Origin of the sequence: Streptomyces sp. MB09-02B (genome assembly GCF_033794485.1) — a bacterium.
Lineage (GTDB): Bacteria > Actinomycetota > Actinomycetes > Streptomycetales > Streptomycetaceae > Streptomyces.
In genome coordinates this window covers 1-56,428 of sequence record NZ_JARGEE010000005.1, presented here as the reverse complement: position 1 = coordinate 56,428, position 56,428 = coordinate 1, and the positions used below count along the sequence as shown (strand labels likewise).

53 protein-coding genes and 3 pseudogenes (1 of these 56 cut by a window edge) are annotated in these 56,428 nt (G+C 69.3%); 31 read left to right on the top strand and 25 right to left on the bottom strand.

The features are described 5' to 3' along the window. The 9 genes and pseudogenes from P1P70_RS01910 to P1P70_RS01870 all read left to right on the top strand — a co-directional run. A protein-coding gene (locus tag P1P70_RS01910; protein ID WP_319234006.1) for a carbohydrate ABC transporter permease crosses the window boundary here: on the top strand, positions 1–762 show its 3' portion. Its footprint begins 123 nt before the window's first position; only the last 762 of its 885 coding nucleotides appear in the window; its start codon lies beyond the left edge, outside the window; it ends in the stop codon at positions 760–762. 200 nt (positions 763–962) lie between these two features. After that, positions 963–1,334 (top strand): L-rhamnose mutarotase, encoded by a 372-nt coding sequence (locus tag P1P70_RS01905; protein ID WP_319233984.1) that lies wholly within the window; start codon positions 963–965, stop codon positions 1,332–1,334. Further along, on the top strand, positions 1,331–2,182 hold the full coding sequence (locus P1P70_RS01900; protein ID WP_319233983.1) for a fumarylacetoacetate hydrolase family protein: 852 nt from the start codon (positions 1,331–1,333) through the stop codon (positions 2,180–2,182). The genes P1P70_RS01905 and P1P70_RS01900 overlap by 4 nt, the downstream gene beginning before the upstream one ends. 20 nt (positions 2,183–2,202) lie before the next feature. Further along, positions 2,203–2,961 (top strand): SDR family NAD(P)-dependent oxidoreductase, encoded by a 759-nt coding sequence (locus tag P1P70_RS01895; RefSeq protein WP_319234005.1) that lies wholly within the window; start codon positions 2,203–2,205, stop codon positions 2,959–2,961. Then, positions 2,958–4,025, top strand: coding sequence for an aldo/keto reductase (locus tag P1P70_RS01890; RefSeq protein ID WP_319233981.1), 1,068 nt, complete (start codon positions 2,958–2,960; stop codon positions 4,023–4,025). Before P1P70_RS01895 ends, P1P70_RS01890 begins: the two co-directional genes overlap by 4 nt. Next, positions 4,006–4,938 (top strand): amidohydrolase family protein, encoded by a 933-nt coding sequence (locus P1P70_RS01885; protein ID WP_319233979.1) that lies wholly within the window; start codon positions 4,006–4,008, stop codon positions 4,936–4,938. Before P1P70_RS01890 ends, P1P70_RS01885 begins: the two co-directional genes overlap by 20 nt. Beyond that, a complete protein-coding gene (locus P1P70_RS45640) occupies positions 4,899–5,225 on the top strand; it encodes a heterodisulfide reductase-related iron-sulfur binding cluster (protein ID WP_413471404.1) in 327 nt (108 codons plus the stop codon). The genes P1P70_RS01885 and P1P70_RS45640 overlap by 40 nt, the downstream gene beginning before the upstream one ends. Next, a pseudogene (locus P1P70_RS01875) lies at positions 5,114–5,901 on the top strand (LUD domain-containing protein); the annotation flags it as partial. The gene P1P70_RS45640 and the pseudogene P1P70_RS01875, both read left to right, overlap by 112 nt. 58 nt (positions 5,902–5,959) lie before the next feature. Further along, entirely contained in the window at positions 5,960–6,829 is an 870-nt protein-coding gene (locus P1P70_RS01870; RefSeq protein ID WP_319233978.1) for a TerC/Alx family metal homeostasis membrane protein, read from the top strand. 359 nt (positions 6,830–7,188) lie between these two features. On the opposite strand, the gene P1P70_RS01865 is transcribed toward P1P70_RS01870, so the two are convergent. The 9 genes from P1P70_RS01865 to P1P70_RS01825 all read right to left on the bottom strand — a co-directional run bounded on the left by P1P70_RS01865 (position 7,189) and on the right by P1P70_RS01825 (position 15,977). Next, positions 7,189–7,908 carry a carbonic anhydrase gene (locus P1P70_RS01865; protein WP_225617483.1) on the bottom strand — a complete coding sequence of 240 codons (720 nt, stop codon included), beginning with the start codon at positions 7,906–7,908 and terminating at the stop codon, positions 7,189–7,191. Between the two features lie 964 nt (positions 7,909–8,872). Continuing rightward, a complete protein-coding gene (locus P1P70_RS01860; protein WP_192359662.1) occupies positions 8,873–9,253 on the bottom strand; it encodes a winged helix-turn-helix transcriptional regulator in 381 nt (126 codons plus the stop codon). 348 nt (positions 9,254–9,601) lie between these two features. After that, positions 9,602–10,534 carry a GlxA family transcriptional regulator gene (locus tag P1P70_RS01855; RefSeq protein ID WP_319234003.1) on the bottom strand — a complete coding sequence of 311 codons (933 nt, stop codon included), beginning with the start codon at positions 10,532–10,534 and terminating at the stop codon, positions 9,602–9,604. Between the two features lie 169 nt (positions 10,535–10,703). Next, positions 10,704–11,345, bottom strand: a complete 642-nt coding sequence (locus P1P70_RS01850; RefSeq protein ID WP_408995407.1) for a sigma-70 family RNA polymerase sigma factor — start codon at positions 11,343–11,345, stop codon at positions 10,704–10,706. A gap of 195 nt (positions 11,346–11,540) precedes the next feature. Next, positions 11,541–12,248 (bottom strand): hypothetical protein, encoded by a 708-nt coding sequence (locus P1P70_RS01845; RefSeq protein WP_086798948.1) that lies wholly within the window; start codon positions 12,246–12,248, stop codon positions 11,541–11,543. 346 nt (positions 12,249–12,594) lie between these two features. Beyond that, on the bottom strand, positions 12,595–13,116 hold the full coding sequence (locus P1P70_RS01840; protein ID WP_086798949.1) for a copper chaperone PCu(A)C: 522 nt from the start codon (positions 13,114–13,116) through the stop codon (positions 12,595–12,597). Then, positions 13,113–15,407: a heavy metal translocating P-type ATPase gene (locus tag P1P70_RS01835; protein ID WP_319233976.1), complete on the bottom strand. Its 2,295-nt coding sequence runs from the start codon at positions 15,405–15,407 to the stop codon at positions 13,113–13,115. The genes P1P70_RS01840 and P1P70_RS01835 overlap by 4 nt, the downstream gene beginning before the upstream one ends. Further along, entirely contained in the window at positions 15,407–15,646 is a 240-nt protein-coding gene (locus P1P70_RS01830) for a hypothetical protein (protein ID WP_408995408.1), read from the bottom strand. Before P1P70_RS01830 ends, P1P70_RS01835 begins: the two co-directional genes overlap by 1 nt. Before the next feature lie 205 nt (positions 15,647–15,851). Then, positions 15,852–15,977, bottom strand: coding sequence for a hypothetical protein (locus P1P70_RS01825; protein ID WP_263868108.1), 126 nt, complete (start codon positions 15,975–15,977; stop codon positions 15,852–15,854). A 5-nt stretch (positions 15,978–15,982) separates the two neighbouring features. Here P1P70_RS01825 and P1P70_RS01820 point away from each other — a divergent pair, with 5 nt between their 5' ends. The 3 genes from P1P70_RS01820 to P1P70_RS01810 all read left to right on the top strand — a co-directional run bounded on the left by P1P70_RS01820 (position 15,983) and on the right by P1P70_RS01810 (position 19,036). Further along, on the top strand, positions 15,983–16,987 hold the full coding sequence (locus P1P70_RS01820) for a GlxA family transcriptional regulator (protein WP_319233975.1): 1,005 nt from the start codon (positions 15,983–15,985) through the stop codon (positions 16,985–16,987). Further along, complete coding sequence (locus P1P70_RS01815; RefSeq protein WP_319233974.1) at positions 16,984–17,772, top strand: DJ-1/PfpI family protein; 789 nt, start codon at positions 16,984–16,986, stop codon at positions 17,770–17,772. The genes P1P70_RS01820 and P1P70_RS01815 overlap by 4 nt, the downstream gene beginning before the upstream one ends. Before the next feature lie 487 nt (positions 17,773–18,259). Next, the gene (locus tag P1P70_RS01810; protein ID WP_319233972.1) at positions 18,260–19,036 is read left to right on the top strand and encodes an MBL fold metallo-hydrolase; all 777 of its coding nucleotides are present in this window, start codon (positions 18,260–18,262) and stop codon (positions 19,034–19,036) included. Between the two features lie 132 nt (positions 19,037–19,168). Here the strand turns inward: P1P70_RS01810 and P1P70_RS01805 are convergent, their stop codons facing one another. Next, positions 19,169–20,632, bottom strand: a complete 1,464-nt coding sequence (locus P1P70_RS01805; protein ID WP_319233970.1) for a DUF1996 domain-containing protein — start codon at positions 20,630–20,632, stop codon at positions 19,169–19,171. Positions 20,633–21,483: 851 nt separating this feature from the next. Further along, the gene (locus P1P70_RS01800; protein ID WP_319233968.1) at positions 21,484–21,606 is read right to left on the bottom strand and encodes a hypothetical protein; all 123 of its coding nucleotides are present in this window, start codon (positions 21,604–21,606) and stop codon (positions 21,484–21,486) included. A gap of 1,111 nt (positions 21,607–22,717) precedes the next feature. On the opposite strand from P1P70_RS01800, the gene P1P70_RS01795 reads away from it, so the two are divergent. From P1P70_RS01795 to P1P70_RS01785, 3 genes are all read left to right on the top strand, one after another. Next, positions 22,718–23,113, top strand: a complete 396-nt coding sequence (locus tag P1P70_RS01795; RefSeq protein ID WP_086798976.1) for a nuclear transport factor 2 family protein — start codon at positions 22,718–22,720, stop codon at positions 23,111–23,113. Between the two features lie 372 nt (positions 23,114–23,485). Next, on the top strand, positions 23,486–23,854 hold the full coding sequence (locus P1P70_RS01790) for a winged helix-turn-helix transcriptional regulator (RefSeq protein ID WP_086798978.1): 369 nt from the start codon (positions 23,486–23,488) through the stop codon (positions 23,852–23,854). Between the two features lie 439 nt (positions 23,855–24,293). Then, positions 24,294–24,812: a MarR family winged helix-turn-helix transcriptional regulator gene (locus P1P70_RS01785; RefSeq protein WP_086798980.1), complete on the top strand. Its 519-nt coding sequence runs from the start codon at positions 24,294–24,296 to the stop codon at positions 24,810–24,812. A 72-nt stretch (positions 24,813–24,884) separates the two neighbouring features. Here the strand turns inward: P1P70_RS01785 and P1P70_RS01780 are convergent, their stop codons facing one another. From P1P70_RS01780 to P1P70_RS01765, 4 genes are all read right to left on the bottom strand, one after another. Next, positions 24,885–25,127: a hypothetical protein gene (locus P1P70_RS01780; protein WP_319233965.1), complete on the bottom strand. Its 243-nt coding sequence runs from the start codon at positions 25,125–25,127 to the stop codon at positions 24,885–24,887. 429 nt (positions 25,128–25,556) lie between these two features. Beyond that, positions 25,557–26,027 carry a copper chaperone PCu(A)C gene (locus tag P1P70_RS01775; protein WP_319233963.1) on the bottom strand — a complete coding sequence of 157 codons (471 nt, stop codon included), beginning with the start codon at positions 26,025–26,027 and terminating at the stop codon, positions 25,557–25,559. A gap of 664 nt (positions 26,028–26,691) precedes the next feature. Then, entirely contained in the window at positions 26,692–27,117 is a 426-nt protein-coding gene (locus P1P70_RS01770; protein ID WP_319233961.1) for a PPOX class F420-dependent oxidoreductase, read from the bottom strand. 187 nt (positions 27,118–27,304) lie between these two features. Next, positions 27,305–27,685, bottom strand: coding sequence for a VOC family protein (locus tag P1P70_RS01765; protein ID WP_319233960.1), 381 nt, complete (start codon positions 27,683–27,685; stop codon positions 27,305–27,307). A 307-nt stretch (positions 27,686–27,992) separates the two neighbouring features. Here P1P70_RS01765 and P1P70_RS01760 point away from each other — a divergent pair, with 307 nt between their 5' ends. Then, complete coding sequence (locus P1P70_RS01760) at positions 27,993–28,481, top strand: MarR family winged helix-turn-helix transcriptional regulator (RefSeq protein ID WP_319233959.1); 489 nt, start codon at positions 27,993–27,995, stop codon at positions 28,479–28,481. An 885-nt stretch (positions 28,482–29,366) separates the two neighbouring features. Further along, positions 29,367–30,266, top strand: a complete 900-nt coding sequence (locus P1P70_RS01755) for an SPL family radical SAM protein (protein WP_319233958.1) — start codon at positions 29,367–29,369, stop codon at positions 30,264–30,266. 127 nt (positions 30,267–30,393) lie between these two features. Here the strand turns inward: P1P70_RS01755 and P1P70_RS01750 are convergent, their stop codons facing one another. The 3 genes and pseudogenes from P1P70_RS01750 to P1P70_RS01740 all read right to left on the bottom strand — a co-directional run bounded on the left by P1P70_RS01750 (position 30,394) and on the right by P1P70_RS01740 (position 32,019). Continuing rightward, the gene (locus P1P70_RS01750) at positions 30,394–30,564 is read right to left on the bottom strand and encodes a hypothetical protein (protein WP_319234007.1); all 171 of its coding nucleotides are present in this window, start codon (positions 30,562–30,564) and stop codon (positions 30,394–30,396) included. 34 nt (positions 30,565–30,598) lie between these two features. Then, positions 30,599–30,868 (bottom strand): annotated as a pseudogene (locus P1P70_RS01745) (LLM class flavin-dependent oxidoreductase); the annotation flags it as partial. A 356-nt stretch (positions 30,869–31,224) separates the two neighbouring features. Beyond that, complete coding sequence (locus P1P70_RS01740) at positions 31,225–32,019, bottom strand: MBL fold metallo-hydrolase (protein WP_319233957.1); 795 nt, start codon at positions 32,017–32,019, stop codon at positions 31,225–31,227. A 92-nt stretch (positions 32,020–32,111) separates the two neighbouring features. On the opposite strand from P1P70_RS01740, the gene P1P70_RS01735 reads away from it, so the two are divergent. Further along, positions 32,112–32,705: a CGNR zinc finger domain-containing protein gene (locus tag P1P70_RS01735; protein ID WP_319233955.1), complete on the top strand. Its 594-nt coding sequence runs from the start codon at positions 32,112–32,114 to the stop codon at positions 32,703–32,705. A gap of 299 nt (positions 32,706–33,004) precedes the next feature. Next, positions 33,005–35,521, top strand: a complete 2,517-nt coding sequence (locus tag P1P70_RS01730) for an excinuclease ABC subunit UvrA (protein WP_319233952.1) — start codon at positions 33,005–33,007, stop codon at positions 35,519–35,521. A 233-nt stretch (positions 35,522–35,754) separates the two neighbouring features. Here P1P70_RS01730 and P1P70_RS01725 read toward each other — a convergent pair whose 3' ends face one another. The 4 genes from P1P70_RS01725 to P1P70_RS01710 form a co-directional block, all read right to left on the bottom strand. Then, complete coding sequence (locus P1P70_RS01725; RefSeq protein WP_319233951.1) at positions 35,755–35,919, bottom strand: hypothetical protein; 165 nt, start codon at positions 35,917–35,919, stop codon at positions 35,755–35,757. Between the two features lie 474 nt (positions 35,920–36,393). Then, the gene (locus P1P70_RS01720; RefSeq protein ID WP_319233950.1) at positions 36,394–36,618 is read right to left on the bottom strand and encodes a heavy-metal-associated domain-containing protein; all 225 of its coding nucleotides are present in this window, start codon (positions 36,616–36,618) and stop codon (positions 36,394–36,396) included. 102 nt (positions 36,619–36,720) lie between these two features. Then, positions 36,721–37,335 (bottom strand): sigma-70 family RNA polymerase sigma factor, encoded by a 615-nt coding sequence (locus P1P70_RS01715; RefSeq protein WP_237276858.1) that lies wholly within the window; start codon positions 37,333–37,335, stop codon positions 36,721–36,723. Between the two features lie 166 nt (positions 37,336–37,501). Further along, a complete protein-coding gene (locus tag P1P70_RS01710; RefSeq protein WP_319233949.1) occupies positions 37,502–38,296 on the bottom strand; it encodes a hypothetical protein in 795 nt (264 codons plus the stop codon). Between the two features lie 582 nt (positions 38,297–38,878). Between P1P70_RS01710 and P1P70_RS01705 the strand changes: the two genes are divergently transcribed. The 12 genes from P1P70_RS01705 to P1P70_RS01650 all read left to right on the top strand — a co-directional run bounded on the left by P1P70_RS01705 (position 38,879) and on the right by P1P70_RS01650 (position 53,379). Further along, positions 38,879–39,631 carry an aspartyl/asparaginyl beta-hydroxylase domain-containing protein gene (locus P1P70_RS01705; RefSeq protein WP_319234001.1) on the top strand — a complete coding sequence of 251 codons (753 nt, stop codon included), beginning with the start codon at positions 38,879–38,881 and terminating at the stop codon, positions 39,629–39,631. Between the two features lie 224 nt (positions 39,632–39,855). Further along, the gene (locus P1P70_RS01700) at positions 39,856–41,283 is read left to right on the top strand and encodes an MFS transporter (RefSeq protein ID WP_413471403.1); all 1,428 of its coding nucleotides are present in this window, start codon (positions 39,856–39,858) and stop codon (positions 41,281–41,283) included. Between the two features lie 93 nt (positions 41,284–41,376). Next, a complete protein-coding gene (locus P1P70_RS01695) occupies positions 41,377–42,426 on the top strand; it encodes a beta-ketoacyl-ACP synthase III (RefSeq protein WP_319233946.1) in 1,050 nt (349 codons plus the stop codon). Further along, positions 42,423–42,662: an acyl carrier protein gene (locus P1P70_RS01690; RefSeq protein WP_319233945.1), complete on the top strand. Its 240-nt coding sequence runs from the start codon at positions 42,423–42,425 to the stop codon at positions 42,660–42,662. The genes P1P70_RS01695 and P1P70_RS01690 overlap by 4 nt, the downstream gene beginning before the upstream one ends. Positions 42,663–42,708: 46 nt before the next feature. Continuing rightward, the gene (locus tag P1P70_RS01685; RefSeq protein ID WP_319234000.1) at positions 42,709–43,599 is read left to right on the top strand and encodes a TauD/TfdA dioxygenase family protein; all 891 of its coding nucleotides are present in this window, start codon (positions 42,709–42,711) and stop codon (positions 43,597–43,599) included. Further along, on the top strand, positions 43,596–44,093 hold the full coding sequence (locus P1P70_RS01680; protein WP_319233943.1) for an FcoT family thioesterase: 498 nt from the start codon (positions 43,596–43,598) through the stop codon (positions 44,091–44,093). The genes P1P70_RS01685 and P1P70_RS01680 overlap by 4 nt, the downstream gene beginning before the upstream one ends. Before the next feature lie 27 nt (positions 44,094–44,120). Continuing rightward, complete coding sequence (locus tag P1P70_RS01675; protein ID WP_319233942.1) at positions 44,121–45,677, top strand: fatty acid--CoA ligase; 1,557 nt, start codon at positions 44,121–44,123, stop codon at positions 45,675–45,677. Between the two features lie 31 nt (positions 45,678–45,708). Beyond that, positions 45,709–45,966 (top strand): phosphopantetheine-binding protein, encoded by a 258-nt coding sequence (locus tag P1P70_RS01670; RefSeq protein ID WP_319233941.1) that lies wholly within the window; start codon positions 45,709–45,711, stop codon positions 45,964–45,966. Continuing rightward, positions 45,953–50,326, top strand: a complete 4,374-nt coding sequence (locus P1P70_RS01665; protein ID WP_319233940.1) for an amino acid adenylation domain-containing protein — start codon at positions 45,953–45,955, stop codon at positions 50,324–50,326. The genes P1P70_RS01670 and P1P70_RS01665 overlap by 14 nt, the downstream gene beginning before the upstream one ends. 91 nt (positions 50,327–50,417) lie before the next feature. After that, positions 50,418–51,458: an ABC transporter substrate-binding protein gene (locus tag P1P70_RS01660; RefSeq protein WP_319233939.1), complete on the top strand. Its 1,041-nt coding sequence runs from the start codon at positions 50,418–50,420 to the stop codon at positions 51,456–51,458. Between the two features lie 68 nt (positions 51,459–51,526). Next, a complete protein-coding gene (locus P1P70_RS01655) occupies positions 51,527–52,501 on the top strand; it encodes a FecCD family ABC transporter permease (RefSeq protein ID WP_086799036.1) in 975 nt (324 codons plus the stop codon). Positions 52,502–52,536: 35 nt separating this feature from the next. After that, positions 52,537–53,379, top strand: a complete 843-nt coding sequence (locus P1P70_RS01650) for an ABC transporter ATP-binding protein (RefSeq protein WP_319233936.1) — start codon at positions 52,537–52,539, stop codon at positions 53,377–53,379. A 183-nt stretch (positions 53,380–53,562) separates the two neighbouring features. Here P1P70_RS01650 and P1P70_RS01645 read toward each other — a convergent pair whose 3' ends face one another. The 3 genes and pseudogenes from P1P70_RS01645 to P1P70_RS01635 form a co-directional block, all read right to left on the bottom strand. Next, on the bottom strand, positions 53,563–53,979 hold the full coding sequence (locus P1P70_RS01645; RefSeq protein ID WP_319233934.1) for a hypothetical protein: 417 nt from the start codon (positions 53,977–53,979) through the stop codon (positions 53,563–53,565). 168 nt (positions 53,980–54,147) lie between these two features. Continuing rightward, positions 54,148–54,414: pseudogene (locus P1P70_RS01640) on the bottom strand (FAD-dependent monooxygenase); the annotation flags it as partial. A 703-nt stretch (positions 54,415–55,117) separates the two neighbouring features. Further along, complete coding sequence (locus tag P1P70_RS01635; RefSeq protein ID WP_319233932.1) at positions 55,118–56,176, bottom strand: TerC family protein; 1,059 nt, start codon at positions 56,174–56,176, stop codon at positions 55,118–55,120. Positions 56,177–56,428: the final 252 nt, after the last annotated feature.

Below are 56,428 nucleotides of genomic sequence, written 5' to 3'. Positions count from 1 at the left end.
GACAGCCAGATCGTGCGGGACAGCCCGTTCTCCTTCGGCTCTCTCGGCTCGATCGCCGACGCCTGGAATCACCTCTACGCCTTCCAGGACGGCGCCATCCTCACCTGGCTGCTCAACTCGGCGCTCTACACGTTCGGCGCGCTGGCCGTGACCCTGGTGACGTCGATCCCCGCCGGGTACGCGCTGGCTCTCACCCAGTTCATCGGGCGACGGATGCTGTTGACCATCACCATGCTCGTGATGCTCATGCCGACGGCCGCGATGGTGCTGCCCCTGTACCTGGGCATGAACGCCGTGCACCTGGACGGCACGATCTGGTCGGTCATCCTGCCCTTCTCCTTCTTCCCGTTCGGGGTCTACCTCACCTACATCTACTTCTCCTCCAACGTCCCCTCCGACCTGCTGGCCGCAGCGCGCATCGACGGCTGCTCCGAGTGGCAGGTGTTCCGTCTCGTCGCGATGCCGCTGGCCAAGCCCGTGATCGCCCTGGTCGGCTTCTTCAACTTCGTCGGCAACTGGAACAACTTCTTCCTGCCGTTCGTGATGCTGCCCGACAGCTCCCAATACCCGGCCCAGGTCGGGCTGAACAACCTGCTCGCCGCCTCGCCACTGTTCAACACCTCCGGCGGCGCGGGAAACCAGATCATGCGGCCCGAACTGGCCCTGGCCACCCTGGTGACCATCGTCCCCGTTCTGATCGTGTTCCTCTTCTCCCAACGCGCTCTCGTGTCCGGCATGCTCGCCGGCGCGACAAAGGAGTGAGGCGGCAACCACCCCCGGTGACTCCTCCGTCCACCCATGGCCCGCCGAGACGGACGGGAGTCGTCGAACGTGCTCGGCGCCCTGTCGGTACCACGTACTGACAGGGCGCCGGAACCGCCTTCCCCTTTCGCCGATGCGTCGCAAGGCACGCCCTGTCCGGGCTGTCCGGCAACACGGCCCACATTCACCGGAAGGACCCGATGAAACGCGTTGCCCAGACGATCCGCCTGCGGCCGGAACACCGTGACCTGTATCTGCGCCTGCACTCCGCGGTATGGCCGGGTGTCGAGGCCGCGCTGAGAGCCGCGAACATCCGCAACTACAGCATCTTTCTGCGCGACAACACGCTGTTCGGCTACTTCGAGTACCACGGCGACGACTTCGAGTCCGACATGGCCGCGATCGGCGCCGACCCGGCCACCCAAGCCTGGTGGAAGCTCACCGGCCCCTGTCAGGAGCCCTGGGCCGATAGCGGCACCGGGGGCACCTGGTCGGACCTGACCGAGATCTGGCATCTGACCCCTCGGCGACAGCCGTCTGACAACCACCCACGGCAAGGAGACGCCCAGTGAAACTGCTACGAGTCGACGCCCCCGGACAGGAACGTCCCGCTGTCCGCACCGGCGACGGCCGGCTGCTGGACCTGTCGTCCGTGACGCCGGACATCGACGGCGTCTTCCTGGCCTCGGGCGGAGTCGACCGGGCGCGCGTCGCCGTCATGGCGGGGGAGCTGCCCGAACTGGACCCCGCCGGCCTGCGCGTCGGTGCCCCCGTCGCCCGACCCGGCAAGATCGTCTGCGTCGGTCTGAACTACCGCGATCACGCCGCCGAGACCGGTGCGGCGCTGCCCACGCGTCCGGTGGTCTTCATGAAGGACTCGGGCACGGTCGTCGGCCCGTACGACGAGGTGCTGATCCCCCGCGGCTCCGTGAAGACCGACTGGGAGGTCGAACTCGCGGTCGTCATCGGACGACGGGCCCGCTATCTCGAGGGTCCGGAAGCGGCGCGGGCCGTGATCGCGGGGTACACGGTCAGCCACGACGTCTCCGAGCGCGAGTTCCAGCTGGAGTACTCGTCGCAGTGGGACCTCGGCAAGTCCTGCGAGACGTTCAACCCCCTCGGTCCGTGGCTGGTCACCGCCGACGAGGTCGGCGATCCGCAGGACCTCGGGCTGCATTTGAGCGTCAACGGGGTGAAGCGGCAACATGGCCGCACCGGCGACATGATCTTCCCGGTCGACCACCTCGTGTCGTACCTGAGCCAGTACATGGTCCTGGAGCCGGGCGACGTGATCAACACCGGGACGCCCGCGGGCGTGGCCCTCGGCCTCCCCGGCACCCCCTACCTCCGCCCCGGCGACACCGTCGAGCTCTCCGTCGACGGCCTCGGCGCCCAGCGCCAGACCTTCGGCCAAGCGTGAAAGAGGCCCCTGTGAGCAACTTGAGCGGCTTGTCAGGGCTCAAGGCCGCCGTCACCGGCGGCGCGTCCGGCATCGGGCTGGCCACATCCCGGATGCTGGCCGAGCACGGCGCCACCGTGGCCGTCATGGACCTCGACCCCTCCGGCGCCCCCGAGCCGCTGATCGCCATCCAGACCGACCTCGGCGACGACGCATCGGTACGTGTCGCCGTGGAGGTGACTGCCGGGCAGCTCGGCGGCCTGGACATCCTGGTGAACAACGCGGGCATCGGCGCCATGGGTACCGTCGAGGACAACCCCGACGAGGAGTGGCACCGCGTCCTCGACGTCAACGTCCTGGGAACGGTGCGCACCACGCGCGCCGCCCTGCCGTATCTACGGCGCTCGTCGCACGCGGCAGTCGTCAACACATGCTCCATCGCGGCCACCGCGGGCCTTCCCCAGCGCGCCCTGTACTCCGCCAGCAAGGGCGCCGTGCTGTCGCTGACCCTGGCGATGGCCGCAGACCACGTCCGTGAGGGCATCCGCGTCAACTGCGTCAACCCCGGCACCGTCGACACGCCCTGGGTAGCCCGGCTCCTGCACGCCGCAGACGACCCGGAGGCGGAACGCGCCGCCCTCGACGCACGCCAGCCCCAGGGCCGCCTGGTCACCGCGGACGAGGTGGCGGCGGCCGTGGTCTACCTGGCGAGCCCAGCCGCAGGGTCCGTCACCGGCATGGCCCTGGCCGTCGACGGTGGCATGCAGGGGCTGCGGCTCCGCCCGGCGGGCGGCTCATGAGAGAGACGACGCTGGGCGGCACCGGTGTCAAGGTCACCGAGCTGTCGTTCGGGGCCGCCGGCATCGGCAACCTCCTCCACCCGGTCACCGACGAGGCCGCCTTCGCCACGGTGGAGACGGCCTGGAACGCGGGTGTACGCACCTTCGACACCGCCCCGCACTACGGACTCGGGCTGTCCGAGCGACGCCTGGGCGCCGCGCTGCGCGGACGCGACCGCGACACGTACACCGTCTCCACCAAGGTCGGACGACTGCTCGAACCCAACCCTGAAGGCGGCCGGGGCGACGATCTCGCCCACGGCTTCGCCGTGCCCGACACCCACCGGCGGGTCTGGGACTTCAGCCGCGACGGAGTCCTGCGCTCCCTGGAAGCGAGCCTGGACCGTCTCTGCCTGGACCGGGTGGACATCGCCCTGCTGCACGACCCGGACAACCACGCCGAGCAGGCTCTCACCGAGGCATATCCAGTGCTGGAACGGTTGCGCGGTGAAGGCGTCGTCAAGGCGATCGGCATCGGAGTGAACCAGTGCGCACTCCCCGCCCGCTTCCTGCGCGAGACCGACATCGACGTGGTCCTGCTCGCCGGCCGCTACACCCTGCTGGAGCAGGAGGGGCTTGCGGAGGTGCTGCCGGAGGCCGCCGCCCGAGGCAGAAGTGTCATCGTCGGCGGGGTGTTCAACTCGGGCCTGCTCACCGACCCGCAACCCGGGGCCACGTACGACTACGCGCCCGCTCCGCAGCATGTACGGGACCGGGCCCTGCGCTTGAAGGCGGTCACCGAACGCCACGGCGTACCGCTGCGCGCAGCCGCGCTGCGCTTCCCGCTCGGCCATCCGGCGGTCGCGAGCGTGCTGTCGGGCGCGCGTTCCGCCGAGGAGGTCCGCGACACGGTGGTCCAGATGCGTCGAACGGTACCGGCCGCGCTCTGGGAGGGACTGAGCGCCGAGACACTGCTGCCGCCGCACGTCCCCGTCCCCGCCGCCACACCGGTCGACGAAGCCGATCGACCGAGGGAGGAGTCGAAGAGTCGTGGAGGTGACCGCCATGGAGGGGAACACCGCTGAGGGACTCATAGACGCACACCACCACGTGTGGGACCTCTCCGTCCGCGACCAGGACTGGATCACCGGACCGGAACTCGTCCCGCTGCACCGCGACTTCCTCCTCGCCGACCTGGAGCCCGAGGCCCGGACAGCCGGTGTCACCGCGACGGTTCTGGTCCAGACGATCGACGTGCCGGAGGAAACGCCCGAGTTCCTGGCATTGGCACAGGACAGCGACCTGGTGTCCGGCGTCGTGGGCTGGACCGACCTGACCTCCCCGGACGTCTCCAGCGCGCTCGCGGCGCTGCGGGAGGGGCCGGGTGGTGAGCACCTGGTGGGCATCCGCCACCAGGTGCAGGGCGAATCCGATCCGCGCTGGCTGGTGCGGCCGGACGTGCTGCGTGGGCTCGCCGCGGTAGCCGAAGCGGGGCTCGTGTACGAGCTGGTCGTCCGGCCCCACCAGCTCGCGGCCGCGCATGAGGCCGCCCTACGGCTTCCCGGCCTCACCTTCGTACTCGATCACGCGGGCAAGCCCCCCATCGCCTCGGGCGAGCTGCGGCCATGGGCGGACGCGGTGTGCCTGCTGGCCTCGCTGCCCACCACCGTCTGCAAGCTCTCCGGCATGGTGACAGAGGCCGATTGGGACCAGTGGAGCGTCGAGGACCTCCGGCCCTACGCCAACACGGTGCTGGAAGCCTTCGGACCGCGGCGGCTGATGTTCGGCTCCGACTGGCCCGTCTGCCGACTGGCCGCCACCTACACCGAAGTCATCTCCACCGCACGGGAGTTGACGGCCGCACTCCAACCCGCCGAACGCCACGAAGTCTTCGCTGGAACCGCTCTGCGGACCTACGGCCTGACCTCCACCAGCTCCCCGGCCGCTCAGGAAGCACCATGCGCAAAGCCCTCTTCATCACCTGTTTCAACGACATGATGTTCCCCCGCACCGGTCAGGCGGTGACCGAGGTGCTGGAAAGGCTCGGCCACACCGTGGAGTTCCCGCGGGGCCAGACCTGCTGCGGCCAGATGCACTTCAACACCGGATACCGCCCCGAGACCCTGCCCATGGTCCGTCGCTTCGCCGAGGTCTTCGCGGACTACGGCTGGCGGTCACCGCCGAACTCGACGACTGGGAGGACCTGCGGGAGACGGCGGCAGCCGTCAAGCGCCGCACCCTGCGTCACCTCGACCGCCATCTCCTGCGGCTGGAGGAGACGGTGACCGCCGCCGGTGGCACGGTCCACTGGGCGGCGGACGCGGCCGAGGCGAACGCGGTCGTGACGCGGCTGGTGCAGGCGACCGGAGAGACCGAGATCATCAAGGTCAAGTCGATGGCGACTCAGGAGATCGGACTGAACGAGGCACGAGCCGAAGCGGGCATCCGCGCCTACGAGACCGATCTCGCCGAACTGATCGTGCAGTTGAGCGGTGACCGCCCTCGCACATCCTCGTACCGGCCATCCACCGGGGCCGCTCCGAGATCCGTGAGATCTTCCGGCGGCAGATGGGGAAGTGGGGCCGACCGGCCCCCGAGGGACTCACCGACGACCCGCGTGACCTGGCCGAAGCGGCCCGGCTCCATCTGCGGGAGAAGTTCCTGCGGGCCAAGGTGGCCGTCTCCGGGGCCAACTTCGCTGTCGCCGACACCGGAACGGTTGTGGTCGTGGAGTCGGAGGGCAACGGGCGGATGTGCCTGACCCTGCCGGAGTCCCTGATCACCGTCATGGGCATCGAGAAAGTCCTGCCCTCCTTCGCCGACCTGAACGTCTTCCTCCGGCTGTTGCCCCGCTCGTCCACGGGGGAGCGGTTGAATCCGTACACCTCGCTGTGGACCGGCGTCACCGAGGGGGACGGGCCGCAGGGTCTTCATCTGGTGCTCCTCGACAACGGCCGCTCGTCAGCCGGGCGCCGAAGGCGGCGAGCCGCTGGACCGCCGCCAGCCGCCCCGGAGACCGTTGTCGTCCCTCAAGGAAGCCGGCACCTGGACGGTGGTGTGGATCGTTCTGGCCGTCGTCTTCGGGGTCGGGATGTGGAACTTCGCTGGGGGCGGGCCCATGGGGGAGTTCTTCGCCGGGTACATCACAGAGAAGTCGCTCAGCGTCGACAACCTCTTTGTCTTCGTGCTGATCATGGCCAAGTTCGCGGTGCCCTCGCAGTACCAGCAACGGGTGCTGATGGTCGGCGTGTTGGTGGCGCTGGTGCTGCGGGCAGGCTTCATCGCGGCAGACGCGGCGATCATCTCCGCCTTCTCCTGGGTGTTCTACATCTTCGGTGCCTTCCTGATCTGGACCGCGTGGAAGCTCGTCCAGGACGCACGCAAGCACGACCACGAGGAGGAGTACCAGGAGAACGAACTGCTGAAGTTGGCGGAGCAGCGCTTCGGGGTGGCCGACCGTTACCACGGCACCAAGCTGTTCGTCACCGAGAACGGCAGACGGGTGATGACCCCGATGCTGGTCGTGATGCTCGCGATCGGCTCCACGGACGTCCTGTTCGCCCTCGCCTCCATCCCCGCCATCTACGGCCTGACACAGGACCCGTACATCGTGTTCACCGCGAACGCGTTCGCGCTGATGGGTCTCGGGCAGCTGTACTTCCTCATCGGCGGCCTGCTGAAGAAGTTGGTCCACCTCTCCTACGGCCTGTCGATCATTCTGGGGTTCATCGGCGTCAAACTGCTGCTGCACGCGCTGCACGAGTCCGGCGTCCACGTCCCCGAAATCAGCTTCCCCTTCTCGCTCGGCTTCATCGTGCTCGTCCTGACGGTCACGACCCTCACCAGCCTGCGCGCCTCGAAGAAGCAGGCGGTGGCTGAGGCCGGGTAGTGGACTGACGCCAGGAACTGTCGCGCCGCCTCGGGACTGCGTCGGCGGTCGGCCTGCGAGTACGAGCACCGTCCCGGCAACGCCGCCTCTCTCGCGTCCCCCGGGCCCACACGGGTCATCGGGTCTCCGCGCCGGGGGTCGGTGCGGAGGTCGCGTAGCGCTCGACGGTTGCTCTGCGTGAGCGTGATCTCTGACCGGACAGGGAAAACACGCGTGACTGTGATCCGTGAGCTCGACGTCTCACTGGTGGACGTATCGCATGTCCGGAAGTGTGGTGGTGAGGAAAACGAATCGACCGACTCCGCCGAAAATTCGGCTGGTGAGATTGTTTCGGCGGAGTCGGTCGAACGAACATCAGGTCACGCGGAGGGCGCTCCGGTGAGCACTTCCACCCGGCCGGAGTCGAGCGAGTAATAGGCGCTGACCACGGCCAGGGAACCCTTCTTCACCAACGGGGCGAGATCCCTGTTGGACCGCAGAGCGGCAGAGGTCTGCTTGACGTGGATGCGGGTCATGGCATCCACCGGGTCGTCATGCTTTTCCTTGACGGTCTCCTTGTACGCCGGGCGCAGCGCGTCGGCGATCGACTGGAGGTTTCCGGGGAGCTTCTTGCCGTCGCGCATGGCCTCGTACGACGCCTTGACGGCACCACAGCGCTGGTGGCCGAGGACGACGATCAGGGGGGTGCCGGAGGTCATGGGCCCGTACTCGACGGAACCGGTGACCACCGAGTCGACGACCTGGCCGCCGGTGCGCATGACGAACAGATCGCCGAGCCCGGTGTCGAAGAGCAGCTCCGGCGGCACCCGGGAGTCGATGCACGAGAGGATCACTCCGAAGGGATCCTGCTCCGCGGCCACGAATTCCCGCCGCTCGGGGTCTCGGTCGGGATGCCTGAGGTCACCCTCCTGCCAGCGCTTGTTGCCGTCCATCAGCCGTGAGAACGCACTCCACGGCGAGGAGGGGCGGGCGCCCGCGGCCGGCGGGGCGGACGTGGCCGCTGCGTTTGCCGCCTTGCTTGCTTCCTTTTCGTCCGTCTTCGAGGAACAGCCGGAGAGGACGGCGGCGGTGGCTGCCAACCCCCCGGTGAGAATGGTTCTGCGGAGTGGGTGTCCAGCTATAGACATTGGTCGTTCTTTCATTCGTTCTCACGCCGGATTCCCCCCGAGCGCTTTGAGACACGTAGTTATATCAGGAGATAGGTAACGCGATGTAAAAGGCCGACAGGCGGCTGTGCGCTGAAGCGAGGGAAGGCGTGTGGAAAATGTGCATGCCGTGTGGGAATTGCTGCGGGCGGGGGATCTGCCCCGATCGCGGGACGAAAACCCTGTGAATCCGTCCTCGGCGGGCCAGGTGGATGTGGCGTGCGTCACGCTGGCCCATTGGTTACCTTGATGTAACTGGTTACGGATCGTGAGTATGGGGGGCGCCCCCTGAACTGTCGCCCGGAGTCCGATTCCCCCCGAGTGCCCGGGCGGCAGCAGGCCCCGGCGGTCCTTGACACCGGCCGTCGGGGCCGCTTTCCCCGCCGGAATCGGGGAGGGCCCGCCCGCCGCAGGCGCCGCGGAGAGCTACGAGGCCGTGGGGTGCTGGCGGATCGCTCGATCGCGCCCCTGTCCGCGTGGGCGTACTGCTCCTTGCTGTCTTGAACGGCGCGCCGCGACCCGGCGTCGGCCGCGCAAGCCGCGCCCCCCGTACGCCGCCGACGGCTCGTCGGCCGGCCTCACGAGCATGGACGGCGTGGACGTCCTGCGCCTCAGGGAGGGCGGATCGTCGGGATGTGACTGTTTCTCAGGCGGCTGACGACAGGCGGCCGAGGGCGCGCCTCCGGGGGCGGTGAGCCGCCCGCACCCTCTCCGACACAAACCGTCCGACCTTCGTGCAGTCGGCGATGGCGGACGCCATGACGGCGCGCATGCTGACCGTCCCCGTGCTGACCGACTCGGTGCCGAACGTCTCCGTGCCGACCGCCGCGCTGCCGCTGTCCGCACGAGGCCGCAGCGACTTCAGGACGCCGCCCGCACCGTTGGGTTCGCCAACCAGTCACGGTCCCTGGCGGGTGTCGAAGCGCTCGCGTGCCGCGAGTACTTCGGCCATGTGCTCCTCGGCCCAGAGGCCCAGTGCGTGAATCGGGGCGTGCAGGGTGCGCCCCAGTGGGGTCAGTTCGTATTCGACCCTCGGGGGCACCTCGGCATACATGTGGCGGGTGACGAGTCCGTCCCGTTCCAGGTCTCGAAGGGTCTCGGTGAGGACCTTGGAGCTGATGCCGTCGACGGTGGCGCGCAGGTCGCGGAACCGCATGCGCGTGCGGTCGGCACTGAGGGCGATGACCACCATGGCCGTCCACTTGTTGGCGATGCGAGCGAGCGAGGTACGGGACGGGCAGGTCGCCGTCATGACATCGAAGGCCGGAAGCTGTGGCATGCGCCACATCCCCTCATTGGTTCACGTTGGACTGGCTGATTATCGGTGGTGAGTGTAAAGCCTCAGCAGGCAGCTCGGTTGAGGAGAAACCGATCATGGAGCCCGCCACCACACTCGACGTCGCCAACCGCTACCACGTCGTCCGCTGGAGTCGCTCGGTGCCCTGAGGAGCCCTTGTATCCCGAGACGGGGTCCGGTCCAACGCTTCGCGTACGGACGATCACGGTCGGCGGGGCGATCTGTGGTCCCGGTACACCGAAAGGCTGGTGTCCGGGTACCCGCGGCCTCCGGCGCGCGAGGCCCCGGTTGTGCCGGCGCCAACTGGCCGGGATCGGCTGGACGTCCGGGTCACGAGAAGCGTTCCCGGTAGTCGAGGGGTGAGATCCGCAGGATCTGGTGGAACGACCGCAGCATCGTGGCCTGTGTCCCGAACCCCGTCTCGCGAGCGATGGATTCGGGGCTGCGGGGCGTCTCAGTGAGGAGGCGGGAGGCGGCTGCCACGCGGGCCCGCTCGACGTATTCGCGCGCCGACATGCCGACCTGGGCGCGGAACAGGCGGGTGAAGTGGCGCTCGGAGACGCCTGCCCGGTGGGACAGGGAACGGATCGACAGGTCACCGCCCGGGTCGTCGAGGATCAGCCGCTGCACCTCGCGCAGTGCCGGGCTGTGTGCGTCGGGGCCGAGCGGGTCGACGAACTGGAGCTGACCTCCTGGCCCGTGTCGGTATGTGACGAGGAACCGGGCGACCTGCTGGGCGATGTCGCGGCCCAGGTCGTCCTCCACGAGGGCGAGGGCCAGCTCAAGGCCGGAGGCTGCGCCCCCGGAGGTCGTGATACGACCGTCTCGTACCACAGTGTTCCGTGCGTCGGCCTCGACTGCCGGGTGACGACGGGCGAGTTCGTCGGCGAACTCCCAGTGCGTGGCCGCCCTGCGGCCGTCGAGAAGCCCGGCGTCGGCCAGGAGGAAGGCGCCGGTAGACACCGAAGCCACGCGCTGGGCCCGCCGGGCCAAGGAACCCACCGCGTCGACGGTCGCCCGATCGACGGCAGGGATGCCATCCGTCCCCGCCACGATCAGCGTGTCGACTCTGTCCACGTCCACCGTGCCGTGGTCCGGTTGGACCGTGAGTCCGCCGGAGGCGTGGACAGGGCCGCCGTCCGAGGAAGCTGTCCTGACCTCGTATCGGCAGGTTCCCCGACTCATGCCGCCGACTGTGGCGAAGACATCGGCTGGCCCTGAGAAGCCGAGGCTCTGGACCCCGTCGAAGAGCAGGATGAGCACCAGGTGGGGCTGCTGATGCCCGATCGTATGGTCTGGACTGTTCACTGCGACCTCGCTCGTACGCGCATGATCATGTGCACGACTGTCATCCATGGGGGTGCTCGGAACTGTTCGGTGAGGGGAAGGGCACCGACCCGCGCTGCGGAAGGACGGTGCCGGCGCCCTTCGATCACACGGCCGACGGGGTCGCCTCGGCCGTCGCCTCGGCCTCGGCCAGCAATTCGATGAGCGTCGCCCGACCACGGGCCACGCGCGAGCGGACCGTTCCGACGGGGCAGCCGCTGGCCTCGGCCGCCTCCGCGTAGGGCAACCCCAGCAACTGGGTGAGTACGAACGCCTCACGGCGCTCGTCGGGCAGCGCGTCCAGCAGGTCGAGCAGCGCGACGCCGTCTTCGAAGCCGGGCAGACCGCTCGGCTGCGCGCGTTCGACCATGGTTCTCCAGTCGCCCGTGACGCACAGGCGTGGCCGGGCGGCGGCGTACCGGTAGCTGTCGATCACCGCGCGGCGTGCGATGGACAGCAGCCACACCCGCGCTGAGGAACGCCCCTCGAACCGGTGGAGGCTGCCGAGCGCCCGCAGGAACGTGTCCTGGGCAAGGTCGTCTGCGGCCTGCGGGTCGGAGGACAGACGCGCAACATAGCGGACGACGTCGGGGTGCAGGGCCCGTACGAAACGGTCGATGGCGGCCGGGTCGCCGGCGCGGGCGGCGAGCGCCCAAGCGGTCGTCGACTTGTCGAACGACACCACCGCACCGTCGTTGTCCATCCCTCTGCGTCTGTCGCGGGAGGCAGGCAGAACAGGAGTGATCACCTGATGTCCTTCTCGGGTTGTCCGGCATCCGGCACGGCGGCACGCGGGACCGCGCGAGGGCACGACAGCGGTGTGACCGCCTGCGGATGGGTCCGGGAATGAAGGGGAGACGGCCGCACGATGTGTACGGCCGATGCCCGAGGCGCGGGTGTCGACGACACGACACCCGTCTACTGCCCCGAGGAGCCGGCTGTCTCAGACGACAGCGGTCCCGGCCGGAGGCCCCCGAGGAGTGATCGAGTGAACGAGAAGAAGGCGCGGTGGCACCCGCTCCGAGCGGGCGCGGTGGCGACGGACGCCCAGTCGGCGCGGCGGCATGACGACAGCGAAAAGCAGCCGCAGGGGTGCGGCCAGCCAGCCGGCGGCGGCCCGCAGGACACGGAACGCGGCACGCTCCCCATGGGCCAGCCACAGGCCGCACAGCAGCGCGGCGAGTGTGTGGGCGGCCAGCATGCCGAACGACGACATGCTGCCCATGTCGTGCCCCGAGGAGCCCATATGCCCCATGTACACCGCGTGGACCGTGGACATGTGACCCATGTCCATGGAGTGCGTGGACATGGCGCTCATGTCGTGGCCCATGGACTCCATGACGTGGCCCGGGCCCTTCGAGCCGGGCGACATGTCCGGTCCGGCCGCGCTCGTGGCGGTCGCCTGCGCGAGTTCGAAGACCGAGTGGAGCACACCCTGGGTGATCATGACCAGACACACCACCAGCGAAAGTCCGCGCTCACGATCCGCGAGGCTCCAGCCCGCACCGCCTATGACGGCGAGCCCGGCCGCCAGCGCCCACCACGGGACGGTGGCGCCGGACATCAGGACGTGGCCGAGTGCGGCGAGCAGCACGCAGACGGCCGCGAAGACCACGGCCCGTATCGCGCGCGTACACCACCCAGCAGTCATGACAGCTCTCATCCTCGCATCCAGGGCCTCGGCAGAACACGCCGATGGGCCCGAACTCGGTGCACGCTTCGCCGACATGTGAGGATGCTGGATCTGTTCCGAGACCGGCTGTCCACCCAGTCGCGCGGCTTCCCACCGGACCCACCGCATCGGGAGGGCACCGCCCTGTCCTTCTCCCTGCGAGGTAACCGTCACCGTCACCGCGTGCGCGGCCTGCATGCTCGCCGAGAGGGTCACCGACGGGTTGCCCGCCCGGATCAGCCAGGACCTGGACTGCGCCGAGATCACCACCACGCCCGCACCCCGAACACGCCCTCCCGCGGCGAGCCAATGGGCGGGTCGCCGGTCACGCCCCGCCCATGCCTGGGCGGACCACAACCGCTATGGCCTTCATCCGACCGCTTCGTGCGAAGTGCAGTGTGAACGGCACGAGGTCGCCCTCGCGCCACGTCTCCTTCGCCCTCACCGTCACATCGGTGCCGAACGGAGACATGGCGAGGCTTCCGCCGGCCGGGACGGCGGCGGAGTCCACCGTCTGCCCGTACGCCGCCCGTGCGCCGGCCATGCGGTGACGGCTGAGCGTGGCGTCACCGGCGTCGGAGGCGGACGTGACCCTCAGCAGCCGGTCGTCCGCGCCGCCGGAGTTGGTGATGCGGAAGAACGCCGAGGTCTCTCGGGTACTGCTGAACGGGAGGAAGACGCGTCCGCCGGTGACCGTGATCCGTGCGGGGCTGCCCGCGTTGCCCTGCGCGACCCAGGTCGTGAGGCCCCCGAGAGCGACGCCGCACGCGGCGACGGGCGCGAGCGCGGTGATCAGGCTGTCGGTGACTCGGCGGCGGGTCGGACGCCACCGGCGCTGTCCGGTCATCGGGCACCGCCCCGGGTCCGCGACGGCTGCCAGGCCCGCAGACGCAGACTGTTGCCGACCACCAGCAGGGAGCTCACCGACATCGCCGCCGCGGCGAGCATCGGGTTGAGCAGTCCGACCATGGCGAGCGGCACGGTCACCACGTTGTAGCCGAACGCCCACAGGAGGTTGACGCGGATCGTGCGGAGGGTGCGCCGGGCGAGCCGGACCGCGTCGCCCAGGGCCTCGATGTCACCGCGTACGAGTGTCACGTCGGCGGCCCCGATCGCCACGTCCGTGCCACCTCCCATGGCGATGCCGAGGTCGGCTCCGGCCAGCGCGGCGGCGTCGTTGACCCCGTCGCCGACAACCGCGACCCGGTAGCCTCGCTCCCTCAACTCCCGTACGAGGTCGGCCTTGTCCTCGGGCGTGCAGCGGGAGTGCACCTCCTCGATACCGAGCACGCCGGCGACCGCCTGCGCCGGCGCCTCCCGGTCGCCGGTGGCGAGGACCGGGCGCACACCGAGGCGCCGCAGCCGGTCGACGGCCTGGTAACTGCCGGGGCGCACGACGTCTCCGACCTCGATCAACGCCTCGGGGACCCCGTTGACACGGACCAGGACCGAAGTGTTGACGCCGGCCTCTGCCGTCCGTAGCGCTTCGGTGAGAGGCTTGGGCAACTCCTCGTCCGGCGCGAGAACTTCGACCAGCCGCCCCTCGACCAGGCCGCGCACGCCGCGCCCCGCCGTCGCGGCGAACCCGCTGACCGCAGGCAGCGAGCCCTGCCCGGTCGGGGCTTCACCTGACGCTTGAACACGGTCGCGCGTCGGCGCCTCCATGGCGTACGCGACGATCGCCCGCCCCAGTGGGTGTTCCGAGCCCTGCTCCACCGCGCCGGCCAGCCGAAGCACCGCCTCGCGCCCGAGTCCGTCCGGTACGGCCGTGACCCGGACGACGCTCATGTGGCCGGATGTGAGGGTGCCGGTCTTGTCGAGCACGACCGTGTCGATGTGCTGGAGCCCCTCCAGGGCCTGTGGGCCCCGCACCAGGACACCGAGTTGCGCGCCGCGCCCGGTGGCGGCCATCAGCGCGGTCGGTGTGGCCAACCCCAGCGCACACGGACACGCCACGACCAGGACGGCCACGCACACGGTGATGGCGGCCTGCGGGTCGGCCCCGGCGCCCAGCCAGAATCCGAGCACGGTCACAGCGAGCGCCAGCACCACCGGCACGAACACCCCGGCCACCGCGTCCGCCAGGCGCTGCGCCCGCGCCTTGCCCGCCTGAGCCTCGGTCACCAACAGCGTGATGCGGGCAAGCTGTGTGTCCGCACCGATCGCGGTAGCCCGCACGAGCAGCAGTCCACCGGCGTTGACCGCTCCGCCGACCACGGTCGAACCCGGTCCGACCTCGACCGGCCGGCTCTCCCCGGTGACCAGGGACAAGTTCAGGGCGGAGTTGCCCTCCGTCACCACACCATCGGTGGCGACGCGCTCACCGGGACGTACGACGAAGACCTGCGCGACCTTCAACTCCTCGACAGGGATCAGCCGCTCGGCCCCGTCCTCGCGTACCGATACTTCCTTCGCTGCGAGTTGAGCCAGCGACCGCAGGGCCGCCCCGGTCCCGTTCCGGGCCCGAGCTTCAAGGAACCGCCCGGTGAGAACGAACAGCGGTACGACGACGGCCACTTCGAGGTAGACGTGTGCTGTGCCGTCCGAGGCTTCGGGCACCAGGCTGAACGGCATCGTCATGCCCAACTCGCCCGCACCGCCGAAGAGCAGCGCGTACACCGACCAGGCGAAGGACGCTGCCACGCCCAACGAGACCAGCGTGTCCATGGTCGCCGCCGCATGCCGCAGCCCGCGCAGCGCCCGCACGTGAAACGGCCACGCGCTCCACACCGCGACCGGCGTGGCCAGTACGAAACACAGCCATTGCCAGGCGCGGAACTGCAGGTCGGGCACCATGGACAACACGACCACCGGCACCGCGAGCAGCGCTGTGATCACCAGTTGTTCGAGTTCCTGCCGGGTGTCATCGGACTCCCCGCCCTGGCCCTCCTCGCGCCGCTGCTCAGGCTCGGGCAGGGCGGCCGTGTACCCGGCCTGCTCGACCGTCGCCATGAGTTCGTCGGGGCTGACGTGCGGCGGATGGCTCACCCTGGCGCCCCCGGTGGCCAGATTGACCGTAGCGGTCACGCCCTCCAGTTTCGCGAGCTTCTTCTCCACACGCCGCACGCAGGCCGCACAGGTCATCCCGCCGACGGTGAGGTCGGTGGTCACCACAGAGGTGGCTGCTTCCGTGGTCATCAGCCGCCACTCCCGTCCTGGCCCATGTCGCCCATGTCCATGTCCATACCGCCGTCGTCGCCGCTCGTTCCGGAGCGCTGCATATCGGGCGCAACGGGGTCGACGGCTGCTCCGACGGCGTACGACCCTGTGAAGAGCAAGGCGAGCAGGAGAAGGAACCCGCAGAGGGCGGGCTGCGGCACCCGTCTCCGCAGCGCGGAGACCTTTTCGGGGGAGGATTGCTGGGGCTCTTCCATCATCAGGGCTCCTTACATCTTGCGGACGGCCCTGGCACGGGATCACGTGGGTTCCCCGTGGCCGTACCGCTTACAGAAGTCGGGCCCGGGTGACGTGGAGTTCCGCGCGCGTCTATGGCGTGCGTCACGCTTCCCCTGGGGCCTTGGTGCGAGGTCGTGCGGTCGTCCGTGTCGGACCGCCTCGTGGGCGCGACCCTCGTGCAAGACGTCACGGCCCACGACGCGACGGGACCACCCGGTGGAAGATCGTGCCGTCGAAGTGCTTGTAGCGGACGTACGTCAGGCAGTACCGGTGTACCCCGGTGGGACACCACGCCTCTACGTGTGCTGCCATCAGGCATGGACACCAGTCGACGCGTACTCATCGTCGCCTATGACAACGCCCAGATTCTCGACATCGCCGCGCCCAGCAGTGCGTTGGACATCGCCAACTGGTTCGGAGCGAGCCCGCCTTACTCCATCGAGCTGGGCACCCTCGGCGGGCGGGCCGCCCGGAGCTCGGCCGGGATACGAGTGGGTGGGGCACAGGACTTGGAGGCGGTCGGGGGACGCCTGGACACGCTGCTGGTCGTGGGTGGCCTCGGCTGCGAGGGTGCGGCGGCGGACGAGAAACTGCTGGCCCAGGTGCGGAGGCTGGCCGGACACAGCAGGCGCGTGGCCTCGGTCTGCACCGGCGCCTATGTACTGGCCGCCGCCGGGCTGTTGGACAACCGTAGAGCCACGACGCACTGGCGGTGGGGGCAACGGCTGGCCGAGCGGCATCCCTCGGTGGCAGTCGACGTGGACCCGATCCGCATACGCGACGGCAACGTCTACACCTCCGCCGGCCTCACCAGCGCGCTCGACCTGATGCTGGAGCTGATCGAGGACGACCACGGACCGACCCTGGCCCGAACCGTCGCCCGAGAACTCGTCACTCATGTGCACCGTCCAGCCGACCAGGCACAGATCTCCCTGTACCTGTCCGCTCCGCCGCCCGAGGACCGGCTGGTGCGGGACCTGATGGGCTACGTCGCCGGTCATCTGGTCGAGGACCTCTCACCGTCGGCGTTGGCGGGCCGGGCGGGGGTCAGCGTCCGGCACCTGGCCCGGCTCTTCGGCACACACCTCGGGACCACTCCGGCACGGGCCGTGCGCGTGGCGCGCACCGAGGCGGCGGCGCACCTGGCGAGGAACAGCGGACTGCCGATGACGGCGATCGCCCGCCGCTGCGGTTTCGGATCGGCGGAGACACTGCGGCAGGCGTTCTTGGACCGCTACGGGATCACGGGGGACGTGCTTCGCAGGATGCCGGACATGCCACCCCCGCGCGTCGCACCGAGCCACGAGACTTTCCTGCCATGACGCATCCCACGACGCGCAGAAACGTTCTCCGCGGCACGGTGGCCGCCACCGCCCTCGCTGCCACGGCAGCGGGCCCGACCGGAGTGGCACAAGCTTCTCCAGACGGGACGGCGCTCGCCGACGCCAAGGGCCGCTCGGGGCCGACCATCGGCATCCTGATATTCGACGGCTACAGCATGCTGGACCCCACCGGCCCGGCAGAGGTCCTCTCCCGGATACCGGACGCGACCGTGATGATGATCGCCGAGCAGCGCGGCCCGGTCCGTACGGATACTGGTGACGTGGCCCTGATCGCCGAGCGCTCTCTCGCCGAGGTCGGCCATCTCGACGTCCTGCTCGTGTCGGGCGGGGGCTACCGCGGTATGGACGAGGCGTTGGAGAACCAGAGCATCCTGAACTTCATCCGCGAAAGCCACCGGCATACCCGCTGGACCACCTCCGTGTGCAGCGGCGGCCTCCTTCTCGCCGCCGCCGGCTTGCTGAAGGGCCGCGAGGCCGCCGTCCACTGGCTCGCCGCCGAGCAACTCCAGAAGAGGTTCGGCGTGACCTACTCGCCGCAGCGCTACGTACACTCCGGCAAGATCATCACCTCGGCCGGCGTGTCGGCGGGCGTGGACATGTCCCTGTACCTCGCGTCCTTGATCGCGGGAGAGGACACGGCGAGGGCCATCCAGCTCGCCATCGAGTACGACCCGCAGCCGCCCTTCGACTCGGGCAACGCGGCGGAGGCGAGCGATGAACTGAAGCGCCGGGCAGCGGAGTTGCTGTCGGCGTCGGAGGTGTAGAAGGGGCGCGGTTTCGCGCGGCTCGTCTCCGGTGCGACCTCGGCCTGGTGACGACGGTGGCCGGGCGATCGATATGTGTCCGCTCCGGGCACGGGGGTTCCGGCAAGCGCCGGCCGATTCCCGGTCGGGATGCGGAGGATGCCGATCTGTCCTGCGTGGGCAGCGAGGGAGAACTCCACGCCCAGCCCTGCCTTCAACTCCCCGCCTGGTTCGACATCGGTATCGACCAGTCGGAAGAGGCCGAGCAGTTCCACGGTCAGCCGCTCGACTGAGAGTTCCTCCGGCAGCAAGGTGCTTATGCCGCTCGTCACCGACGCCGCGAGCTTCGCCTTCGCCGCTTGATGGACAGTGCGGGCCACCACTTCGGTGGGTTCTCCGCACCTGCCCGTGACGTGTCCCAGCCGCCCGGACGGCCCCACCTCGCGTGTTCCGTCGCCCCGCCCGGCTCCGCAAAGCACCCGAGCTCCATAAACTGGAAGGTCCGCGAATGTTCAGCGCTTACAGCGAGCAGGTCGACGTCCGTGTGTACGGCGGCCCCACCACCCTCATCGAGTACGGAGGCGTCAGGTTCGTCGCCGACCCGACCTTCGACCCGCCGGGCGAGTACCCCGTGTCCCACCCCGGCGACCACAAGCTCGTCAAGACCGACCCCTCCCCCGTCTCCGCCGCCGACCTCGGCCCCGTCGACGCCGTCCTGCTCTCCCACGACGAACACGACGACAATCTCGACCACGCCGGACGCGCCTTCCTGCCCGGGACACCGGTCGTTTTCACCACGGTCAGCGGTGCCGGTCGTCTCGGCGGCAACGCCCACGGGCTTGCCTTCTGGGAGACCGCCGAGCTCTGGAGGCCGGACGGCGGCACCGTGACCGTCACGGGTGTTCCCGCCCGGCACGGCCCCGCCGGCTGCGAGCCGATCACCGGTGACGTCGTCGGCTTCATGCTCACCTCCCGGGACCTGCCGTCGGTCTACGTCAGCGGCGACAACGCCGCTTTGGAGCTCGTCAAGGAGATCGCCGAGAGATTTGCTCCCGTCGACACCGCGATCCTCTTCCTCGGTGGTGCCCGCATGGCCTTCGCCTTCGACAACGGTCTCCTCACCCTCGACAGCGCCCTGGGCGCCGAGGCTGCGAAAATCCTTGGCGCACGTCGGGTCGTCCCCGCTCACTACGACAGCTGGGCCCACTTCCAGGAGGGCCGCAACGAGATCGAGGCCGCCTTCGAAGAGGCCGGCATGACCGACCGCCTCGACTTCGCCCGGTAGGCGCAAGCAGCGCTCGACCAGCCGGATCCAGCGGGGCTCGGGGAGCGTCTGAGCGGAGCCTGGCGGCTTCGGGGACAGAGAATGCCGGCGGTGGAAGATCCCACCGCCGGCTTCCTCGTCACTGGTTCAGGACTACTGGCAGTCTCTGCCGCTGTTGATGCAGGCGACCATCTTCTTCATCGTGTTCTTGTCGAAGAAGTTGAGGAAGTCGTTGTGGTCGGTGATCGGCTTGTGCAGCTGGTCCGGGAAGCTGTCCACCGCGAACGGGTTCACGACCTGACCGTTCTGGATCTGCGGGGCCGGAACGTCGTAGACCAGACGGGCCTGGAGCTGGGGGATGGCCTGGAAGCCGTTGGCGCAGGTTCCGTCCTCCCGCACGAAGGCCACGTGCGCGCGGTGGTTGGCGCTGTCGATGTTCTGGCCGTCCCAGCAGCTCTGGAAGAAGGACGTCCGTACGACCGAGCTGCCCTCGGGGCAGATCGGGTACTTGTCCGTCAGCTGCCGGTCCTCGAAGCCGGTGCAGCTCCAGTTCGTGTTGGCGTTGGCGAGGCCATTGGTGAAGGCCTTGGCGTCACCGGTGATGATGCGCAGTGCCTGCGGCATCGCGACGACATCGCTCGCCTTGTTGCCGACGAACTTCAGCTCTGCCTCAGTGGCTTCGAGAATCTTGCCGATGTTGCCTTCCGCACCTCCTCCGAGGTCGTTCGCGTCGAACTCGGCCGTACCGTCCTGCAGACGCAGCACCGGCCAGTAGTACGACGACTTGTCGCCCTGGTTCTGGCAGCTGGTGGCGGCCTGGAGGAACTCCTGGTCGCTGGTGAAGGCGTTGTTGTCCTGGTTGCCGACGTAGTCGTGGGTGTGTTGCGCACCGTTGCTGACACCCGGAGCGTTGATGATGTTGTCCGAGTTGTGGTTGTCGTTCCCGTTGGTGCCGCAGCGCGTGGTGAAGGTACCCGTGGAACCACTGTCACCGTTCGCGGCGAGACCGTTTCCGTTCACACCCTTCGGGCCGCCGTTCGGCTGGACCTGGGTGATGTCCTGGAAGTCGGCCGCGGCCAGACCGTTGCCCACTTGGCCCTGGTTCTGGCCGTTGTCCTGACCCTGGCCACCCCCAGGGTCGGCTTGGTTCTGGTCCGCGACGCCTTGGCAGGTGGCGAGCTGGTCCATGCCCTGCGGGGTCTGGCCGCCCGCGTTGCGGATGTTGATGCCGATCCGGTCGAGGGTGGCGACTCGCTTGGACTTGAGCGGGCCGAGGATGGCGTTGTTGACGAAGCCGGCATCCCCCGCTTGGGCCTGGCGCGTGTCCGCGAGGCGCTTGTAGGCCTCGGTGATCTGCCGGTCCAGTAGCGCCAGCTCCTTCGCGACCCCCGCGCGTGCCCCCTCGGGCACGCTCGTCAGCCGCTGGCCGACGTCCGGGCAGTCGATGGTGGCCACCTGCGCGGAGGCCAGCGTGCTGTGCGGCTCGGACTTCGACTCGCCCGCTGAGGCGTAGAAGTTCGCCCAGACCAGGCCGCCGCCCGCGACCGCGAGCGCCGCGGAGGCGGCGATGGCTCGAACGGCCAGCGGCGAGCGTCGTTTGCGTGTGTTGCGTCCCATGGAATTCCTCTGACTGCCTTGTGAGGCTATCGAGGCGCCCGACAGGAGTGAAGCGGCTCCCTCACATACGCGGCGAGCCCCAGGAGCGTTCAAGCGAAGCAGAAAATTGTTGACAGGCATGTGGGGCAGACTGGTTCCAACGCCCCGTGAGATACCGATAGTTGACGGCACCTCTTGCAGTCCGTAAGCGGTGGGGGCCGGTGCACCCCCTCGGCCGCTTCAGCGACCTGTACCGCATGGTGGTCCTGGACGTCGGATGACCTTCACCCAGTCAGGTAACCGCCCTTACGTCGTCACCGCAGCCTTCCTCTCGCCCGAGGAAGGCCCGAGGCCATGGCCCACTACGCACACCCGCACCCCGGACGGACCGCCTCGGCAGCCGGGCCGTCGCTGTGGCGCGCGCCGCACCACCCCGCACTGTCGCGGGAAGTGCGGGGAAGGCGGTCGGGAGGCTGGCCATCTCATTTTGCACTATGCAATGATTGAGCGCGGGGGGCACCGCCGGCCGATTTTGGCTTCCGGCGCCCAGGAGTGACAGCGGCAAGGTGGACGGTAGACACGCCGGCTCGTCGGTGCCCCCTCCGCAGCTCGGCCACCACCCAGCCTCACAGCCGCTTGGCGGCCTGGATGTGCAGGTGGGTCGGCAGAGGTCACGGATCACAGAAAACCGCCCAGCCTTGGATCGGCGTCGTGCAGGAACAGGCCGACGGCACTCGGTCGACCGCGATGCCGGACCGGGGAGACAGCGGTAGAGCTGTCCGATCATGCGGTGGACGAGGTGGCGCTCGGCGGCGGCATGCCAGTCCCGCTTGATCGAGCGCGTCTTCGACCACCGCTGGGCAACCTCGCCGTCACTTCGGGGTTTTCGCGTTCGTCGGCGAGCCGGAGTCGAAGGGCGGCTGGGGGTCGTACTCGATGACGAGCTGGAACGCCTCGGCGGCGACCCGTCCCGCAATGAGTTCAGTGAGCCGCAATGACAAGTGCTGCAGTTCGCCGAGGACCTGCCGTACCGGGTGGCCGCGCAGGCGGTGCGCACTTGGATCGATGGGAGGTACGACCCGGTCGGGACGGCCGGTTCGCCGGCAGATCCACGAAGGCCCGACCCAAAGACGGGCCCGGTCCCGGCCCGCGCTCACGTCCAACGCGCCCAACAGGTGCACAGGATCACGCTGCGCGGCCCGACCGTCATAGCCGTCAGGTCCGGCAGCGTATTACTGCCCCTACCCGGATGTTCTCTTCGTTTGGTGCGCGGGGCGACGGTGCCGGACGGGCCGAGCGGGGTGGGGCGAGCTGTCGTCGCGCTCCCGGTGGAGCGCGAGCTCGGTGCCGACGGAGATCGAGGGCGACTGCTGCCGGTTCCGTCGATCGGGTGCGCATTTACATGTGTGATGTGGGACACATCTTGCCATTGGTTACGTTGAGGTGCCTGGTTACTGAGGGTGATTATGGGCGCCATCGGAACGAACTCGCCAAGGGGGGAGAGTGGCCATGGAGTCCAGCGCCGTACTCAGCATCGCCCGCCAGTATGCGGCCGCAGTATCGGCCAAGATTTCGGCGCGGTCACGCGCATGTGCACCGACGACATGGTGTGGCATCACCGGGCAGGAACCAGTTCTCCGGCGGTCACCGCGGTGCGGCCGCGATCGGCGAGATGTTCGGCGGCATGATGACGGTCACGGAGGGGACCTTCGCGCTGAGGACGACCGGCAGTCCCATGGCCAACGGTGCGCTGGTCGCCACGCCGGTCCACATTTCCGCCACACGTAACGGTGGGAGATGGGAATGATCGGCGTCGACCTCCTGAGGGGCGAGGGCGACCGGATCGCCGCAGTCTGGCTCTTCTCCGCGGGCCAGGGCGGTGAGGACGCCTTCTGGGGCGCCGCATGAGGGTGGGCCGCCTCCATGGCGAGGTCCGTCTCTACCGCCCTGCGGTAGATCGGGCGGCGCCGACATACCGACCGCTTCCGGTGAGTCCGGGGACATGCCGAGTGCGGCATGTGGCCGGTTCCGGCCGGTTACGAATCCAACTTGCACGAATAGCAGTGTCGTTCTGTCCCGAGTCCGGGGCGTAAGGAGCAATTGGTCATGAGCAACAGGAACGTCGACATCACCCGTGAGTACTTCGAGTCGATCCAGAAGGGTGATCTGGCCCGGGTGGGGGAGCTTCTGGCGGAGGAGGTCGTCTGGCATCAGCCGGGTGGCAACCGGTTCTCCGGTGTGCGCCAGGGGCGTGATGCGGTCTTCGCGATGCTCGGCGGGATGATGGAGGCCAGCCAGGGCAGCTTCGCCATCGACTCGGTCCACGCCCTCATGGGCAACGGCGACATGGTGGCCGCCTCCATCCACTTCGTCGGCCGGAGCGGGGACTCGTCCATGAGCATGGACGGGGTGGATGTGCTGCGCCTGGAGGACGGGAAGATCGTCGAGATGTGGCTGTTCTCCGGCGACCAGGCGGCCGAGGACGCCTTCTGGGGGAAGTAAGGAACGGCCCGGGTCTTGGGGGCGTTGGAGGGTGGTCACGTTGAAGGGGTGGCCGCCTGCCGACTGCTCCTGAAGTCCGACCCGCTGTGTTCGCCACCGGCGGCACAGCGGCCGAGCCGAGGTCGGGGTCCGGTCCGAGCTGATCGGGGCGTCTCGATGGCGCGCCGCACGACAGAATCCTGACCGGATTCTGCCTCCTCCCGCTGTCGCTCGGTGATTTTGCTTCGCCGCCCGGGCCACACCAGGCCTCGGCGGTGTGATGTCGGCGATCCCGGTCTTCATCAAGGGACGCCGGTGCGCAGTCGCTTGCTCCGATGGATATCCGGCCGCGCTGTGAGGGCCGCACCCGCCGCCCCCGGAAGGAAGTGAAATATGCCAGAGAAGGCGCAGTTCAACATCTTTGTGGCGGGCTGCCCTTCCCGCACGTCGCTGGATCGCATCGCCGGCAAGTGGAGGGCCATGGTGGTCATCGCGCTCGGGACCGGCAGGATGCGCTTCGGCGACCTGCGTGCCACGGTCGGCGGGATCAGCCCCAAGGTCCTCACCGACACCTTGAGGAGCCTGGAACGCGACGGACTGGTGACCCGGCACGCCTACCCGGAGATACCACCCCGGGTGGAGTACGAGTTGACGGCACTGGGACGCACGCTGGGCGCACCTCTGCGGGCACTGAGGCACTGGGCCGAGGAACACATCCACGAGGTCCTCGACGCCCGCGAGGCATACGACAGCCGCCACTGATCTCCTGCCGGAACCAACCGGCCGGGGCAGTCCACGTGACATGGCCGTCCGGGACGGAGCGTGGTCCATGGGGGGATCACCCACGAAGCCTGCCGAATCTCGCGCCGGAGATCGGGGAGGGCCCCCGCAGCCTGCCTCGCAAACCTCTACTCGGCTTTCGGCATGCTGCCCAACCCCTCGATCACGCCCGAGCGGTTCGCCCCAGGGAATCCCGCGGCGGCGACAGAAGCGGCACTGGTGACTTGTCGCCGACGTCGTGCGTGCTCATGTTCTGAACGTGGCCGTTCCCCCGGCGCGGCCTACTCGGGCGACAACACGTGGCCATGCAAGTGAGCCCCGGTCGCCGACCGCGCTGAGTGACAGCTGTCGGGTGCGCCAGGTGGATGTCCGCGACGGCATACAATTAACAGCCTCTGGAACATAATTCTTCGGAAGATGAATGATGGCTGACGCTGACCTGAAGCTGCTGTACCGGGAGCTGGTCTCGCTGGAGATCGAACTGTGGAACGGGATCGAGGGGCGCTTGCGGGCGGAGTTCGACCTGCCACTGACGTCGTTCGAGGTATTGCACCTGTTGCTGCGGCGACCCGGGCGGCGAGTACAGGACATCGCGGAGGAGTTCTCGATCACGGTCGGGGGCACGAGCAAAGTGGTCGACCGCCTGGAGGCGGCGGGTCTGTGTGCGCGGCAGGCGAACCCGAACGACCGTCGTTCCTCCATCGTCGAGTTGACATCTGCGGGGAGGAAGCTGACGAACGGGGCGCTGAAGGTTTTCGAGGAGGAGCTGGAACTGCGAATCGGGTCGGTGATTCCCGAGCAGTCCGTACGCGAGATGACCGCGGTCCTCAGCACACTGCGGGCAGCTGGACGTGACCTGGACGCCGAGCGGAAGGGAGCTGGGCAGTCGCCGGCGCCGGGTATGCGGGCGTCGAAACGGTCTGGTCGGTCGGCATCCTGAGCCACGCAACTCCGCTGTGCCCGTGGGCTGTCGGCCGGGCCGGGCGAGTACAGGTCCCCGGTTCCGGGCCTGTCAGCCTACGGTCGCGTGTGGGTGCCGTCGAAGGCGATCGTGCTCGATCAGGGCCGAGGTGTTCGCGGCCTTGGTGTGCTGCTCGCCGCCCTCGGCCACGTCCTGATGTCGGCTCGACTGTCCGTGGTGGACATTGGCCGCCGAGCTCGTCGCCACGAGCAGCGTGGGCTGGTGTCTGGGGGCCGTGAACGCGGGCTCACGCTGGCGATGTCCGCCGTAGCCCTCGCCCAGGGCTCGCTCCACTGGACCTTCTCGTCGGCCCGGCCGGCGGTGTCGGGTTCTGCCACGAACTCGCGTGGCGCACCACATGCGTGATGCCCCGAGCGGCATGTCAGTGGGCTCCATGTCCATCGACGCGATCGACATGGGCCACTCGACGGGCACGGGCACCCTGGCCACATGACGCACGACATGGGCGGCGCGTCGTCACGCGGCATGCTCGCAGCCCAGACCCCCTGGCCGCCTTGCTGAGCGGTCTGCGGCCGGCCCCGGCGAGCGGGCCGACGCGTTCCGTGTCCCGCGAGCGGTCGAGGGGCGGCTGGCCGCTCCGCAGCGGCTGCCGATGGCCCCGCCCACCACGCCGATCCGCCACGAAGGGAGTGCCGGTCTCTCCGCGTCCGCGGAAGACTCCGGGCACTCCTCCCGTTCTCCGGCCGGGGCTGCCTCCCGGGCTCACCGCACAGTCTCGGTCACGGTCGCCCGAACGACGACCCTCCCGCTCTGACGGAACCACAGGGTGTACGGCAGTGTCTGCCCGGGCTTCAGCTCAGGTGGATCCAGGATCACGACTCCGAGACCGCCCGGCGCCATGCGTACGGTGCCGCCCGCCGGAACATCGACGGCCCTCACAGGATCCGTACGCCCTGTTCCGGTCCGGCGGACCGTACGGCGGAGCATGCTGACGCCCAGCTCCGGCGAGTCCGCGTAAAGCAGTGTGTCTTTCGACGAGCCGGCGTTGCGGACCTCGAAGTAGGCGGCGGTGGAGTCGGAACCCGCGGGTGCCTCGACGATGCGCGCGTTGACGACCGTGATCCTGGGCGGCGCTACGCCTGCCGCGCCGGTCGCGGTGTAGGCCGCCAGGAGGGCCAGCGCACCACAGGAGGCACCCAATGGTGCCGCGACGGCCCGTAAGACGTTTCCCAAAGGCGTGTTCCGCTTCCGGCGCGTCGCACGCATCAGACTTCTCGGCTCCATGCGTCAGTGGTCGTGGCGTCGTCCTGGCTGGTTCCCGGCTTTTTGCCGAGCCGACCGGTTCCGGCCGGTGGCAGGGAGGAAGGGCCCTCCGAAACCCGGCACAGAGGCGGTCGCCCGCCCGCACGGACGGCGGCGGCGGGGAGGGACTCGTGCTGAGCGGGTTGCTTGTTCCGCACGGCTGAACAAGCTGCTGTGCGAACACGGGAACCGGGCAGTCCATCGACGCGAGGTACTTCGGCACACGTGAAGCGAAGACGGCCCCGGGGCGAGTCGCAGGTCAACGGGAAGTAATGCGGGTCCCCGTCGTCACCTTCGACGGCGTGGGGGTGAAAGGTGTGCCAGCGGCCCGATCCCCGGGCGACATCGCTCTGGTCGTCGTGCCCGGCGGCGGCTTCGGCCCGCAGGACCGCCCGCGCCGGTTGCTGGGAGGCGATCGGCATCTCATCGAGCGAGGAGCCCAGGTCGCGGATGAGCGGGTCGTCCACGACGGTGACCTGATGACGACCGGACCGCCTTCTCCGGCACGTCCGCTGAGCTCCGGAGAACCGTATGCCAGCAGCGAGGTCGAGCACCAAGGTCCTGCAGCAGGTGAGCCTCTGCGCCGGACGGGAAATCAGTCGGCGATGCCGGCGAACGCGATGACCTTCTCGATGTGGGCCCGGACGAGGAGGTTTCCCGCGCCGCCGTTGCGAGCGGCGTACTCCCTGGCGCGCTCTTCGCCCATGTGACGGGCGCCGAGGCGCCCCGCCCATCGCAGTGTCTCTTCGGGGTCCTCGGAGGTCTCGGTGCGGCCCTGGAGCATGACGAAGGCGTAAGGGGGCTGGTCCTGGTCCACGCAGAACGCGAACCGGCCGTCCCGGGCCAGGTTGCGGCCCTTGACCCCGTCCTTCTCGGTGTTGAACACCACGTCGTCTCCGTCGAGCAGGAACCAGACCGGTGTGACGTGCGGGCTGCCGTCGGCGCGGACGGTCGACAGCTTGCCTGTACGGGTGCCCTGGGAGACGAAGGCCCGCCACTGCTGGTCGGTCATTCTGTGCATGAATCTGCCTCTTCTGATCGGGAGTCCGGCCGTGGGGAAGCCGGGTGCTCCGGCTTCCCCACGGAGGGAGCGCAGTCCCTCCGTGCGCTGTCGGCGGAGGTGTGGTGGTCCGGCCCGGGCGTTGCCAAAGGGCCGGGCCCGCAGGGGGAGGACGCGCGGCGGGGCCGCCCGCGGCGTGCGGGACGTGTCACGGGGCGGGTGCGGAGAACACGCCGAAGTGATGTCCTGTGCTGTCCTCCAGGCGGGCGAAGGTGAGGCCCGCGGCGTCGGTGACCGGCGGCATGAGTACCTTGCCGCCCAGTTCCTCGGCGCGCCGGACGGTCGTGGCGACGTCCTGGACAAGGACGTAGAAGACCGCGTAGTCGGGGAACTTCCCCTGCGACTCCCATACGCCCCCGGTGGGCTCCTGGGAGCCCGGTGTGACGACGGCGTGGTAGTTCACCCCGGGGGTGTTGGTGTTGAGCTGGAAGTTCCAGTCGAACAGCTGGCCGTAGAACTCCTTGACTTCTTCCGGCTGGCCGGTGCCGATCTCGAACCAGGCGACGGAGTTGAGGGCGGGGCCGGGCATCGAAGTCTCCTTTGTGTGCAACGGGATATGGCTGCGGTCTCCGTGCGGTACGGCCGGTGGTCGGCGGGCGCCTGTCGGAGTTGCCGTGCTCACTCTATGCATATATATTCCACGGAAGCAACTTCCGAAGATGAATGTTCCGGTTCGGGTAGTGGTGGAGGCCCGTGTTGGCCAGTGCCTGCTGCTACGCGAGCTTCCCCGGGCGGCAGTTCGGGCAGTCGGTGAAGGAGTGGGGCACCTGCATGTACGTCAAGAAGCACGCGGTCGAGCTCGAACATGCATGTGCCCCACCCGCGGCAGGTGCACGTTGATCGACCTCGAGCGGCTGCATCTGGACCTGATGTGGCTCGAGACCACGCTGTGGAACACTCTCGATACCCGGCTGCGCGCGGAGTGCGACCTGCCCATCACCTGGTTCCTGGTCATGCGGTTCCTCGTCCGGCACCCTGGCAGCCGGATCCATGACACGGCCCAGGAGTTCGGAATCACGACGGGTGGCACCAGCAAGGTGGTCGACCGCATCGAGGCGGCCGGCTACTGCCGACGTCGTCCCCACCCGCACGACCGGCGTTCCGCGATCGTCGAACTGACCCCCGATGGACAGGACTTGGTGAGCAGGGCCGTCGAGGTCTGCGAAGCGGAGCTGCGAAGGCAGGTCGGCTCGGAGGCCACCGACCAGTCCCTGGAGCGGTTCGCCGCGACACTCAGCACCTTGCGGGCCGCCCTTTCCCCGGGTGGGGGGCAGGCGTCCATCGAACGCGGCCCGGGCGCCGGCGCCCTCGACCTGGGCGAATGATCGTCGCGACTACCGCCAGGGCGTCCTGGTGACGGCCGCGCTTCAGGCGCACTTGCCGCGCCGTGGACAGCGAACGAACGAGGCGGGGCGGATTTGGTGCGTCAGAACGACGACGACCCTGGGAGCCGACAACCGACCGCGACCGGCTCTGTGCACCTGCTCGGGTGGGCGACAACTCGAACCAGGCCGACCGCATGCCTCCTGTGGCGCTGGCGGCTTCGCAGGGGCGGCCGGCGCCTGCGCCCTACTGACAGAGAACCGCTTCACGCCGGCCGGGCGGGAGGGATCCATGATCTGTGGACTGAGCGTCGTACCGCTCATGCCGACAGACTGACGTAAGGCCGTTGGGCATTTCGACGATTACGAGTCCGCTGGGCGGCCGCTGACGTGCCGATCCGCCACTCCCGCCGGTGAGAACCCGTACGTGGTGGCGCCCGCTCGCGGCGTCAACGCGCTCACACGTCGGCCCGGATCGGGTAGGGCGGCGCGCGCCGCGCTCGCGGGTGGAACGACGTATGAGGTTCGTCCTCTGCGTGCGGCCGGGGGTCGACGGTGCTCCAACGCTCGGCGGCCGAGTCGCTCATCCGGGGACCCGGTGTTCTTCTCGCCGACGGACTGCAACCTTCTCCTGGCGAGAACATCCATCTCTGGAAGTTGCTTCCGTGGAATATATTAGTTTAATGTGGCCTCACCTCACCAGCCGCGGCGCGCGGAGGATGCCGATCTGCGGACGTCGCCAGTGCCAGGGAGTCGGCTCCTACCACCACCGACCGGCTTGTCGAGGTCCCCTCACTGTCATGCCTGCGTCGGCGCCCCGCGTCGAACCTGGTGATTTCGCATATCGGTCGCGTGAATCCCCCATAAATCGCTTCAGGAGAAAGAGTCATGAAGGCGGTCGAGATCAAGGCGACATCGCTGATCAACAGGTCGAAGATTCCTTCGGTCGACTACGTGGTGAACCCCTATGTCGGGTGCGTGTTCGGCTGTGCCTACTGCTACGCCAGCGCCTCTGGCCGCCGGCTCGGCGAGCCCGTGTCGACCTGGGGCGACTATCTGTACGTCAAGACCAACGCCGTCGAGGTCGTGCGCAAGCAGCTGGAGCGGATGAGCGAGGACAAGCGGCAGGGCACCCTGGTGCTGAGTTCGCAGACCGACCCCTACCAGGGGCACGAGAAGCACTACCGGCTCACCCGCGGCATCCTGGCCGAACTGGTGGCGGTCCGCTATCCGGGAACGGTGCGGATCCTGACGAAGTCGCCACTGGTCACCCGGGATGTCGACCTGCTCACTGCTCTGCCCGATGCCGAGGTGGGCCTGACGGTCACCACCACCGACGACACGGTCAGCCGGTGGCTCGAAGTCCGTGCCCCGCTCGCCTCCCGCCGTCTGCGGACTCTCGCGGAGCTGCACGAAGCCGGAGTGCGCACCTATGCCTTCGTCGGTCCGCTGCTGCCTCATTTCGTCGAGGAGCCCCAGTTGCTGGAAACCCTGTTCGCCCGGCTCGCGGAGGCCGGGGTGCGGGAGGTCTACATGGAGCACATCAATCTGGACTCCTACATCCGGCGTCGTATGGACGAGGTCCTCGTCGGCGAGCCCGACCACGTCCGCGACGCCTATGCCAGGGCCCGTACCCGGTCCCACAAGGAACGTCTCGACGACCTCGTGGTGCCGCTGCTGGCCAGGCACGGGCTCACCCTCCGCTTCGACGAGGTCATCCGGCACACCGAGTTCGCACAGAAGAAGCAGGCCGAACGAGCTGCGCGGGCTGCCGGCTCCGGTGCCTGAATCGCCACGACCACAGGAATCCGTATCTCCACGACCGTGGGAATTGCCCCCGCCCTGAAGGCGCGGGCAGAACCCACCGGTCCGACGTCGGCCATGACCATGCCGTCCGCGTGTCCACTTCTGTCCCTCACCAGTCCTGGCCCAGCCGGGCGGCGAGCTGCGCCGAGTAGTCGGAGGAGCCGAGGAGCCACACCGGCAGGCGGCCGGTGGGCGGGGTGACGCCGTTGCGCCGGTCCTGGCGGGCCCCGGCACGGCGTATACGCGGTCGGCGTAGGGGGTTCGGCGGTGAAGTCGTCACCGAGGAAGTGCAGCAGTTCGAGGACCTGCCAGGGGAAGTCCGCGGCGTCGGAGGCGCCGCGGTACAGGGCGGCGGCCGTGGCGTGGTCGGTGCCCCGGGCGAGGCCCAGGCCCAGGTCGATGCGGCCAGGGGCGAGGGCGCCCAGCATGCCGAACTGTTCGGCGACGACCAGCGGCGGGTGGTGGGGCAGCATGATCCCGCCCGCGCCGAGCCGGAGCCCGCTGGTCTCCGCGGTGAGCCGGGACAGCAGGACGGGCGGACTTGAGGTGGAGACGCTGGGCATGGCGTGGTGCTCGTTCATCCAGTAGCGGGTGAAGCCGCGTCGGTCGGCGAGCCGGGCGAGTCCGGATGCTGCCGGCCAGCGCCTCCGCGGCGGTCTGGTCGGTGCCGGTCATGGCGGAGTCCGGTACGGAAAGGATGGCGGGGGCGGAGTCATGGCGGGTGTTCGCGGATGGGGTCGGACATGCTCGTGCGGTCCTTCGGTTTCGACGTGTGCGGCGTGCGGGGAGGTGGGGGCGCCGGGCCCCGGCCGACAGGTGCGGCGGGTCTCTGCCGGCCGGCGTCCGGCCGCCGACCGGCATACCTACCGCCCGGCGCGACGGCGGCCCCGACCACGTGCCCGAGATGCGTACTCGACGTACGTGCCCGACGTGCGTCGGGTCAGCCGCGGACGCCGAAGTCGACGCGGTCCGAGAGACCGGCGGCGGCAAAGGCGGCGACGAGCTCGTCGCCGCCCTCGGTGAAGTGGGCCCAGCTGTCGTAGTGGACGGGGACCACACGGCCGGCGTCGAGGATCTTCGCGGCCTCCGCCGCCTGGGCGCTGTCCAGGACCAACAGCCCGCCGTCGAAGACCTCGGAGAAGCGGGGCGCTCCGGCGAAGAGGAGGGCCGTGTCCACCGGGGCGAAGCGCTCGGCGATGTCCTTGACCGCGTCGAGAGAGGCGTTGTCGCCGCTGACGTAGACGGTGGGCAGACCCTCGCCGGTGAGGGCGAATCCGACGACCTCGCCGCAGATCGGCTCGACCTCCTCGCGCGGGCCGGGGCCGTGGATGGCGGGCACGCCGGTCACGGTGACCGTGCCGGGCCCGCCGTCCCGGCGCTCAAGCTCTACGGACTGCCAGTCGGCGAGGCCGGTGGCCGCCTCCCCGAGACGCTCCCCACCGCCGGGGGTGGTGAGCGTCAGCGGGACGTCGGCGAGCAGGGCCCGGCCGGAGGTGTCGAGGTTGTCGGCGTGCTCGTCGTGCGAGAGCAGGACCACGTCGACGCGGCCGAGGCCGGCCGGGCTGCCGTCAGCCGCCGCCGTCTTGGTCAGCACGCCGGACGGTGCCTTGTGGTCGCCGGGGGCGTCGAAGGTCGGGTCGGTGAGAAAGCGCAGGCCGCCGAACTCGAAGAATGCCGTCGGGCCGCCGAAGACGCGGACGGGGAACGGGGCGGTCTGCAGGGTCGGGGAAGACATGAAAAATGTTCCTCACGGATAGGAGGCGAGTTAACCGTGATTCGACGGTACGCATATCTCACGGATGAATGCAACCCGTACCATGAGGAAGTATGGAAGAGTCCGCAAGGGAAGAAGCTGCCCTGCCGTCGGCGCCGGGTGAGGCGGAGCACCCCGCCCTGGCCCTGGCCAACAGCGCAATCGCGCTGCCCGGCGGGCACACGGCCGACCTCCTGGGTGCCCCGGCGCGGGCCGAGGAGTGGCTGGTGCGGCGCGACCTCGCCCCGGCCGGTGCCGGCTTGGCGGAGGTGTGCGCAACGCAGCTGCGCTCGTTGCGCGAACAGGTCAGGTCGCTGCTGGCCTCCCGTGTCGCCGGGCAGCCCGCCCTGCCCGCCGCCGTCACGGCGGTCAACGATGCGATGACCCGCGTCCCGACCGCATCCCTGCTGGTGTGGGACGAGAAGAGCGGTCCCTACCGCGCCACGCCCCACCCCACCACCGCGATCGTCGAGCACGCTCTCGCGGTCATCGCCGCCGACGCCGCCGACCTGCTCACTTCCCCCGACGCCGCCCGACTGACCGCCTGCGCATCCCCTCCCTGCAACCGCTTCCTGCTCAAGCACGGCCGCCGTCACTGGTGCTCCATCCGCTGCGGCGACCGCGCCCGTGCCGCCCGCGCCTACGCTCGCCGCACCACGATGGGGTGACGGCGCCGCATCGACCGGCCCGGCCGAATGTGACAGCACCCGTTCCCAGCGCGGCCGGGTGGGTCTGCGCAGCGTGTCCTTCGGTTCCCTCGTGGGCCCTCTCGGTCTTCTGCTTCCATAGAAGTAACTTCCTGGGAAGTATATTTCGGGTATGGTGATTCTTCGGATGCTGCGAGCACCCGTCTGTCCCGGAGGCCGAAGACCCTCGGACGACGCGCTCAGGAGGAGAAGCGATGGCGCACGACGAGGTAACAGGCGGCGACCCATGGGCCGGGGCCCCGGGCGGACGAGGTACGGACGTGACGGATTCGCCGCTGTCCATCCAGGTGCGCGGGGCGAAGGTCCACAACCTGAAGAACGTCGACGTGACGGTGCCGCTGCGCCAGCTCGTCGCGGTCGCGGGGGTGTCCGGCTCCGGGAAGTCGTCGCTGGCGATGGGGGTGCTGTACGCGGAGGGCTCACGACGCTACATCGAGGCGCTGTCCACGTACACCCGCCGACGCATGGCGCAGGCACCGCGTGCGTCGGTGGACAGCGTCGAGCACGTGCCCGCGGCCCTCGCCTTGCGGCAGCGGCCCTCAGTGCCCGGGGTGCGCAGCACTTTCGGCACGTCGACCGAGCTGCTCAACGTGCTGCGCCTGCTGTTCTCCCGGCTGGGATCACACCTGTGCCCAGGCGGCCACCGACAGGACCCGACGATCGACGTGGCCGCGGGACTGGACCTGACCTGCCACGTGTGCCAGGTGACGTTCTACCCGCCGGGCGCGGAGTCGCTGGCCTTCAACTCGGACGGCGCATGCCCGCAGTGCACCGGCACCGGCACGGTCCGGGAAGTCGATGAAGCAGCACTCGTCCCCGATCCGCAACGCACCATCGCCGACGGGGCGGTGGCTGCGTGGTCGATGTTCGGGCTGACCGTGATGCCGCAGGTCGTCGCCGAGCTCGGGGTGCGCACCGATGTGCCGTACACGGAACTGACCCCCCGCGAACGGGACATCGTCATGCACGGCCCCGCGGAGCAGCGGCACATCAGTGTCCGGTCCAAGAACGGCAAGTTCTTCGAGCTGGACTTCACTTACCGCAACGCCCGCCGGGCCGTCGAGGAAGCCCTGAACAACGCCACCACCGAACGCGGGCTGAACCGTGTGCACAGGTTCATCAGCGCCCAGGTGTGCCCGGCCTGCCACGGCACCCGGCTCAGCGAGCAGGCCCGCGCCACCCTCGTCGACGGCAGTAACCTCGCCGAAGCCACCGCGAAGACCCTCGACGAACTCATCGCCTGGGCCCCCACCCTCGCGGACGGCCTGCCGCCCGAGATGCGCCCGATGGCACGGAACATCGTCGCCACCCTGCTGGAGACCGCCCGCCGCCTGGTCGAACTCGGCCTCGGCTACCTCGCCCTGGACCGGGCGAGCTCCACCCTGTCAACCGGCGAGCGACAACGCGTCCAACTGGCCCGCGCCGTACGCAACCAGACCACCGGCGTGCTCTACGTCCTCGACGAACCCTCCATCGGCCTGCACCCTTCGAACGTGGACGGCCTGCTCGGCGTCATGCGCGACCTGCTCCGCGACGGCAACTCCGTGGTCCTCGTCGACCACGACGTCCAAGTCCTGCGCGAAGCCGACTGGCTCATCGAGATCGGCCCCGGCTCCGGCACCGAAGGCGGGACCGTCCTGGCCACCGGCGACGTCACCACACTCGGCAAGGACCCCAACTCCCTCATCGGTGGATTCCTCACCGGCCGCGAACCCGTCCTCGTCCGCCAACGGGCCGACCGCGACACGATGTTCGACCAAGGCCGCATCCACCTCTCCACCCGGCCCCTGCACACCGTGCACGCCCTGGACGTCGACATCCCCCGGGGCCGCCTGACAGCCGTGACCGGAGTCTCCGGATCGGGCAAGACCACGCTCATCCTCGAAAGTCTGATTCCCGCACTCCAGGCGCAAGCCGCGGGCAGAGCGCTGCCCGACCATGTGGCCGCGGTGGACGCGCAGGCGATCACCCGGGTGAACACGGTCGACGCCACCCCCATCGGCGTCAACGTCCGCTCCACCGTCGCCACCTACAGCGGCGTCCTCGACGACCTGCGCCGCGCCTACGCCGCCACCGACGCGGCCAAGCAGCGGGGGCTCACCGCCGCAGACTTCTCCTACAACACCGGTTCCCTGCGCTGCCCCCGTTGCGAAGGTACGGGCCAGGTCTCCCTCGACGTCCAGTTCCTGCCGGATGTCGACATCGCCTGCCCCGCATGTGACGGCACCCGGTACGCCCCCGCAGCTGCCGACATCCGCCGCCCCAATCCCGGAAACCCGGACGACGGAGCCTCCTTGCCCGACCTGCTCGCCCTCACCGTCAGGCAGGCGATCGAGCAGGTCGGAGACATCCGTCGCGTGAGAACCCGGCTCCAGGCCCTCATCGACCTCGGACTCGGATATCTCACCCTGGGCGAAGACACCCCAGCCCTCTCCGGCGGCGAGGCACAGCGGCTGAAGCTCGCCACCGAGCTGACCCGGAACCAGTCCGACACCCTCTTCGTCCTGGACGAACCCAGCGTCGGGCTCCACCCCCTCGACATCCGCACGCTGCTGGACGTCCTGCGGAGACTGGGGGACAACGGCGCCACCGTCATCGTCATCGAACACGACCTGGACATGATCGCCAACGCCGACTACGTCATCGACATGGGCCCCGGAGGCGGCAAAGCCGGCGGCACCATCGTCGCCACCGGAACGCCCGACGACCTCTCACCTGATCCCGACAGCGTCACCGCCCGCTATCTCAACCGCCATCTGCACCCGACGCAGAGGTGAAGCGAGCAGAGCCGAGCCCTGGCTGGGGATTCGGCCTCTCTGCTGTATCCGGCCGGGCCTCCGGCTCATGTCGCGGCGGAGGCTGTACCGCCCTTCCGTTGCCCGACGGCGCTCGGGGTATGGCTGGTCTTCGAGGACGAGGTCGCCGTCTCGACGACCTCGCACCGGGAACGCGTCTGGGCGCCACCCGTTGCCCGTGAGGTCGGTCTTGCTTGAGCAGGGTCGGCGAACCTTCAATCGGCTCGGCTTCGGGCGTAGTCGGCGTACGGTTCGGTCCCGGGAAATGCGGGCTGGGTGAATTGGGCGTAGGTGCAGGGCAGGCCGTTGCCGATGTCGTTCTTCAGCGGCAGGGGTGACGCCTCGACGCTGAGCGGCTGTGGTGTGAGGCGTCTGTTCACCCGCGCGAGAGTGATCCGGTGCCCGCGGTGCGTCGCGATCAGCCGCTCCGCCTCGGCGAGGGCGTCGATCCGCGCGGTGAACCCCTTCTCGGGAGTCGGTTGATTCGCGGTAGCCGGAGTTCACAGCGATCAACTCCTCGGTACCGTCCGCGGGCACGCACATCAGCACGAGGGCACACGACTTCGTCTCCTGGCAGACGTATGCGCAGGGGATGCCGTCGGCCCATGCGTAGACGTAGTCGCTGCCGGACAGATCGCGTTCGCCGAACGCCTGGTGGTCGGCCGGCCACTGCTGGGTGAACCGGGTGGCCGTCGCCGGTGACAGGCCGCAGAGCCTGCCGAGGAACTGCTCCAGGGTGGGCACGAAGTCGCCGGGGCGGCCGTGCCATGGCGCTCGGGGCGACGCTCCCGGCCCACCGGGGGTAGCGGCAGGGAAGAGGGGCCGACCGGGAGGGCCGGCCCCAGGGTCCCAGCTCAGGATGCCGCGCTCCGTGCCCCTTCGGTGACCACGTAGCCCGCCTCGATGATCGCCGCCCGTACGGCGTCCTCGTCGACCGAGTCCCCGCTCACGGTCACCAGACCCGCGCGGACATCGACGTCGATCTTGGTGACGCCGGGTACCTCAGTCACCTCCTCGGTGACGCTCGCGGCGCAGTGTCCGCAGCTCATGCCGGACACGGAGTAGATCTTCGAGGCCATGGTGGGTGCTCCTGTCTTCGCTTCTGTGTGAGGTTCGGTGTGGTGTTCCGGTGTGCGGATGAGCTCGGTAGGTTCCGAGTCCGGGCCGGCTGTGGCCGCCGGTCAAGCGGCTGACGCGCCTACCGGGCGGGGCCCTTCGGCGTTGTACAGCGACTCGATCAGTGAGCCGCGGGCGCGGGCCACTCGTGAGCGCACTGTGCCGATGGGGCAGCGACTGACGCGTGCCGCCTCCTCGTAGGGCAGGCCCAGCAGTTGGGTCAGCACGAATGCCTCGCGACGCTCGTCGGGCAGCGCGGCCAGGAGTTCGGCGAGGGCGATCCCTTCGTCGAAGCCGGGCAGGTCGCGTGACTGTGTGCGGTCGGCGACCGCTTGCCAGTCATCGGTGTCCGACAGACGGGGCCGGGCGGCGGCGTACCGGATGCTGTCGATGACCGCGCGGCGGGCGATGGACAGCAGCCAACTGCGTGCCGAGGAGCGGCCTTCGAAGCGGTGCAGGCTGCCCAGGGCGCGCAGGAAGGTGTCCTGGGCCAGGTCGTCGGCGTTCTGCGGGTCGGCGCCGAGGTGGGTGACGTAACGAATGACATCGCGGTGCAGGGCGCGGACGAACTTCTCGACGGCGTCGGGGTCTCCACCGCGCGCGGCGAGTGCCCAGGACGTTATCGACTCGTCTCGCGACACGCGTGCGTCGCCAGGGGTGGGGAGGACAGGAGTGAGCACCTGAAATCCTTCTCGGGGTCCGGGAACCAGGCTCGCGCAGAGGGCGGGCGTGGTGGTTCCGGTGACTGTTGACATACGGCTGCGCTGGTGCGCGCGGCCGATGCCCGAGGCAGGAGCGGAGCGTTGGTGGAGGACTCCGTGTACGGCCTCGGGGAACCGGCTGTCGTCAGAGGACAGCGGTTCCGACAGGTGGTCCCCGGGAAGTGATGGCGTGGACGAGAAGAAGCTGCCGCAGCACGCGACTTGAGCCACTTCGGCGGGCACGGATGCGAGGGCGGTGCGGCGGGGCGGGCAGCCGGAGCAGCAGCCCAAGGGGGGCGGCCAGCCAGCCGGCGAGCACCCGGAGAACGCGGAAGACCGCCCGCTCACCATGAGCGAGCCACAGGGCGCAGAGCAGGGCGGTGACGAGGTGGGCGACGAGCATGCCCGTCGAGGACATCCCGTCCATGCCATGGCCCGCGTGACCCCCATGAGTCACGGCGCCCATGGAGTCCGCGCCGCTCATGTTCTCCATGCCACTCATCGATCCCGCGGCATCCGTCGAGCCCATGGAGTGGTGGGAGTGTGCGCCCGCCATGGCGTGGCTCATGGAATGCGTGGCAGCTGATGTGCCCACGCCGCCGGCACCGCCGGCCGGCGGTGAGCACAGCAGGGAGCGCGTCCAGCGTTCAACCAGGGGTGCCCCGCCGGACGGTGTCGTTGCTGCGAGGGCCTGCGCGAGCGAGAACAACGCGTGCAGAGCCACCTGGGTGATGACCGCGAAGGAGGCGACCACGAGGAGTCCTCGTTCCCGACCGGCCAGAGACCAGGCCGCCCCGCCCGCTGCCACGGCCCCGGCGGCCAGAGCCCAGCCGGGCACCGCGAGGTCCGACGCCATCACATGGCCCTGGACAGCGGCCAACACGCAGACGACCGCGAACATCGCGGCCCTCAGCGTGCGAGCACTTCGTCCAGCAGTCATAACGGCTTCATCCTTGCATCAGCGTCTCCGCCGTCATCGATCGGTACGGACGGCGATGGGTGCCCCACTCAATGCGACTTGTGTGATGCAGATAACGCAACGTGCTGTCTGCGAAAGAACATTGACCGGTTTCCGGGTGCGGCCGGCGTCCCGCGAGGTGCGTGGGGGTACCGGCGGCGTGAAGCGTCCCCGGGGTGCGGAGCGGTGTCCTGCGGTATTCGCGCTGCTACGGAGCCGCTCTGCGGGATCGCGCGCTTGGTGAGCCAGGGTGGCCCCGTCGCGGGCACCCCGGCCCGTGTCGCCGTTGAAGAGGGTTGGGTCTCGACCGGATGGCCGAGCGAGCACGGGTAATCAGTGCCCGACGGGACGCCTGCCCCAACTCCCGGCAGCGCGAGGGAAGTCGGCGCGCGGTCACCGGGAACTCAAGCCCCATCATGGCCGACTACTGGTTCGACAGCGCTGCCCGGTACACCCTCTGACCGCCGTGTGAGGTCGTCGGCGGGGCGGGCGCGGAACTTCGGACGGAGGCGGTTCGGTGCACGTGAGACACAAAGGACACTCGTCGTGGCTGCGGAGACGTGGATGACACCGGAGATCGAGGACGCCTTCGCGGCGGTCAGGGCCGAGTGCGGCGCCGATTCGCTCGTCCGGGTCGAGCGGATGCTGGAGCCGGGCAGCGGAGAACGGCACCCGCTGCAGAAAGAGGCCAAGTGGATCCTGCCAGGTCTCTCTCCCACTCCTTGGCACGATCCCTATGCCTACGTCGAACTGGCGCCCGCCGTCCACGCGCTGGAGGCCGGTCACCAGGCGATAAAGAAGGAACTGAACGCCGCATGGGAAGCCCGCCGGGAGGCGTTCTCGGACTACGAGCACTATCTGACCCGGCAGGAGGACTGGCAGGCTCTCTACCTGTTCCGCCAGGGAGGTCTTGTCGAGGAGTCGGCCGCCACGGTCCCCACCGTCTACCAGGTGGTGAAGGACGTCGCCGTCGATACGGAGAAGATATGCCCTCTCCTCGAATGTCATTTCTCCACTCTGTTGCCGGGTGCCGTGGTCGAGCCCCATTGTGACCTGTGGAACTTCAGCATCAATCTGCATCTCGCCGTGGACATTCCGGACGGGTGCAGCATCACGGTCGCCGGGGAGACCCGTTCCTGGGAAGAGGGAAAGTGTCTCCTCTTCGACTACTCCTTCGAGCATGAGGCGCGCAACGAGGGCACTCGTCCGCGAACATGCCTGCTCATCGACCTCTGGCACCCGGAGACCACTATTCCGGAACGTCGGGCGCTGGTCGCCCTCATCAGCGAGATCCGACGGCTCATGGGAGAGGGCTGACGCGAGGAGAGTTCGCGATGTCGCTTTCCTTTTCATCCGGCAGGCTGTGACTGCCGGATATCGATGCTGCCCTAAATTCTCGGGTGCTGGGAGTGTGGGATCGAAAATTCGGCCGTTCCCGATCCCGGGAGACGCTGCTACGGTGACTGACCGAAAGAGATCGGTCCCACGGAATTCTGTCCAGGTGAATTCCCTGTGTTCTGATCCCGAGGGGGTGAACGACGATGTCCGTGAAGGAACCGGCAGAAGTTTCCGCTCGAAAGCCGTTCGGGCTTTCCCTGATTGTCCTGGCGATGGGGCAGCTCGTCATCTCGCTCGACTACAACATCGTGTACGTCGCGCTGCCCGACATCGGTGCCGGACTGGGGTTCTCCGACCACGATTTGCAGTGGGTGGTGAGCGCCTACGTCGTGGCCACCGGCGGTTTCCTGCTGCTGGGCGGCCGGGCCGCCGACCTGCTGGGCCGGCGCCGGATGTTCGTCCTGGCGGCGCTGTTGTACGCGGGGTCGTCCCTCGTGGGTGGCCTGTCCGAGTCACCCGGTGTGCTGGTCGCGGTCCGGGGCGTCCAGGGCATCGGCGGTTCCCTGCTGTTCCCGGCGACGCTGTCCCTGATCACCACCCTGTACGAGGAGGGGCCGGCCCGGAACCGTGCCCTCGCGGTGTGGGGCGCCGCGGGCGCCGGCGGGCTCTGCTTCGGGTCGCTGCTCGGCGGGGTCCTCGTGGGGGCGTTCGGCTGGCCCTCGGTGTTCTTCGTCAACGTGCCCGTCGCAGGTGCCCTCGCGGTGGCCGGATGGCTGCTCTTCCCGGCGGACGGGCCCTGGGACCGCTCGCGCCGTTTCGACGTGGCGGGCGCGCTGACCGCGACGGGTGGGATCACGCTTGTGGTGTTCCTGCTGGTCCAGGCCCCGGCGGTGGGGTGGACGACCCCGACGGCCCTCGTCAGCGCGGTGGCGGCCGTCGCACTGCTGACCCTGTTCGCCGTCGTCGAGCGGCGCTCGCGTGAACCGCTGGTCCCGGCAAGGCTGTTCGCGCACCGGGGCCTGCTCGCGACGATGGCGGTGACCGCACTGTTCAGCGCCACGTTCAGTTCGGTGCCGTACTTCCTCACCCTGTACTTCCAGACGGTCCACGCCTACAGCGCGGTCGCGACCGGCCTCGCGTTCCTCGTGCCCGCCGTGGTGGTCGCCGTCGGTACGCAGGCCGGTGCACGGGCCGTGGCCGCCTTCGGGGTGCGCCGGATGTTGGTGGGCGGCATGGGGCTGGGCGCCGCCGGAGCGGGGGCGCTCGGCGTGGCGCTCACCGCGGACGGCTCGTACGCCACGCTGCTGCCGGGGATCGTGCTGCTGGGCCTCGGCCAGGGCGCGGCGTGGACCGGGATGTGGATCGCCGCGTCCGCCGGGGTAGCTCCCGGCGACCAGGGCATCGCCTCCGGGATGGCGTCCACCACGTTGCAGGTGGGCGGCGCGGTGGGCCTCGCTCTTCTCGTCGCGGTCGCCGGCGGGGTCGGACAGAGCGCGTCCGGTCCCGGGCTCCTCGACGGCATCCGTACCGCCGTGTTCGTGATCGCGTCCGGAATCGCATGCGGGGCGCTCGCGCTGTTCACCTTCCGCAGGAACACCGCTTCCACCACCGCCCGAGCCGACGGTCCCTAGGCCCTCCGCTCAGGTTCCCCTTTTCCTCCGTCGCTTCGTCCCCTCCCGTGTCCGGGCTGCCCAGCCGCCCTCCGTCATGCCAGGAGAACCTCCATGTCCCGTCCCGCCGCCGGTCCTTCCGTCCCTCCGGCAGCCGTTCTGTGCGGACTGGCCGGCTGGGTGCCGTCCCGTGTGGTGACCAACGAGCACCTCGCTCGACGGCTCGACACCGACGACACGTGGATCCGCACACGGACCGGTATCCACACGCGGCACGTCATCGACGCCGGACAAGCCACGTCGGACCTGGCCGTCGAGGCCGGCCGCCGTGCCCTGGCCTCTGCGGGGACCGACGCCGTCGATGCCGTCGTCGTCGCCACGACGACTCCGGATCACCCCTGCCCCGCCACCGCGCCGGGCGTCGCCGCGCGCCTCGGGCTGGCGGGCGCGGCGGCCTTCGACATCGGCGCCGTCTGCACCGGGTTCGTGTACGGGCTCGCCTCGGCCGCCGGGCTGATCGCGGCCGAGGTCGCGAGACGGGTCCTGCTCATCGGGGCGGACACCTACTCCACGATCGTGGACCCCCTGGACCGGGCCAACGCGATCATCTTCGGCGACGGCGCCGGAGCGGTCGTCCTGCGCGCCGGGCACCCCGACGAGCCCGGGGCGGTCGGCCACTTCGACCTCGGCAGCGACGGCGCCCACGCGGACCTGATCACGGTCGCCGCCGGCGGCTCCCGCCAACGGTCCCAGCAGGGTGAACCGACCCGCGAGGAACGCCACTTCGCGATGCGCGGGAGGGAGGTGTACCGCCACGCGGTGACCCGGATGACCGAGTCGGCGCGCACCACCCTGTCCCGGGCCGGCTGGAAGATCGACGACGTCGACCACTTCGTACCCCACCAGGCCAATCTGCGGATCCTGCACTCGGTGGCCGACGACCTCGGGCTGCCGCGTGAACGCTGTGTGACCCAGGTCGAGTCCGTCGGAAACACAGGGGCCGCGTCGATCCCGCTCGCCCTCGCCGACCTGACCGTCAGGGGCGCGGTCCGCCCCGGTGACCGGCTGCTGCTCACTGCCTTCGGAGGCGGCCTCACCTGGGGCTCCTGCCTCCTGACTTGGCCCTCACTTCCCGTGACACCACAAGAACGGACGACGCCATGAGCACCACCTACGAGCAACTCGTCGGCATCCTCACGAGACTGCACGACGCCCCCGCCGACCGGATACGCCCCGAGGCGACCCTCGGCGCCCTGGACGTCGACTCCCTGACCACGGTCGAGATCAGCATCCGCGTCGAGCGCGACCTCGGCGTGAGCGTCGGAGACGACGAACTCGAACCCGACCTCACCCTCGGCGACATCGCCGGACTCATCGACGCCCGCCGGGCGACCGTCTGAATCCACGGAAGGAATCACTGTGATGGAGAGGGCAGGAACCACTTTCATGGAGATCAAGGAACAGCCCGGTGTCGCGATGGGCGTGACGGTCGAGGGTTTCGACCACACCACCGCCTCGGAGGCGGACATCGCCGCGCTCAAGCACACCGTCTACACGAGGAAGATCGCCGTCCTGAAGGGCCAGGACCTCTCCCCGGAGGAGTTCCTCGCCCTCGGCAAGCGACTGGGCCGCCCAGAGACCTACTACGAGCCGATGTACAAGCATCCGGAGGTTCCGGAGATATTCGTCTCCTCGAACGTGCCGGAGAACGGCAAGCAGATAGGCGTCCCCAAAACCGGCAAGTTCTGGCACGCCGACTACCAGTTCATGCCGGACCCCTTCGGGATCACCCTCATCTACCCCCAGGTCATTCCGGAGAAGAACCGCGGCACGTACTTCATCGACATGGGCCGGGCCTACGAGAAGCTGCCCGAGGAGCTGAAGAAGGACATCGCCGGAACGTACTGCAGGCACTCGGTGCGCAAGTACTTCAAGATCCGCCCGCACGACGTCTACCGCCCCCTCTCCGAGATCATCGAGGAGGTCGAGCGGAAGACCCCGGCCGTCGTGCAGCCGACCACCTTCACACACCCCATGACCGGCGAGACGGTCCTCTACCTCAGCGAGGGTTTCACCGTCGGCATCGAGGACGGGAACGGCGAGCCGCTCGACGAGGAGCTGCTGAAGCGGCTGTTCGGCGCGACCGGCCAGCTCGACGAGAGCTTCGAGCACGAGAACATCCACTTGCAGAGTTTCGAGAAGGGCGACCTGCTGGTCTGGGACAACCGCAGCCTCATCCACCGTGCCCGGCACACCACCACACCCGAGCCGACCGTCTCCCACCGCGTCACCGTGCACGACGAGCGCAAGCTGCACGACGGGATCACGGCGGCATGACGGACGAGTCCCTGCTCGACCGGGTACTACGGCCCTACAAGGCCCACTGCAAGTATCTGAAGTCGGCGGATGTCACCGAACGGGACGGACGCCTCACCGCCCGTTGCACCTTCTCGATACCCGAGTCGTGCTACATCGACGACACCGGGCATCTGAATTCCGTCGAAGTGAACATCTGTTACAACCAGATGATGTATTACCTCGTCGCCAGGTCGGTGCAGGACGGCCTGGGCACGGCCTTCGCGGGCTGGACGCCGGACGACTTCTGGAAGCGCCAGCTTCCGGACATTCTCATCGCCCGTTTCTCCTCCAGTTTCCGGCGCCCCGTCAACCCCCGTGACTTCTCCGGGGAAATGGAATTCCGGTCCGTCACCCGGCGTGCCCCGGCCGGCGGACTTCCGTTCCTGCACGCGGAGACCGCCTTCCGCTACTGGGACTCGGAGGCCGGCCGCTGTGGCGGCGAAGCGGTCCTCGCCATCGTCAACATCCCCTGACAACCAGTCGACCCCACCGAGGCACCCATGGACACGCTCCACCACTCCCAGCTCCGGACACTCGTCCAGACCACGCGCCTCCACGCGGAGCATCGGCCCACCACTGCGGCGGTTCTGTGCGAGGGCCGAACCCTGACGTACGAGCAGTTGCACCGCGAGAGCAACCGCATCGCCCACGCTCTGAAGGCCGCTGGACTCGTACCGGGCGACCGGGTCGCCTACCTCGGCAAGGAGGCCGAGCACTACTACGAGATCCTCTTCGGCTGCGCGAAGAGCGGCACGGTCCTCGTCCCCGTCAACTGGCGGCTGGCCGCACCAGAGGTCAGCCACATCCTCCAGGACTCCGGGACCCGACTGCTGTTCCTGGAGGACGAGTTCGCGCCGATCGTGGAGAGGATGCCGACCGCCCCGCCCGAGACGACCGTGGCGCTCGGCGAGGACTTCGCCACCTGGAAGGCAGCCCACCCCGACACCGAACCGCCGGACACAGCCACCCCGGACACCCCGGTCGCCCAGCTCTACACCAGTGGCACCACCGGGCTGCCCAAGGGCGTCGTGCTCGCCCACCGAAGCTTCTTCGCGATCCGGGACGCCCTGGCGAGCGAGGGGCTGGACTGGATCGACTGGCGGCCCGGCGACATCGCGCTGGTCGGCATCCCCGGCTTCCACATCGGCGGCCTGTGGTGGGCCACACAGAACTTCAACGCCGGCACCACCGTCGTCGCGATGCGCGCCTTCGCCGCCCGCCAGGCCGTCGACCTCATCCGTGACCTCGGCATCACCACCGCCTGCGTCGTGCCCGCGATGCTCCGCATGATGCTGAACGAACCCGGAGTCGACGCCAAGGACTTCACCACCCTGCGCAAAGCGGTGTATGGCGGCTCCCCGATCTCCGAGGCGCTGCTGGAGGAGAGCCTCGCCGTCCTCGACTGCGAGTTCGCCCAGATCTACGGCCTCACCGAGACCGGCAACACCGCTGTGTGCCTGCCACCCGCCGCGCACGTCCCCGGCGGCACGCTCATGCAGGCCGCCGGGCGACCCTATCCGGGCGTGCGCGCCAAGGTGATCGACGGCGGGGGTCGCGAACTGCCGCCGGGCGCCGTGGGAGAGGTGTGCCTGGCCACGCCCGCGCACATGGTCGAGTACTGGGGGCTGCCCGACAAGACCGCCGAGACCCTGGTCGACGGATGGATCCACACCGGGGACGCCGGACACCTCGACGAGGACGGCTACATCTTCATCCGCGACCGGATCAAGGACGCCATCCTCGTGGCAGGTGAGAACGTCTACCCGGCCGAGATCGAGAACGTACTGGAAGGCCATCCAGGGGTCGCCGAGGCCGTGGTCGTCGGCGCCCCCGACGAACGGTGGGGCGAGTACGTGCACGCCTTCGTCGTCCCGGCCCTCGAACAGCCGCCCACCCCACGGGACCTGCACACCTTCCTCGTCCCGCAGCTCGCGAGCTTCAAGCTCCCCGCCCGCTACGAGTTCATCGACAGCGTCCCCCGCAACCCCAGCGGCAAGATCCTCCGCCGCGAACTGCGCGACCGCTTCTGGAGCGACGCCGCCCGCAAGGTCAACTGACGTCCCCACCAGGCCCTATGGAGAGAACGCCATGCCTGCTCCCCTCACGCCGGAGGGCTTCCGCACCGACCTCGCGGAGTTCCTGTACCTGGAGCCCGACGAGGTCGACCTCGAAGGGAACCCCCTCTACGCCGGACTGGACTCCCTGCGCATCGTCACGCTCATCGAACGGTGGCGGGAGACCGGCGTCGACGTGAGCTTCGTCGAACTCGCCGAGCGCACCTCGTTCGCCCAGTGGTGGGAGCTGCTCTCGACACGTCAAGGGGGAGGGGACCATGCCGACGCGTGAACGCCGTGCGCTGCTGGCCGCCCAGGAAGGCATCTGGACCGGCCAGCAGTTGGACGTGGACAGCCCGGCGTACAACACGGCCGAGTACGTGCACATCCACGGCTCCGTCGACCCGGCGGTCTTCGAGGACGTCCTGCACCGCGTGGTCGCGGAGACCGAGGCCCTGAACGTCACCTTCATGGCCGACGAGGTGGGGCGACCTGCGCAGGTGACCACGGAGGCCGCGGGCTGGCGACTGCACACAGCCGACCTCACCTCCGAGCACGATCCGCACGCGGCGGCCCTGGCCTGGATGGACCAGGACATGGCCCGCCCCGTCGACCTCACCCGCGACCTTGTCTTCGGCCACGCCCTGCTGCGCGTCACGCCGGAGGAGTACCTCTGGTACCACCGCGTCCATCACATCGCGCTCGACGGATTCGGGCTCGCGCTGGTCGCCCGCCGGGTCGCCGAGGTCTACACCGCCCTGATGGCCGGTGAACCGGTGGAGGACAGTGGCTTCGGCACCCTGGAGTCGGTCAGGGACGAGGAGCACACCTACCGGGCCTCCCCGCGCTTCGCCAAGGACCGTGCCTACTGGGCGGAGCGGTACGCCGACCGGCCGCCCGTCGCCTCGCCCGCCGGCCGGACCGCCCTGCCCGCCCGCACCTTCCACCGCCGGGTCGTCGATCTGGACGCGGCCCGGACACAGGAGCTGCGTGCCGTCGCCCGCGACCTCAAGGTCACCTGGTCCGAGGTGCTGCTCGCCGTGACGGCGGCCCATCTGCACCACGTCACCGGTGCCCCGGAGATCGTCCTCAGCCTCCCGGCGATGGGGCGCCTCGGCTCCGTCTCGCTCCGGGTCCCGTGCATGGTCCGCAACATCCTGCCCCTGCGCGTCCCCATCACCGCGGCGGACAGCCTCCGTGACCTCGTGCCCCGGATCACCCGCGAACTGCGCGCCGGACTGCCCCATCAGCGCTACCGCTACGAGCAACTGCGGCGCGATCTCAGACTCGTCGGCGGACAACGCCGGTTGTCCGGCCCCGGCGTCAACATCATGCCGTTCGAGTACGACCTGCGCTTCGCCGGCCACCGCAGCACCGTCCACAACGTCTCCGCCGGTCCGGTCGACGACCTCTCCGTCAACGTCTACGACCGCTCCGAGGGGGCCGGCCTGCGCATCGCCGTGGACGCCAACCCGGACCTCTACACCGAGGCGGAGGTCACTGCTTTCCAGGAGGGGCTGCTCTCCCTGCTCGCGACGGCCGTCGCGGAGCCGGATCGTGTGCTCGGTCAGCGCTTCGGCGGCGAGAGGGCCCCCGTACCCGTACCCGCCCCCGTCGCCGTGCTGGACGGAGGGCCGCTGCCGGGCCCGGCCCGTCCCGTCCTGGAGCTGATCGCCGACCACGCCGCCCGGCGCGGCGCAGCCATCGCGGTCGAACACGACGGGCGCCGTGTCACGTACGCGGAGTTGTTCGGGGCAGCACATGAGGTCGCCCGACGCCTGTCCGCCCGGAGGGTCGGCCGGGGCGACCTGGTCGCCGTCGCCCTGCCACGCGGCATCGACGCGGTCACCGCCGTCCTCGGCATCCTGCTCTCCGGCGCCGCCTACGCCCCGCTCGACCTGACAGCACCCCAGGAGCGGACGGCGGAACTCCTGGACGACGCCCGGCCCGCCCTCATCCTCACAACCCGGGCACACACCGGCGCTTTCGGAGGCCGAGCCGTACTCCTGCTGGACGAGCCGGGCTCCGGGCCCGCTCCGGCGCCCCGAGCCGCTCGCCCGACGGCACCCCTGCCGGAGGACCTCGCCTATGTGCTCCACACCTCCGGCTCGACCGGGCGCCCCAAGGGCGTGGAGATCGGCCACCGTGCCCTCGCCCACTTCGTGGCCGGTGCCGCCCATCGCTACGGCCCCCACCAGGCGGACCGCGTCCTGCAGTTCGCCCCGCCGCACTTCGACACCAGCGTCGAGGAGATCTTCCTGACCCTGTGCGCGGGCGCCACCCTCGTCGTCCGCGGCGAGGACATGACCGACTCGGTCCCCGCCTTCCTGGACGCCTGCGCCCGGCTGCGCATCAGCTTCCTCGACCTGCCCACGGCCTACTGGCACGAACTCGCGTACGCCGTCGGGACCGGTACCGCCGCGCTGCCCGCCGACGTACGCACCGTCGTCATCGGCGGCGAGGCGGCGCTGCCCGAGCGCGTCGACCGCTGGCGCAAGGCAGTCGGCACCTCGGTACGGCTGCTCAACACCTACGGCCCGACCGAGGCCACCGTCGTCGCCACCGTCGCCGACCTGCATGACCCGGCACTCGTCCCCGGCGACGTCCCGATCGGGCTGCCGCTTCCGGGCACCCATGCGGCGGTCGTCGACGGTGAACTCCATCTCCTGGGCGACAACCTGGCCGACGGCTACCGGGGAGAACACGCGGATGCCGTCCGCTTCGCCGCGCTCGACGCCCTGCCCGGAGGACCGCGCTCCTACCGGACCGGCGACCTGGTCCGGGTCGGTGACGACGGGCAGTTGCGCTACGTCGGCCGGTCCGACACCGAGTTCAAGATCAGCGGACATCGGGTGCACCCCGCCGAGGTGGAGAGCACCCTCGTCGCCCACCTCGAAGTGCGTGACGCCGCGGTCGTGGGCCAGATACTCGACGACGGGACGCGCCGCCTGGCCGCGTACGTCGTACCGGGCGGGCCCGTGCCGGATGGCCCCGCCGAGGCGGCCGCACTGGCACGGGACCTCCGCCACCATCTGCGGGCGACACTGCCCGCCGCGGTGATCCCGTCGGCCGTCGAGTTCGTGGACCGCCTGCCCAGGACGAGTTCGGGGAAGATCGACAGGCGCGCTCTGCCCGCCCTGGGCGAGCGGCGCCACGCGGAGGCCGACGGCACCCTGGAGCGGACCATCGCCGACGTCTGGCAGCAGATGCTCGGGGTGAGGGCCGTTGCCGTGCGGGACGACGTGTTCGAGCTGGGGGCCCAGTCCCTCCAGGCCATCCAGGTGGCCAACCGCCTCGGCGTCGAACTGCGCCGGGAGGTGAAGGTGGCCTGGCTCTTCCAACACCCGACGCCCGCGGGGTTGGCCAGTTTCCTGGACCGGCGGGCGATACCGGCCGCCACCCACCCTTCCGAGAACGTGCCCACTCCCCACTCCGAGCCGGTCCCGGAGACCACGGGCGCTCTTGAGGCCCTACTCGCAGACGCCGTTCTCGACCCAGACATCCGGCCCGGCAGCCGTCCCCGCCCGGTCGGCGCACCGGACAAAATCCTGCTTACCGGTGCCACCGGCTTCGTCGGCGCACACCTGCTGGCGGAACTGCTCACGAGCACCGAGGCGGAGATCGTCTGTCTGGTTCGTGCTTCGAGCCCGGCCGAGGCCACCGACCGTGCCCACCGGGCATTGGCGAACCACCGGCTGAGCTTCCCGGACTCAATGCGTGAACGCATCACGGCGATCCCCGCCGACATGGCCCGTCCTCGACTCGCTCTGGACGAGGAGACGTTCACCGAACTCGCCCGTACCTGCGGGGCGATCTTCCACAACGCGGCGACCGTCAGCATCATGCGCGAGTACGCCACTCTTCGCGCCGCCAACACCGAGTCCACCAGGACCCTGTTGCGCATGGCGGCCGAACGGTCGACGCCCCTGCACTTCGTGTCGACCCTGTCTGTCGCTCCACCCCTCGCCCTGCGCTCCGAGGTACCGGAGGCGTTCCTCGCACCCCACCCCGGACTGCGATACGGCTACCAGCAGTCGAAGTGGGCGGCCGAGCACCTGCTGGAGCAGGCCGCCGAACGGGGCCTGCCGGTCACCGTGCACCGGCTCGGCCGGATCGTCGGGCCGGCCGCGACCGGATACGTCAACGAGCGGGACTTCCTGTGGAGCGTGCTGCGGGCCGGGGTCCCCGCCGGAATCGTCCCCGACCTGTTCGAGGAAGAGACCTGGACGCCGGTCGACCATGCCGCGAAGGCCCTCGTACACCTGAGCCTCGGCCGGCGTCCGACGGGCGCGACCGTCTTCAACCACGCGGCTACCTCGCCGGTGCGGTTGAGCGACGTGTACGACTGGCTGGGGCAGTACGGCTACCGGCTGCGGCGGATGCCGCTGGCCCAGTGGCGCGCCGACCTTCCCACCGTGTCCGGTGTCGCGGCCACCACGCTCGCGTTCTTCGACTCCTGGGACACGACCGATCCCTCAGCGAAGCCCGATGCTCCCGGCCCCGAACTGCGGCTGGGCCGGGTCCGCGCCGACAACGTCGTGAACGGCCTGCGTGAGGGCGGCATCAGCTGCCCGTCCGTGGACCGGGACCTCGTCTTCCGCTACCTGGACCACTGTCTCGAAGTCGGCCACCTCCCGCCGCCCACAAAGTAGTTGGACCTTGTCGGGAACTCACGGGCAGCTCCGCCCGACTACTGCAGCAGAACCCGTCAGCCAGCCGCACACCTCGCACCAAGGAGCCCGCATGCCGAAGATACGGCCGGTCGCCGTCGCCCTGGCCGGCGCCCTCTGCCTGGTCACCTCGGCATGCGCGGACTCGACCGAGAAGACCGCCGCGAGCGGCGACAAGGCCTCCGCCGAGAACGCGAAGGCGGGCTATCCGGTGACCCTGGAGAACTGCGGGGTGGAAGAGAAGTTCACCAAGGCACCCAGCCGCGTCGTCGTGATGAACGGTGCCTCGGTCGCCGAGGTCTCCACGCTGCTGGCCCTCGGAGTCGAGGACACCGTCGTCGCCAACCAGCAGACCTATGGGATGTCCGAGGTCCAGGGTCGGGCGGAGGCCATCAAGAAGCTGCCCACCGGCGACGTGAAGCTCAACGACGCCTACGACATCCCGCGCGAGGCGATGATCGGGCTGCGCCCCGACCTGGTGCTGTCCACGACCTCGTACGGCTTCGACGAGAAGAACGGCTTCGCCACCCGCGAGCAGCTGGGGGACGTCGGCGCCAACTCGTACGTCTCACCGCAGGGCTGCGACCAGGACACCTCGAAGATGACCGTCGCCGACAGCTACACACTGCTGCGCGACGTGGGCCGCATCTTCGGCAAGAGCGACCAGGCCGAGAAGCTCATCACCGCATCGGAGAAGAAGATCGCCGATGTGGCCGCGAAGGTGAAGGGCGAGAAGCAGCCCAAGGTCATGGTCCTGTTCTCCAACATGGCCATGGGCGGCAACGACTTCAGCTCGGTCGTCGCCAAGGGCATCTACAACGACATCCTCGCCAAGGCCGGCGGCTCCAACGCCTTCGAGAACGCCTCGAAGACGTCCTTCGCCGACCTGAGCAAGGAGAAGGTGGCCGCCACCGCCGTCGACGCCCTCGTCGTCATCGGCTACAACGACCCGAACCCGGCGGCCTACGCCCAGAAACTGCTGAAGGAGTTCCCCCAGTGGCCGGCCGCGAAGAACAAGAAGTACGTGGCACTGTCGGACTCGATGTACCTCGGCCCGAGCAACGACCTGGCCGTGGAGAAGATCGCGGAGATGCTGCACCCGGACAAGGTCTGACATTCGGACTCGGCGGGCTGCGGCTGCCCTTGGCAGTCCTCGGCCTGCTGGGCCTACTCGTCGCCGTCATGGTGGTGGCGGTGAGCATCGGCGCGGTCAACATCCCGGTGGCCGACGTGTGGACGGTCCTCCTGCACCACGTCACCGGGCAGGGCGCCACCGACGACCCCGCGCTGGACCAGATCGTGTGGACGTTCCGCGCACCCCGCGTCGCCCTCGCCGCCCTCGTCGGCGCGGGCCTGGCGGTCACCGGCGCGGTCCTGCAGACCCTGGTCGCCAACCCCCTCGCCGACCCCATCGTCCTCGGTTTCTCCTACGGCGCCTCCCTCGGCGCCGTCCTGGTCATCACCCTCGGCGGCGCCGCGCTCGCGGGCCTCGGCGGCCTGGGCGTGTCGGGCGCGGCCTTCATCGGCGCGCTGACGGCCGGTCTCCTGGCCTTCGCCCTGGGACAGCGGCGCGGCCGACTGGCCCCGACCCGACTGGTCCTGGCCGGAGTCATCGTCGGCTATGTCTTCCTCTCCCTGACCAGCTTCGTCCAGCTGATGGCGACACCCACCGAGCTGCGGACCGTGATGTTCTGGATGCTCGGCAGCGTCGCGGGCGCCCAGTGGGACCAACTGCCGACCGTGGCGGTCGTCGTCCTGACGAGCACCGTGGTGCTGACGCTGTTCGGACGCAGGCTCAACGCCCTGCTGGCCGGCGACGAGTCCGCCACCGCGCTGGGCGTGGACGTCAACCGGCTGCGCGCCGTCCTGCTGGTCATCAGCGCGCTGCTCACGGGCACCGTCATCGCCGTCGCGGGCGGTATCGGTTTCGTCGGCCTGATGATCCCCCACCTGGTCCGCCTCACCGTGGGCGCCGACCACCGCAGACTGCTGCCGCTGACCGCACTGCTGGGCGCCATCTACCTGGTTGTCGTGGACCTGCTCTCCCGCACCCTCAACCGCCCCAACGAACTGCCGCTGGGCATCCTCACCGTCCTGCTCGGCGCCCCGTTCTTCCTGTGGCTGCTGCGCCGGAACAAGGGCCTGGACACCGTATGAAAAGGGGACCGTTTGAACAGGGGCCTGGACACCATATGAAACTGACCGTCGACCAGCTCCACGTCACCCTGGACCGCAAGCCGATCCTGCGCGATGTGTGCCTGGAGTCCGCCAAGGGCGACATCGTCGGCCTCGTGGGCCCCAACGGCAGCGGCAAGTCCACCCTCCTCCGCACGGTCTACCGCTCCCTGCGCCCTGCCCAGGGAGTGGTCCGGGTGGGCGGCGACGACGTGTGGGAACTGCCCACCCGCACCGCCGCCCGCCGCACCGCCGCCGTCCTCCAGGACTCCGGCACCACCAGCGGCCTGACGGTCACCGAGATCGTCGCCCTGGGCCGCACCCCCCACCACGGCCTGATGGGGCGCGACGGCGCCGAGGACCACGAGGCAGTCGCCGAGGCCGTCGCCCGCTGCGGCGTCACCCCCTTCGCGGACCGGGACTACGCCACCCTCTCCGGCGGAGAACGCCAACGCGTCCTCCTGGCCCGCGCCCTCGCCCAACGGCCCGAACTCCTCGTCCTGGACGAACTCACCAACCACCTCGACATCCGCGCCCGGTTCGAACTCCTTGACCTGATCCGCAGCACAGGCATCACCACCCTGGCCGTCCTGCACGACCTCGACCTGGCCGCCCGGCTCTGCGATCACGTGGTGGTGCTGTACGAGGGCGAGGTGGTGGCGGCCGGACCCGTCCTGGAGGTCCTGACCCCGGCCCTCCTTCGCGAGGTCTTCGGCGTACGAGGGCACACGGAACGGCATGCCGACGGCGTCGTCCGCATCACGTACGCCGCCAGCCCGCTCGCCACCGACCGGGACACCGAGTGCACGGACAGGGAAGCCGAGTTCATGGACCGGAAGGCCGAGCCCGCGGACCGGTGACCTGCCGCCACCGGTCCTGCGGAGCACCTGTGCCGCGGGCTACCTGTGTTGCGGAGCCTCGTACTGGATGCCGTGCCGCGTCTGTTCGCTCGCTTTGGCCGAGTCGAGTCGGCCGACCAGGTGCCACGCCATGTCGATGCCGGCCGACACACCGGCGGAGGTGACGACGTCACCGTCGTCGACTTATCGCACGCCCTCGCGTACGTCGACCGAACCATCGATCTTCGCCAGCTTGTAGGTAGTCCCGGACAAGAGGTCGACGGCGGCCCGCGACGTCAGCCGGTAGGAGCTGTACCGTCCTTGCCTGCTGCCCTCCAGCACCCCACGGCGCATCAGCCTGCTGATCGTCCTACGGGCGGCACCCGCGGTCACGTGGAACTCACCGAGCAATGCCACGATCGCCGCCGACGGCAACCACGCCCGAACGGGGAACGTGTAGTCGGCGATCAATGTCACCGTGAGTCCCTGCGGCGAGACGTTGCTCTGCCAGCCGGGCGATCGCACGGGGCCGACGGCGCCGTCACCCTCGTCGGAGAAGATCTCCTCGAGGTGGGACAGGTTCGGCAAGGTCGGCTCCGGCGCGGTGGACAGGTTCTGCATCACTGTAACGGTTGTGAAATCGCCGGGTGCAGCTCCGCCGCGATCGCTTTACCAGGCCGGATCTTCTCGCGCAGACGAAGGAGCCCCGGCAGCCTCCACTTCGTCGTAGTGAGGAGTCGACACGAAGAGCGACGGACTGTTCGTGCACGTCACTCGCCAGTACACCGGTAGCGACTTGGCCGCGCCCTGGGCGAGCGTGGGGGGATAGACATGGGCCGCGTCACCGGTCAGGACGACCCTGTCGCGGTGCCAGGAGCCCTCGACGAGCAGCCGGTCGAACCAGGTGCAGTTGACCTCGGCGGGGTCGGTGATGCTCGCGGCGGTCTCCGGCCACGCACCCCCAAAGGGCGCGGCCGGCCGCCGCATCTCGTCCGCGTACGTGGCCCGGTCGATGGAGGCGCGTTCGCGGTTGGCCTCGACGAGGTAGGCGTAGATGACTCCCGTACCGCAGCGTCATCGGCGGCTTGGGGTTCTGGAGCACTCACCGTGTCCCCCCGATGTCGACCACCCAGAGCCCGCGCCCGGCCGCACCATACTGACGGAACAGCAACCCCTCAGCCGAGCACCGGCTCCAGGACAGCCCTTCGATGCCGTGGTTCGTCCATCCGCCATGCAATCGGGGCCGCAGCGCGCCGCTCAGATCGATGAGCGAGTCGACCAGGGGTAGCGAGAGGCCGCTCTCGCGGACTGGAGAGCTCGACAAGTTGGAAGACCCTGCGGTTGGCGATCGTCGCGCGGGGTTCGGCGCGCGTCGCGGATCGATCCAGCCTGGGTCGATGGGGCATCCCGAGTGCTATGGCCTAGCTTCGACGCCCCTTGAGCTCTGCTTCCCTTGCACGTACTTCGGGCAGTCCGGGTTGTGGCATGGGCCTGCCTGCCACAGGGGTACGACGACTCCCATCGTCTTGTGTCGCGTGACCTCCGCGCTCACGGGGTGGTGACAGGCGGGGCACAGGTGTCCGGCCTGCGGTGCCGTCTTACGCTCGTCGCTGCACATATTTCCAGAATAGTCGCATTTGCAATGAAATGGTAAATATTTTGCCAAGGGGTGGAGAAGTAGTGAAGGCGAGGGGCCGTCGCCGACCTCGCCGGTGGTGGAGAGTCGCGTGAGGCGGCTGGGGAGGAAGGGCACGGCAGGTCAGCTGCCTTGTGGCGGGTCGCCCGTATCCCGCGGCTCCTCTGCTGGGGGTTCCCCGTCCTCGGAGTCCGGGGCGTCGTCGCCGTGCTTTGCCTGTGTGGCTGAGGGTGCGCCTTGCGCGGAGGCCGGGCGAGGGTGCCGGATGCTCAGTGCGACGGACGCAGCCAGAACCGTGACGATGACCGCCAGGCTGACGGGTGACGGGATCTCCGGGACGCTGGTGCTGAACAGCTTGTGGGACGCCTGCAGGATCAGTTTCACGCCGATGAAGGACAGGATCAGCGCGAGGCCCTTGCTGAGGTAGTGGAAGCGGTCCAGCAGTCCGGCGAGCAGGAAGTACAGGGCGCGCAGGCCCAGGATGGCGAACGCGTTGCTGGTGTAGACGATGAAGGCTTCGTCGCTGACCGCGAGCACGGCCGGCACACTGTCCACGGCGAAGACCAGGTCGGCCGCCTCGATCGCGGCGACCACCGCGAGGAGCGGGGTGGCGACCCGTTTACCGGCCTCCCGCACGAAGAACTTCATCCCGGCGTACTCGTCCCGGACCGGCATGACCTTGCGCAGCAGCCGCACGGCGATGCTCCTGCCCGGGTCGAAGCTGTCCTCTTCCTCCTTCAGGATCTTGTAGGTGCTGTAGAAGAGGATGGCGGCGAAGGCGAACAGCACTGCGGTGAACCGGCTGACCACGGCCACCCCGGCAGCCAGGAAAACGCCTCGGAACACCAGCGCCCCCATGACGCCGTAGAACAGCACGCGGTGCTGGTAGGCGCGCGGCACCTTGAAGTAGGCGAAGATCAGCGCGAAGACGAACAGGTTGTCGACCGACAGGCTTTTCTCCAGCAGCCACGCGGTGGTGTACTCCACCCCGGGTGTCGTGCCCAGTACCAGGAAGACGACCGCGCCGAAGACGAGGGCGAGACCGACCCACACCCCGCTCCAGGCCGCGGCTTCCTTGAACCCGATGACATGGGCTTCCCGGTGCGCCAGCAGGTCCACGGCCAGCGACACGATCACGGTGACGGCGAACGCCGCCCACAGCCACAACGGCACATCGAGCACGAAAGAGCCTCTCAGGGGCAGAGTGAATGCCTGCCTAGGGAAAAGTCTGGCCCAGTAGCCTGCGCTTGTCGCCCGCACCCAGCCGTGGACACATAGACGGAGACCTCGCCGGAGGCGCCGCCGGCGACGATGAGCCGACCCGCGCGGTCGGTCTCCGTACCTGCGGCCGACGTCCGTCCGTCCTTGCCTCCCGGCAGGAACGCCTGGGTCGCACTGCGGTGGATGTCGCCGTGGTGGATCTTTGTGAGGGGG

Bases quoted from the DNA above. Each gene is read 5' to 3' on its own strand.
- P1P70_RS01905 (WP_319233984.1), top strand. From the start codon at position 963: ATGAAACGCGTTGCCCAGACGATCCGCCTGCGGCCGGAACACCGTGAC.
- P1P70_RS01890 (WP_319233981.1), top strand. From the start codon at position 2,958: ATGAGAGAGACGACGCTGGGCGGCACCGGTGTCAAGGTCACCGAGCTG.
- P1P70_RS01885 (WP_319233979.1), top strand. From the start codon at position 4,006: ATGGAGGGGAACACCGCTGAGGGACTCATAGACGCACACCACCACGTG.
- P1P70_RS45640 (WP_413471404.1), top strand. From the start codon at position 4,899: ATGCGCAAAGCCCTCTTCATCACCTGTTTCAACGACATGATGTTCCCC.
- P1P70_RS01860 (WP_192359662.1), bottom strand. From the start codon at position 9,253: ATGCCACAGCTTCCGGCCTTCGATGTCATGACGGCGACCTGCCCGTCC.
- P1P70_RS01845 (WP_086798948.1), bottom strand. From the start codon at position 12,248: ATGACTGCTGGGTGGTGTACGCGCGCGATACGGGCCGTGGTCTTCGCG.
- P1P70_RS01840 (WP_086798949.1), bottom strand. From the start codon at position 13,116: ATGACCGGACAGCGCCGGTGGCGTCCGACCCGCCGCCGAGTCACCGAC.
- P1P70_RS01835 (WP_319233976.1), bottom strand. From the start codon at position 15,407: ATGACCACGGAAGCAGCCACCTCTGTGGTGACCACCGACCTCACCGTC.
- P1P70_RS01830 (WP_408995408.1), bottom strand. From the start codon at position 15,646: ATGATGGAAGAGCCCCAGCAATCCTCCCCCGAAAAGGTCTCCGCGCTG.
- P1P70_RS01825 (WP_263868108.1), bottom strand. From the start codon at position 15,977: ATGGCAGCACACGTAGAGGCGTGGTGTCCCACCGGGGTACACCGGTAC.
- P1P70_RS01820 (WP_319233975.1), top strand. From the start codon at position 15,983: ATGGACACCAGTCGACGCGTACTCATCGTCGCCTATGACAACGCCCAG.
- P1P70_RS01815 (WP_319233974.1), top strand. From the start codon at position 16,984: ATGACGCATCCCACGACGCGCAGAAACGTTCTCCGCGGCACGGTGGCC.
- P1P70_RS01810 (WP_319233972.1), top strand. From the start codon at position 18,260: ATGTTCAGCGCTTACAGCGAGCAGGTCGACGTCCGTGTGTACGGCGGC.
- P1P70_RS01805 (WP_319233970.1), bottom strand. From the start codon at position 20,632: ATGGGACGCAACACACGCAAACGACGCTCGCCGCTGGCCGTTCGAGCC.
- P1P70_RS01795 (WP_086798976.1), top strand. From the start codon at position 22,718: ATGAGCAACAGGAACGTCGACATCACCCGTGAGTACTTCGAGTCGATC.
- P1P70_RS01790 (WP_086798978.1), top strand. From the start codon at position 23,486: ATGCCAGAGAAGGCGCAGTTCAACATCTTTGTGGCGGGCTGCCCTTCC.
- P1P70_RS01785 (WP_086798980.1), top strand. From the start codon at position 24,294: ATGATGGCTGACGCTGACCTGAAGCTGCTGTACCGGGAGCTGGTCTCG.
- P1P70_RS01770 (WP_319233961.1), bottom strand. From the start codon at position 27,117: ATGCACAGAATGACCGACCAGCAGTGGCGGGCCTTCGTCTCCCAGGGC.
- P1P70_RS01765 (WP_319233960.1), bottom strand. From the start codon at position 27,685: ATGCCCGGCCCCGCCCTCAACTCCGTCGCCTGGTTCGAGATCGGCACC.
- P1P70_RS01755 (WP_319233958.1), top strand. From the start codon at position 29,367: ATGAAGGCGGTCGAGATCAAGGCGACATCGCTGATCAACAGGTCGAAG.
- P1P70_RS01740 (WP_319233957.1), bottom strand. From the start codon at position 32,019: ATGTCTTCCCCGACCCTGCAGACCGCCCCGTTCCCCGTCCGCGTCTTC.
- P1P70_RS01735 (WP_319233955.1), top strand. From the start codon at position 32,112: ATGGAAGAGTCCGCAAGGGAAGAAGCTGCCCTGCCGTCGGCGCCGGGT.
- P1P70_RS01720 (WP_319233950.1), bottom strand. From the start codon at position 36,618: ATGGCCTCGAAGATCTACTCCGTGTCCGGCATGAGCTGCGGACACTGC.
- P1P70_RS01710 (WP_319233949.1), bottom strand. From the start codon at position 38,296: ATGACTGCTGGACGAAGTGCTCGCACGCTGAGGGCCGCGATGTTCGCG.
- P1P70_RS01705 (WP_319234001.1), top strand. From the start codon at position 38,879: ATGACACCGGAGATCGAGGACGCCTTCGCGGCGGTCAGGGCCGAGTGC.
- P1P70_RS01700 (WP_413471403.1), top strand. From the start codon at position 39,856: ATGTCCGTGAAGGAACCGGCAGAAGTTTCCGCTCGAAAGCCGTTCGGG.
- P1P70_RS01695 (WP_319233946.1), top strand. From the start codon at position 41,377: ATGTCCCGTCCCGCCGCCGGTCCTTCCGTCCCTCCGGCAGCCGTTCTG.
- P1P70_RS01690 (WP_319233945.1), top strand. From the start codon at position 42,423: ATGAGCACCACCTACGAGCAACTCGTCGGCATCCTCACGAGACTGCAC.
- P1P70_RS01685 (WP_319234000.1), top strand. From the start codon at position 42,709: ATGGAGATCAAGGAACAGCCCGGTGTCGCGATGGGCGTGACGGTCGAG.
- P1P70_RS01680 (WP_319233943.1), top strand. From the start codon at position 43,596: ATGACGGACGAGTCCCTGCTCGACCGGGTACTACGGCCCTACAAGGCC.
- P1P70_RS01675 (WP_319233942.1), top strand. From the start codon at position 44,121: ATGGACACGCTCCACCACTCCCAGCTCCGGACACTCGTCCAGACCACG.
- P1P70_RS01670 (WP_319233941.1), top strand. From the start codon at position 45,709: ATGCCTGCTCCCCTCACGCCGGAGGGCTTCCGCACCGACCTCGCGGAG.
- P1P70_RS01665 (WP_319233940.1), top strand. From the start codon at position 45,953: ATGCCGACGCGTGAACGCCGTGCGCTGCTGGCCGCCCAGGAAGGCATC.
- P1P70_RS01660 (WP_319233939.1), top strand. From the start codon at position 50,418: ATGCCGAAGATACGGCCGGTCGCCGTCGCCCTGGCCGGCGCCCTCTGC.
- P1P70_RS01655 (WP_086799036.1), top strand. From the start codon at position 51,527: ATGGTGGTGGCGGTGAGCATCGGCGCGGTCAACATCCCGGTGGCCGAC.
- P1P70_RS01650 (WP_319233936.1), top strand. From the start codon at position 52,537: ATGAAACTGACCGTCGACCAGCTCCACGTCACCCTGGACCGCAAGCCG.
- P1P70_RS01645 (WP_319233934.1), bottom strand. From the start codon at position 53,979: ATGCAGAACCTGTCCACCGCGCCGGAGCCGACCTTGCCGAACCTGTCC.